Origin of the sequence: Clostridium sp. CF012 (genome assembly GCF_018861755.1) — a bacterium.
GTDB lineage: Bacteria > Bacillota > Clostridia > Clostridiales > Clostridiaceae > Clostridium_AD.
On record NZ_JAHLEF010000042.1, the window covers coordinates 1 to 44,274 of the forward strand.

The window sequence follows — 44,274 nt, forward strand, 5'->3', positions numbered from 1 at the left end:
CTATAGATATCAATGGAACTTAAAAAAGATGACTCCTGTTCAATACAGAAATCACCTTTTCAATGTTGCATAGACTTTTTTTAAATTGTCCTTGACAAAGGGTACATTTTAGTGGGTGAGCTCCATTGACCAGTGCTTTTTTATATTATTTCTATTGCCTATAGACTTAATTTACAACGCTTTAAATATTTTAATGTATTTTTTTATATTTTACTTAAATTGGAAGAGGTAAAGTAACCCACGAGATCCACCAGCGTAATTTTAAAAGACATGCCATAACCTCATTTGAAGTGTTGACATGTCTTGTTTTTATTGGCAAACAATTTATATTCGGAAGAAGAAGATATTATTTACCCCTTTTTACTTTTTCACCAATTCACAAAAAATATTTAAATTTGTTATTTCCTCTTCAAGTACTTTTTACTTTCTAATTTACAAAAATCATTAAACACTTTTGTATTTTTGTCATCTAATAGGTGTGAACATACAAATTCTAAAGATATGACCATAATACTTATAAAAATCACAGATATCGTTAAACTCACCTCGAATACACTTGTATGATTATTAACAGCAGTTCACATTAACTCTTTCAAATGATTTTTGAAGAATGTTAATCGACTTTAAAACATCTTCAACCTGACCTTTTGAAATGTTTGCGATAACTTTTTTTATAATGCACTTTAACAAATTTCTGCTACTTTCTTTCCAGTATCAGTAAGTCTTACGAATGTTTACTGCTATTCTCTTTACTCCCCTATAAGTTATGCAAATTAAATTGAAACGTTACATAGAATAAATATGCAACTATTTATGAGTATGTAGATGGTAAATTTCACATTTATCAAACTGAAATCTATGTGGAATCAAAGTACTTAGGAGATAACTTCATATTCTTATTTAAATAGAAATTGTTGACAAACATTTTTTTGTATTGCGTACTAGACTATTTTTCCTTGATGGTATTAATTAATAATTCTATCATATTTTTTTCATAAAATTACTTTATTTCCATATGGAATTCTTGTAATATTTTTTATTTGTATCTATAAATACTTCTTAATTATAAGGATACAATAATTATAAATTAAAAATAAGAAAGAGGTATTTATTTATGCCAACAACGGAAGCATTGGTACGTAGAGATATTGAAATTAATCGTAGCATTATTGATTGTTATTTTCGTGAACATACCATTCATATTGAAAATAATGTTAGATTAAAGTATGTCTTAGAACAATCTATATCAAACGTCGCAGATATAGTACTCAAATGTAAAGAAATATTCAAAGAAATAAATGGAAGAAATTTTAACGTAAGTGACAATTCTATGTGTGTTGAAATATTGGGGCATGTATATCCGGACAAATTAGCACGTGAGCTAGCTAACTGGGTTCCAGCAGTAGCGCATCTTGCACGTTATATTACAAACAGAACCTCAGTCATTGATATAGGTTAACCTAATCATGATGACAATAGGTGGCTTTGGGATGAACTCGCACCTTATATCGGTTCAATAACAGAGCTACTCAACTAGTCATACTAATTTTTCTATCCAACGAGGAAGAATCATTTTCCTCGTTGGCCCCTCAAATGATAAAAAACTAAATATCATTTTAACCCCTACTATGCTAATTCTACTTTACTTCGTAATTTATTCAGAGTTACTTGTTTAACTACAAAAAAACAACCCCAACACTAAAAAAGTGCCGGGATCATCAATACAATTATATATACAGCTCCTATAAAAATAGCAAATTTTAATTTTACAAAACTCTTTTTAGTTTTATACATGCAATTACCTCTTTTATTTTTGTATAAATTATTGCCATGCTACGATAATTTATACACAAAATATAAAGTTCCAGATTCACTAAATGAAGTATTTAAATTATATCCATTTGTATTGAGTTCATGATTATATTTTACAAAAATAAAATCCTCCAGCCGAAGCCAGAGGAACATGTTTAAATCTCTATTATGCTTTTAAATAATATTGAAAAATAAGCTTGTCTAACTCCTGACTTACAGAAATGATTTCACTATCGACAAGGCTATCCGTAACTGATACTAAATTTTCTAATTTATTTCTAAGTAATTCCACTTGTTCATTCATAATCTTCACCCTTTTCCCAAAAACTCACAATTTCAATAATAATACATTTCAAATTCATTTGCAACATATAATTCCACTTTTAACTGAATTCTAAATGAACAAAAATAAAAAAGCCCCAAGGCATCCCTCAGAGCTCTTGACCACTCTTAAAATTAATAATATACCTTCTCAATAATTTTTACAGCCTAATTCTACAGTACCATCGCACATGTCTTGAATAATAACTTACCATTTCAGCTCATTATTTGTAAATATTTATTTTTTAATTACATTCATTTTTTATATAGCCCATCATCATCATTATTACAGCTACCAGAATAGATAGTACCGCCGTAGTAAAAAATCTACCTGGTATCAGATAACACAATCCGCTCAATAAAACAGTTACGACAACAGAAAAGTATTTGAGCTTCTTTCTTCTTTCTCCACTTTTTATTCTCTTATTGATATTATCTACTGGAGAAAAAATATACACAAGTAAAACAGAACCAGTCAGTACTATTATTGAGATAATAGCATTTATCGTTATATATTTCCCAACAATTATCATTATCCAGTAATTTACAAGACTGATAAAAAAGCATCCCCAATAAGTTTTTGCGTGGTAACCACCTGAAAATAATCTTATTGGACAGAAAAACATAAAAACAACTATATAGTATTGTTGAAGTGAAAACAAACAAAACATAATATAATATGGAATAATCTTTGTAACTTCATCAAAAAGACAAAGTAATCCATATTCCATTTTTTTTAGTTCCAAGTCCGTAAAGTGAGAATTTGTTTCAGAGATCTTTTTTATTATACAACTTACTAATCTATTCATTCATCTATCCTTTTATATTACAAATTTAACTAAGAATTTAGTTTTTACTGAAGCACGTTCTACAGATATGCTCCCATTATTATGCTCGACCAATTGTTTCGTAATGTATAGTCCATACCCATGATCACTTTTTTGCTTGATTTTAGTAGAAAAACCCTTTTCGAAAACTTTATTTTTTATATCTCCAGCAATTCCATCTCCATTATCTGCTATTTCAATACAAAACCTGCTATCCTCTATAGAAGTAGTGATAAATATTTCCTTATTTTCAGTACATGATTTTAATTTCAATGCCTCAAATGCATTATCAACAATATTACTAATGATACTTATTAATTCATCTTCCCTAATTTTTAACAAATTAAAGGATTCACCAATCATTACATTGAAATCTATCCCATTCTTCATTGCGTAGTTACTTTTTATTGATAATAGACCATCTATATAATCATTCCCCGTATCTAAATATCTAAATGATGAGTGAATTGTATCTGAAATCCTTAATACATATTCATTTATTCGCTCAACAGTATTGGGTTTATTCAAGCAACACAACGCTTGTATAACATTTATATGGTTAGCATAATCATGTTTTTCTTGTCTAATTATACTAATTATTTCTTCCATATTTGAAATTTGATGCTCTTGAACTTTATATTTATTATTTATATTTATCATTTTTTCTCTTTCTTTTAAGTGAAAATATGCAACTATTGAAAACATAAGATATATACCAAAAATCAACATGTTATATATTCTATCGCTTTTTATATCTAAAACACTAAAGCTCAAAATATAAATAAACACATTCAAAATTCCAATCTCTATTAAAAATTCAGAAAAAATAGTTCTTTCTTTATCAAGCAATCCAATTTCGAGTAAATATGTATTATATTTTAACAGAATTATCACAACAAATATCTGTAGTGATTTACATGCAAATACGAATATAACTGTATATTTTGAAATCATTAAGATTTGATTTAACCCAACCTTAAATATAAACATTTCAATGAACTGAACAAAAGTTTCTGTAGTAAATATTATTATAAAAAATAGTGAGGAGATTATAGTCGAAGAATAAAGGCTTATTTTTGTTATAAATGTTAATATTAAAATAGACCCTAATATAATAATCAATGTGTGATGTAAATTATTAACATAAACAGTACTCAAATAAGCAATAAAAATATATATTGTACACACCAAACCTGATTTTATTTTATTTTCAATAATATACCTCTGTTGGTTAGTTAATGAGCTAAAAACCCCCAATAATATTAATGCTTCCAATGCATCAAGAATTATTTCACTAATCATATTCATATTCACCTTCTCCCTATAAATTATTGACTCTTTTGCAATAATATTGTTAATAAAATCCACCTATTTTCTACAAAAGAGTCAACATTTTTACATTAAAAATTCATCTGGACAGTTAGGTTGATGTGAACTAATTAGTGATGTTGGAACAATAGCTATTGTCCCAACAAATAACGCAACAACTCCTAGAATATTCATAGTATTACGAATAAATTTTTTCAATGTTATTCACCCCTTTAACATAGAATTAAGAAACAAGTATTTTAAAAACAAACTTATTCCTTATTAAGTCTACCTATTCTACAATAACAACTCATATTCCTTTAAGAATCGTGTTACAAGAACCGACTTAAAACAAAACAAAAAAAAGATTTCTCCATAAGATTTAAGTTATTGTGTTGCTACTTGTCATTGTTTGTAATTCTGTTGTTCATCACTTGCAAAGCATTTAACTATTGGTACCTATTTCTCTCTTTATATGTTTTTCTAGTCATTAAAAAGAGGACTTTAGTAGTCCTCTCAGTTACTGTGAAATTTTGATTTGATACGATAAATTATTAACTTCTGTTTATTAATCTATCATATTCGTTTAGTAGGTCATCTAGCTTTTGGCTAAGCACTACTAATTCTGGATCAGTTAACTTTTCTTTTTCATTCATTAACTGATGCATTAAAGCTCTGAGCTCCTCAATCTTTTGTGTTATTTCTTTCAATTGTGTCATAATATCCCTCCTTTCATTACTAATTGTAGCGAAAAAAGGAGTATGATTGTATATAATTGTAAATGACTTGATTTCTATAAAACTAAGCAAAATAAAAAGACTATTTAAAGTCCTCTACTTTGCCTTTTGGCTTATTTAGTTGTGTCGCGATATTTTCTAAGTCGTCACAACTAAAAACGCCACAAACTTTTATTGTTTGTGACATTTAATATGAAGAATATAATCTTAATTTTAAATTAACGACATTGCCTGTTTTGACAAAATTATTGTGTGGTTTTTTATTTTTCATTTTTAGCATTATAGTTTTCTCTAATAAATTCAAAAATACGTATACGCCTAAAAGCATCATCAGCTCCCGGTGATTGAGTCAAATATTCTTCTAATGCCTGTAAATCCATATTATAGTTTTCTATGAATACGGCATTTAATTTCTCATAAAAGTTTTCATTATTTATATGTGGAAATGAATCATTTGTCTTTTGTAGTTCTGCATAAGCAAATGGTGAATATTCCTTGGAATTAAACATAACTGTATAATTATTTAATATTCCTTCTAGTTCAAACCTTTTTTTATCATAAGTAAACTTCTTCATCTTATCATATCCTCCTACATAATGTAATCATTCATTATGAGTATATCCATAATAGTTTACAATGTTGTAACAACCATAAAATCACGATTGCCACAAACTTTAAGAATGTTGTGTCATTACTGCGATATTACAGATTATGATTATAATCTCTTGGATAAATGATAAAGGCTGTGCTCTTTGGGGCAGCCTTCTAATACGCCGAAAATTTCATCTCCATTTTTCAAATAAAAGTCTTTCGCCTGGAAGTCATATGTACGCTGTAGGTAGTAAATATTAAAATCGGAGCAGTTGAAGAAATTAATAGTACATTGGAAATAAAATTTAATAATGAAAATTATTCTAATATGTATGTATTAATTGGAGATGCTTATAAGAACGAAAATGGAGTTAGTAATGAAAAAATACAAATGGCAAAGAATTACATAGAATACCATCTTAAAAACAATTTAGATATAAGATTTTGGGGAGGAGGAATAATAAATAAATTTGAAAACTCAGAATTTTATGTAATGGAATTATTTTTTCAAGAAAGCTTTATAATAAATGGTAAGGGAAATATTAAGTATTTGTTCTTGGGTTAGAAATAATTTGAGATGATACATACGTAAAGCACCAATGTTGTACACGCTGAGGTTCTTTACTTGTTTAATGTTTTCCCACAAAACCCTCCGTTATTTGTAGTACGGTTCTGCTCACATTACTCTAATCCAACTAAATTAAGGCATAAGAAAACCCTCAACTAAAATTAATTAGTCGAGGGTTCCACTGGTGGAGGCGAGGGGTGTCGAACCCCTGTCCGAAAGCCATAACACCTAGGCATCTACGAGCGTAGCCAATACTTTAAAATTCCCTCTACTTAACCCCTACTGGCCGGGTTTATGTTTCGGTAGCTTCATATTTTCCGTTTCTGGGTCAAAGCTTTCCCAGACTCGGTTCACCGCTGTCGGCGCCCTATCCTAAGTCGCGGTAATCAAAGGTAAGACGTAGCAGACTAAGCTGCTAGTGCTAAATTATCGTTTGCGTTTAAATTGTCCCTATAGTTTTTTACGCGGGTCCATAGGTTCCCTCGGCTCGCTTCCTCGATGCAACGTACCCCCGTCGAAACCAAGTACGCCCCCGTATTGTCAAAAGATTTAATTCAAATCCTTTGCAATGCAATATTGTGTGTAACTTATTGCATATTTATAACGCAATTTTATATTTATTATATTTTTGTGTTCTTGTAAATGGATTAAATATTAGCTTTTAATGTTTTACTACCTTGCTGTCTATGTCTTAATAATACACTATATTAGGTGCATTATCAAGTGCTAATATTATGGACTTATTGTGTATTCCTGCTTGTTATCTCATTCTTTCCTTTAACTGCCTAGCCATATCTCTCTTGGCATCTTTTTCAAGCATAGCATCCCTCTTATCGTAGTCTTTCTTTCCGCGAACTATACCAAGATTAACTTTCACTTTAGTATTTTTAAGATAAAGTGATAATGGAACTAGAGTAAACCCCTTTTGCGATGTAAATCCTTGAAGTCTATTTATTTGCTCTTTATGAAGCAATAATTTCCTGACTCTTAATGGATCAGCATTAAATTGATTCCCATTTTCATAATGACTTATATGCATATTTTTAATAAATACTTCACCATTTATAACATCTGCATAACTATCTTTTAAGTTTGCCTTTCCAGCTCTAATAGACTTTACCTCTGTACCAACAAGCTCTATTCCAGCTTCCATTGCTTCCTCTATAAAATAATCATGTCTTGCTTTTCTATTTTCCACTAATGTTTTATTTCCTGTTTCCTTTGCCATAACTTCACCTGCTTTATTCTTATTAATATATCATTATACTATACAATGCATTCTTTTTCAAGGACATATGGATTATTTTAACATAACTTTCTTTAAATATAATAAACAGAAGGAGGAGGCTTAGCCTCCTCCAGTGAGGCGATTAACCCTCCTCTGTGTTATTATTTTGTAGAATCATCTTTTATTAATTTATCTAAATCTTCAGTTGTATACTCTTCAGTTGTATACTCTTCATCTGTTTCTTCTTTATCTTCACCATCTTTAATTATATCAAAATAAACCTCATGAGAAGCTAAATCAACTTTACTAACTATGATTTTTACCTCTTCTCCCAATTTATACATTTTCTTAGTTCTCTCACCTACAAGAGTTAAATGTCTTTCATCAAAAACATAATAATCATCATCTAAGCTACTCATATGAACTAATCCCTCTATAGTGTTTGGAAGTTCCACAAACAATCCAAAATTAGTTACTGAAGAAATAATACCGTCAAATTCTTGACCTATTCTTTCATTCATGTACTCTGCTTTCTTTAAGTCATCTACTTCTCTCTCAGCTTCCATAGCTACTCTTTCCATATCTGAGGATTGTTTTGATGCTATCTCTACTTCTTTCTTTAATCTTTCAGTTCTTTTTTCACTTAAGCCTCCATTTATAACCTCTTTAATTATCCTATGAATCATGAGGTCTGGATATCTTCTAATTGGTGAGGTAAAGTGACAGTAATATTTTGATGCCAAACCAAAATGACCGCTACATTCTGGAGAATATTTTGCTTTCATCATAGAACGAAGTAATAATGTACTAAGCACCATCTCTTCTTTCTCACCTTTTACTTTTGCTATTACTTCCTGAAGCATTCTAGGATGTATCTCTTTTCCCCACTTTATAGGGTATCCTAAATTATGTGCAAATTCACTAAAATGTATTAATTTTTCTTCATCTGGGTCCTCATGGATTCTGTATACAAAAGGTACGTTGAGCCAGAACATATGCTCAGCTACAGTTTCATTAGCAATTAACATAAATTCCTCAATTATTCTATTAGCAATACCTCTTTCATAAGGTACAACGTCTACAGGTTTTCCAAATTCATTTAGAATTATTTTACACTCAACGAAATCAAAATCTATAGCACCTCTGCCCATTCTCTTTTTATTAAGAATGGAACATAAATCTTCCATACGCTTAAAATCTTCATATAGGTAATCATATTTTTTGATTGTTTCCACATCTTTATCTTTTAGCATTTTTGTAACGTCAGTATAAGTCATTCTCTCATTAGTTTTTATAATGGATTCTACTATCTCATGATCTATAGTTTTACCATTCTTATCTATTTCCATAAAACAACTAAGAGCTAATCTATCTAGTTTTGGATTTAAACTACAAACTCCATTAGATAATTTTTTAGGAAGCATTGGTATAACTCTATCTATTAAGTATACTGAAGTTGCTCTATTTAAAGCTTCTATATCTAGTGGATTTTTCTCTTTAACATAGTTGGAAACATCCGCTATATGAACTCCTAAGCGATAGTTGCCATTATCTAAAATCTCCATAGACACAGCATCATCTAAATCTTTAGCATCCTCTCCATCGATAGTTACCATTTGCAAGTTCCTTAAATCTCTTCTTCTGTTATATTCTTCTTCTGGGATTTTTTCAACTATGTTATCTGCGAAGGCTTCAACTTTTTGTGGAAACTCCTCTGGCAGCTTATGTTTTTTAATTATAGTTAATATATCAATGCCCGCGTCTCCTTTATTTCCAAGGATTTCAATAATTCTCCCCTCAGGATTTCTTCTTTGTTCTGGCCATTCAGTTATTTCAGCTATTACTATTTGCCCTGTTTTCGCACCATTTCTTTCTGCTTTAGGAATAAATATATCTTGGGCAATTCTCTTGTCGTCAGCTACTACAAACCCAAAGTTTTTACTATCATCGTAAGTTCCTATTATTGTTTTATTAGACCTTTCTACTATTCTTATAATCTCGCCTTCACATTTTTTACCATTATTCACTTCTTTTAAAATCTTCGCAAGAACTCTATCACCATTCATTGCTCCATTTACATTATCTGCTGGAATAAATATATCTGGTCTTTCCTCATCTGCTATTACAAACCCAAAGCCTCTTTGATGACCTTGGAATTTACCTATTACAATACCCATTTTCTCTGGAATACCATAGTGCTCTGTACGTGTTTTAACTATTTGACCATCTTTCTCCATCTCCGTTAATAAGTTAGTAAATTCTTTCATATTTGCTTTTTTTATACTAAATACTTTAGATAGCTCTGCTATGTTCATAGGTTTGTATGCTTGTTCTGTCATAAAACTTATTAGTGTTTCTTTTATATCCATAAAATTTTCCTCCTATATAATTTTTTGCATTAATTTTTTTTAAATTATTCCTGAATAATATTCATTATGAGTTTAGTCTTAAATACCTATTATGGCGAATTATACATCTAATCCTATATTTGCTCATCTTTATTATAATCCAAAAAATTCAACTAGTATATACTATGTAATTATATACTTCCCCATTTTCCATTAAAAAATGCCCACATTAAATAATTTCATTTAATGTGGGCATTTTGTCGAAATATAATGTATAAACATTCCTTCTCAGAAATCGACTTTTTTTTGCAAAATAAAACAGCCCTTGGGGTTGGGCTGTTTTATAATAAATAAAAAGGGGGCTATTTATCTCTCTATTTATCTTTACTCTTTAATTATATTAAATTCAGCTTAATTTTGCAAGGGTTTTTGAAATTTTATTGTAAATAATTTTTAAAATCCAAGTGTTTTATTCATGTCTTATTCATTTTTACCGTATATTATTAAATTTTCAATTCAATTAAACCTTTTTTAATGAATTTATTTCTTCTTCTGACAATTCTCTATATTGACCTTCTTGTAAATTTTCATCTAATTTTAATGGCCCAAAACTAACTCTTCTAAGAAATACAACTTTTTTATCTACACTTTCAAACATTCTCTTTACCTGATGAAATTTACCTTCTTGAATAGTAACCATTACTTCTGATCCATTCTCATTTGCATTTAATACTTCGAGTACTGCCGGCATACACTTATATCCATCATCTATTACAACACCCTTCTTAAAGGTAGCGATGTCCTTTTCATCTATAAATTTATTAATTTCAGCATAATACACTTTATCTACATGATTCTTAGGTGCTATTAATTTATGATTCAATTCACCATCATTAGTAATTAGTAGTAACCCTACTGTATCTTTATCAAGCCTACCTATAGGAAATGGATTGAAGGAATGATATTCATGATCTAGCAAATCAATTACAGTTTCATCATGATTATCTACAGTAGCAGAAACAACACCCGATGGCTTATTCATAATTAAATATATGTATTTTCTATAATTAATTTCCTCACCTGATACCTTTATTACAGCCTTATCCGGATCAATTTTCATAGCACTATCTGAGGCTATGATTCCATCAATTTCAACTTTTCCTTTTTTTAATAATCCCTTTACTTCTTTTCGTGTTCCGTGACCTAAATTTGACAATATTTTGTCTATTCTTTCCATATAAATCCATCTCCTCAACTATTTCTTAAAACCACCAGCAAAACATATAAAACGGTGCTTGTATATAATTAGTATAAACCATTTTCTCATAAAAAAAACAGCCTTGAAAAGCTGTTTTAAATTTATTCTAATACTTCTATCTCCATTATATCATAATCTTCATATGAAATACTCTTATAAAAATTTTTTGATAATACTAGTACTCTATAAATCCCTTTAGTAAAGGGCATAAATGTATAGTCGTTTTTCTTGCTAAATCTTTGTACTAAGGTCCATTCCCCCATCTCCATAAGATAGAACTCATACACAACATCCTTACCCCCTAGATTTTGCGCTACAAATGTTGTTGCTTCATTGGCCTTAAAATTTATCTTATCGCATAAAACCCTTGTATCTGTTATAGGTAATGTCTCATGTACTTCTATTTTTATTTCCCTCATGCAATCATATGCCTCATTACTAGATTTATTTTTCGCCCTAAGTTCTATTAAATAAGTTCCACTGCATTTAGGTTTAAGCTCATAATTCTTATGCTGCACAAAATTTGTTTGTTCTACTAAGTGTCCATTTATTTTCAAAACATAATTCACAAGGGTATTTCTTGTGTTTTCAGATATTACTTCTAGAGCAATAGTATCTCCTACCATATAATATTCTCGTGTGGGCATTAAAACATATTCTATTTTAGCTGGAATACATACTAAAGCCTCAATATATACTACTGCATGACAATCAAATTCCCTCTTAGAATATTTATCTTTTACTCTTACCTCTAATTTGAATTTACCACTTTGCTCTGGAGTAAAATCTACAAAATCATGTACTCCAAACTCAATTTTTTCTATTTCACTATCATTCTCCGAAATCGAAAAGCTATATCTTAAAGATGTTCCTCCAGTTGCTTTAACTTTTACATGAACAACTTCACCTATTATTACAATGTTTTTCTTGTCTAAAATTATATCGTCGATAATAACATTTGTATTACCTATGTCATCAATTATAAAGTCTAAACAAGCACTCTTCTCATATTCTCCTTGGAAAGAAGCATCCTTAATCCATAAACAAGCTTTATATTCTCCTGCTTCACTTGGCGTCCATAAATAATTATTTCTTCTAATATAACCCGAATCCTCTAGAGACTTTCCATTGATTTTGAATTTATACAATAGGTCTTTTCCACCCCTAGCAATACATCTCAAATTAATAGGAGTATCACATAGCTGTGGTGAGCTTAAATCACTTGTAAAACTTTGTATATTTATTTCTTCATAAGGCTTTACGGTATAATGAATCAATGCTCTATCATCAAATTCATGAAGTGAATACATATCCTTTGCCATACATAATAGCTTATACTTGCCCGTCTTTTCTTCAATATAACTAACTAATTTTTTAGTTGAATAATCTTGTATGCATTTACTATTCCCCTCAGCATTGATTTTTACAAATTTGTATAAAATCATTCTGCTATCCTCATGACTTGCCTCCACGTCAAAAACTAGTTCCCTACCTGCAAATAACTCTTGGGTTAAACAACTAAACCTCATGATTTCTAAGGATTGTACGGCGCGTACCTCGAACTGTATTTTCATAAAGTCATCAAAAGTATTTTTAGAATCTAAACTCTTGCATTCTACTAAAAATTCTTGCTCACCAGAATATTTCGAAGCCCAAGTCATTATATTTTCTGATGAATAGTCCTTTATAAGTAGCCAATTCCCCTTTTTACGTATCCAATATCTATACATAATAGGGGCCCTTATCGCATCTACTGTTAAGGTGATTTTCTCCCCGACCATTACCTCTTTTTTATCTATGTAAATATCCCTTATTAGCTTTTCGTAAACATTTCCAACTACATATTCTGTTTTTGACACAAAATCAAAAGCTTTTTTACTTTCTTTTCTTTTAGCTTGTACCATTATTGAATACTTAGCCTCTCTTTCTGGTTTCCATAAGACGGCACTAGTTGCACTTAATTCCTTTAAAGTAGTCCATGTTCCTTCTAGTCCTACAAGAAATTTATAGTTCAGATTATCCTCTAATTCATTTTCAACACTTATTAAAATTTTCTCCTGTTTTTCCTCAGGGTTTTCTGAGCTAAACAATATGTTCATTTCATTCATTATAGTTCACCTACCTTCATAAATAAGCTACACAATGGAAAGTTTTTTTAAAATTCTCTTCTATATTGGTATATTATACTATGTTACCATAATTTGTAACAGTATTTACTTTCCTTTTTTTCTTTTATTTAATGACATAAATACTTATGATTTTAATTTAAAATAATAATATTATAAATTTTTATGGTAGTGATGTTGTTATTATAATATTTATTAATAGGGTAAAACTATTATAAACATAAATTGTTTTTAATAATTGGTGAAAGGAGAGATATTATGACAAAAGAAAAACTAGATCATTATAACCTAACTATCCTACAAAAAAGAAGATATAACTATTGGTCAACTACCAACTACCCTAAAGGGTAGTGGCTTGTAAGCGTAAACAAGTCAGTTGAATAGCCTAAGACTTAACAGACTACGTTATGTGAGAATATATAGGTACTTCAAGATACTTCTCTAGTCTTGAACACTACGGTCTAATTTTAAACATCTCTGATGGTAGGAGAAGTGAGTTAGATATTAAACCTTCCATAACATTGGCGAAGAGAACCAACTCTGAAAGGAGGTAGACTTTATGATAGTCTACGTATTAAACAAAATAGGAAAATCATTAATGCCTACTACACCTAGAAAAGCTAGGTTATTGCTAAAACAAAAGAAAGCGAAGGTTGTAACAATTAAGCCATTCACAATTGAATTAATTTTTGGTAGTAGTGGATACAAGCAGGATATTACATTAGGAATTGATAGCGGATATAATAATGTCGGATTTTCTGCTGTAAGTGAAAAGAAAGAATTAATTGTAGGTGAATTAACATTACTACAAGGTATGAAAGAAAGATTATTAGAAAAGTCAAGATATAGAAAAATAAGACGTTCAAGATTAAGACATAGAAAAACTAGATGGAGCAATAGGACAAAATCAAAACCAAAAGAGTGGTTGGCACCTAGTTTACAACACAAATTAGATTCTCATATTAAGTTTATTGATAGTTTATATAAGATATTGCCAATAACTAAATGTATTATAGAAGTTGCGAGCTTTGACATTCAAAAAATGAAGAATGACGATATTAGTGGAGTAGAATACCAACAGGGAGATATGATGGGATTTTGGAATACTAGAGAATATGTACTTCATAGAGATAATCACAAATGTCAAAATCCTAACTGTAAGAACAAAGGCAAAGAACAAATATTAGAAGTACATCATATTAAATTTAAAAGTCATGGTGGAACAGATTCTCCTAGCAATTTAATAACTTTATGTAACAAGTGCCACACTTCTCTTAACCATAAAAAAGGAAAATTCTTATACGATTGGTGTATGGAAGGTAAGAAAGTTAGAGGATTTAAAGATGCTACCTTTATGAGTATGATTAGATGGTATTTAGTCAATAAGTTAAAAGAAAACTATAGTAATATTGAGACAACTTATGGCTATATAACAAAAAATCATAGGATTTTCAGCAAAATAGAAAAAACTCATTATAATGATGCTTTTGCTATAGTTAAAGGTATTGATCAAGTTAGAAATTCAAAGATATTTGAGGTCAAACAAGTAAGAAGAAATAATAGAAGTTTAGAAAAATTTTATGATTCTAAATATATTGATATACGAACTGGAGAAAAAGTAAGTGGTGGAGATTTAAACAACGGTAGAAGAACTAGAAATAAGAATTTAAACTCAGAAAATTTACATCAATATAGGGGTAATAAGTTATCAAAAGGACAGAGAAGAATAAGAAAGGTTAAATATTTCTATCAACCTAATGATTTAGTTAAATATGAAGGAAAAATTTATAGTGTTAAAGGGACTCAAAATGGTGGAGCATATATAAGATTAAATGAAATTAAGAAAGTTCCTAGAACTAATTTATTAACACCTTATAAGTTTATGAAAGGATTTGTGTATGGATTATACATCAATGAGGGTAAATAACGGTTCACTATATCTGGAAGCTATTAAAGACAGCATCGATCGCAAGATATGGATACCTTTGATTAATTATTCATTTAAAAATTTTAGAGGGCTAAACAATTATTAATTGTTTAGCCCTCTAAAATACCTTTAAAATAACTAGTAAACACGGTTACTAGTTATTTTTTATATCCTAAATGTTATATAGCAATTATTTTGCTGCTAATTGCGCTTTTAAAATAAGTTTAATTAAATTATTATAAAGTTTTTCATCATCGTCCTTTGTTCTTTTTTTAGGACCAAAGGTCTTGCCACCACTACGTCTTAATTTACCAGACATATGCCTTTCAAATAATAATTTATCAATATTATCATCATCATATATATGTCCTTTAGGTCCCATAGCGTAGGCACCTTTAGCTAAAACCATAGCAGCAACCCCAAAATCTTGAGTAATTATTATATCTTTAGATTTCGCTTCATTGGCTACCTTCATATCAACACTTTGAAATCCACTATCCACATACCTTATGGAGGCATTATCACTACTTAAAACATGATTAATATCACAAAACATAATGAGCTCTATAGAGTGCTCTATGGCTGCTTTTTCTATTAGATTTTTTCCAGGGCACCCATCTGCATCAACAATAATTCTCATTTTTCTAAAGCCTTTTTTCTAGTTCTGCTTTAATTTCTTCATATCCTGATTTTCCAAGAAGAGCGAACATATTCTTCTTGTATGCTTCTACTCCTGGTTGATCAAAAGGATTAACACCTGATAAATATCCGCTTATTGCACAAGCTTTTTCAAAGAAATATGCCATGTGTCCAAAATTGTATGCTGTGAGTGTTGGCACATTTAAAATAATATTAGGTACATCTCCATCATTATGAGCAAGTACTGTACCTTGAAAAGCTTTTTTATTAACGAAATCCATAGTTTTGCCTGCTAAAAAGTTCAATCCATCTAGATCTCCACTTTCCTCTTTTACTACAACTTCTATTCTTGGCTTTTCTACATTTATAACTGTTTCAAATATATTTCTTACACCTTCTTGAATATATTGTCCCATAGAGTGTAAATCTGTAGAGAAATTAACCGCTGCTGGGAATATTCCCTTTTGGTCTTTTCCTTCACTTTCTCCAAAAAGCTGTTTCCACCACTCTCCAAAATATTGAAGTGACGGTTCATAGTTAACTAAAATTTCTGTAACCTTGCCTTTTCTATATAATGCATTTCTAGCTGCTGCATACTTATAACAATCATTATTATTCAAGTCTTCATTGCTATATGCATTTCTTGCATCTGCTGCACCCTTCATCATTTCATCAATATCTATGCCTGCTGCTGCTATTGGAAGTAATCCTACAGGAGTAAGCACCGTAAATCTTCCGCCTATATCATCTGGAATAACAAAAGTTTCGTAGCCTTCTGCATCTGCTAATTTTTTTAGAGCTCCTTTGGCCTTATCCGTAGTAGCAAAAATTCTTTCTTTTGCTCCTTCTTTTCCATATTTCTTTTCTAATAGCTCTTTGAAGATTCTAAAAGCAATAGCAGGTTCTGTAGTAGTTCCAGATTTTGATATTACATTTACTGAAATATCTTTTCCCTCTACAGCATCAAGCAAATCTGCCATATATGTTGAACTTATATTATTTCCAGCAAAAAATATTGCTGGAGATTTTCTTTTTTCGTTTGTTAGACTATTATAAAAGCTATGAGATAATGCTTCTATAGCAGCTCTTGCTCCTAGGTACGACCCACCTATTCCAATTACTATTAAGACTTCAGAATTACTTCTTATTTTTTTTGCTGCCTTTTTAATTCTATCAAATTCCAATTTATCATAATTTACAGGAAGGTCAATCCATCCTAAAAAATCATTTCCGGGCCCTGTTTTATCTGTAAGCATTTTGTGTGCTGTAGAAACCATTGGTTGAAAATAAGAAACTTCATGCTCACCTAAATAGGGAACTGTTTTGCTTAAATCTAAAGATAAATTTTTTTCCATTAATATTCCTCCTTGTTTGTCTCTTGAGAGCAAAACAATTATTAATTGTTCTGCTCTATATTTTAATTTGGCAGATAAAAGCTATAAACTTTAATCTGCTTATACGTTAGCTTATTAAAACACCATACATAATTTTAGTTTATTCACTTAAATAAATCAAGTTTTTAAATATAATATTGTATTTATAGAATATTTTGTTATTACATTCTGTTAAACACTCTACAATTTAATATAAAATAAGGAACCATGAAATTGCAAGGTTCAACCCAGTTACTAGCTTTAGTATTTTCTGTGAATGTTTTATTTATTCTAATAATTTTTACAAATAGTAAATTAAAATTAATATAAGATGTACTCCCATGCGTTCTGTTGCATATATTAAATTATATTACTATATGAGGTGTGATTTTTTTTGATTATTCATGTTGTTAAAAGTGGTGAAAGTTTATATGAGATATCTAAATTATACGGAGTTTCATATGAAAAAATTATTGCTGATAATGAACTTACAAACCCAAATGACCTTGTAGTAGGTCAAACCATTGTAATCCTTCAAGCTGCGAGGTCACATAAAATACTTCCTGGTCAATCACTTTACATGATAGCTAAAATGTATGGTACAACTGTTTCAAATTTACTTGCTGCAAATCCTAACCTTAATACCGCTACACCAATTTATCCTGGTGAAGTCATTATTATACCACCGTCACCCCAAAAATTAGGGTCTATTGAAGTTAATGGATATGCTCTTCCTAGTACTGATATGGATGTTCTTGCAAAGACTCTTCCAAATCTCACTTACCTCAGTATATTTAGTTATCAGATACTACCTAATGGGACTCTAAAAGACATAAACGATGTTCCTTTAATACAAGCCGCTAGAAATGCTAAGGTAGCTCCTATGATGGTAATTACAAATTTAAAGGAGGGTGGGGGATTTGATAGTGACCTAGCCCATATTATACTAACGGATGAAAATATACAAAATACATTATTGGATAACATAATTAATACATTGAAAAATAAAAATTATTATGGTTTAGATATAGATATAGAGTATGTCTATCCTGAAGATAGAGAAAATTATAATAATTTTCTGCGTAAAACAGTAAGTAAACTAAAACCATTAGGCTATGTTGTTACTACAGCCCTCGCCCCTAAAAACTCTGGTGATCTAAAAGGATTGCTTTATGAAGCTCATGATTACCCCGTTCATGGTCTTCTAGCTAACCATGTTATACTCATGACTTATGAGTGGGGATACACTGCAGGGCCTGCAATGGCGGTAGCTCCAATTAATCAAGTTAAAAAAATCCTTGATTATGCTGTAACAGTGATACCAAGCAAGAAAATTTTTATGGGAATACCTAATTATGGCTATGATTGGACCTTACCTTTCGTAAAAGGCACTAAAGCAACTGCACTCGGTAATGTAGAAGCAGTAGATCTTGCAAGAAAAGTATTTGCATCTATTCAATATGACTATACTTCTCAATCGCCATTTTTTAACTATTACGATGCTAATGGAAAAAGACATGAAGTATGGTTCGAGGATGCTAGGAGCATGAATGCAAAGCTTAGGACTGCTAGTGCATATAATTTAGGCGGAGTTAGTTATTGGACAATCGGAAAGTACTTCCCCCAAGCTTGGCTAGTTCAAAACTCACTATTTGATATAAAGAAATTACTTTAAAATTTTTTCTTAGATTATGCTATAGCTAAAAGGATATATTGCTAAAAATATTTTCACTCCGCCTAAGTAATCATAAAATTATTTAAGCGGAGTGAATGCATTTTACTCAATATATCCTTTTGCTAGTTCATTTAACTTTTTCATTGTTTTAAAGTTCCGCACAGTGCCAGGCACATCTAATTTCTTAAGGTTGCTTGCAAGCTTGGAATTTCTAATACTATTACGGAATAAAAGAAAGACCTCTCGCCCTTCAACTTGATACTTATCACCTTCACTTGTGTAAGGGTTCAATCTTTGGATTTTTTCTTGGACTGGGACATGGGTTAACAGTGAGACATATAGGCTTTCTACTTTCGATGACGTTTCCGCCTCTGATACTTCCTTTTCAGAAAATGGGCAATTACAGTTAATCCATTCTATCTCTGCAGCCGTTCTTAGAATGACTGTCACCAAAAATCCAAATACCGCCTCAATCTCTTGTTCAATTTTCTTACACAGAGTTTCTTCAGTTTCATTTGATTTGAATAAAACATTACCGCTTTGAATATATGTTTGCACCGAACTAAGTCCAATGGTTTCAAATGTATTTTTCAAATCCGCCATCTTAATAATATTCTTTCCACCTACATTAATACCTCGTAATAGCGCTATATAAATAGTCATAATCGCACCCTCTTCTCTCAAATGTTTATTAATACAATTATATAATACACTTGCAAGTTTACCCCTACTTAATCTTAAAATATATTATTTATTATATCTAATAAGCTTACTTTCCTGGTTACAATAAAGTTAAACTTCCATATAGCTGTATTCCCTTTATACATACCTTTATTTTCAGCAACCGTAACATCAATAGGGTATGTATTATTTTCGACTAGTTTTAAATCCACAATTTTTACATTTATACTTCCAGCCCCTGTGTCGGGTATGAAGTCATTTTCTTTTGCGCTTGCACTAAAACTAATCGTCTCCTTAGTAGTAGCTGTTATTTTTAGTTTTCTACCTTCTTTAATCTTTTTACCATTGATCTTCACTTCAAAACTCCACTTGTTGCCTACACTATTGTTTTGTATTAAATTTGCACTATAAAATTGAACCGTAAATTTCATATTACCATCTTTAGGTATAGTACTAAATGCTTTGCTTTTTCCGTAAAAATATAGAAATCTTATAAATACTATTAATATTATCAACAGAGTGACTATTATAATTCTATTTCTTATAGTGATTCCTGATGAAACAAAACCTTTCCCTCTCATTATCTACTTAAATCTCCCTTACTTTTGGTATATATAACTTATATTCGTAAATTTAATTAATAATTCCTTATGGAGAAATAAAGTAAAGGTTGTTTTCACTTTCTTTGGAATCTCTATTTTAACTTGAAAGTTCTTGGAGCTACCCTATAGGTTAAAATCAATGCAATTATTATGTATACAATAGTTGTTATAATAATTCCTGCGGTAAAATAATAGGTGGTGGTTTTAATTTGAAGACATAAATAGCAAGCAATATACACCACCATGTTCACAAACTTAAATAAAGGGCTTTTCACGGTTAACTCTGCTGTATAAGGCTGCAGAACATAGTACATAAACAAATGATGTATAGAGAAGAAGCAGGCTAAGCAAATGACGCACAAAAATAATGGTATCATTCCAATAAGTTCTGAACTATAACCGCTAGCTAATATAATGCAAACTATAGCAACGCATAAAGTTAAAGCTGGTATCAAGTTAAGCATAACTACCCTCTTAAGTCTTGAAGTAAAGTTAGATAAAATCACACCGGCCTCTCGATAATATCCACATCTTAATAGACTTACATCACAATTGTAAAACATAGCCTTGCAAATTCTTTCCCCTGTTGACATGCTATACATTATAAATACCAACATGGGCATACTTTTTTTAATTGCGCTCACTAGTTCTCCCTTTTTACTTGGCATAAAAAACACCAAAAACATCCCAATTAAAAATACAATACCTATGAAAATAACCCTTCCCACTATAGGCTTTACCATTATTCTTCTAAACCGCAGAAAAAACAATGAGTTTAAATATTCATAGCCCTGCTTGTTATTATATTTTTTTGTGTTTAAATCTTCCTTATTCATTTTCTTTTCATCTAATTTTACATTCCCAAAATTCATATCAGTTTTAAATGCATCTTTATTAAATAAATTATCCTTAGTTAATTGTATTTTTGCTATTGTGGCATATTTTTTAAATTTCCATAGGTATATAAATGCTGCTACTCCTAAACTTAATACAGTAATCACCACATAAGCATTAAATAATATTGGATTAAAATCAATAGTAAGTCCTAATAAAGGTAATCCATAGGCAAGGGCAAGTCCTAAAACAATTATCACTGTCATAAATAACCATTTTTGCATTAACACCACTTCTAGCTTATCATATATATAAAGCTGCACCCACTCTCCAATCAATATAAAAGCTATTAATTCCCCTACAATAACTATAGCTTTTAGGGGTGAAAATCCTATTATTGAGCCTATAATTATTACTGGGATTACAAAGTATATAAACCCTGTTATATTTCTATATAATATCTCGCCAAGGTAATACTGCCTTGCATCAGCCTTCATTAGGGTTATCATATTAAAGGCTTTTTTGTTGGTTTTCTCAAAAATTATACTTTTAAGAAGTGGTGCTGAAACAAAGCTTAAAAAGAAAAATATATGCAGAAAAATAGGTTGCATCTTTGCTATGTCCTTAGTCATTAAATATGCAGGCAAAATAATCATTATTCCTAAATATGCAGCCTTGCCTATAAATCCAGCAAGTACACCCAAAATTTCACGTATAATTCCTATAACTATCTTAGCATGAGTTTTTTTATATATATTATCAGGAATCTTTTTTCCAAGAAGGGGTACCCTTTTAAGAAAATATATAAAGGTATTAGCTCGTTCTACAAAAGTGACTTTAAAACTATTTATAAATGTATTAATCATTGCCGCCCTCCTTCAAAATCTCCATAATTCTCTCTTCAAATTCGGTACTCTTTAGAATCTCACTGTCCACTTCTTCTAAAATGCAATTATTTAAAACCAATATTTCATCACATAAATCTGTAGCCAGCTGAAGAATATGAGTGGAAAAAATAATAATGTGCTCACTTTTCATTTGTTTTAACAAATTCTTGATTTCCAGTGCCACCACCACATCGAAAGAAGTTAAGGGTTCATCTAGCAAAATCACAGGTGGTTTAGTAATTAAAAGGCAAACCATCTGCATTTTATTTTTCATTCCATGAGAATAACCCTTCATCAAACGATATCTGTCTTCATCCTTAATCTTTATAATATCAAAGTACTCATCTATGGTAAGTAAATTTTCAATCTTATCTTTATTAATATCAATATAAAACTTTAAAAACTCATATCCCGTTAAAAACTCCGGTAGCACAGGTTCTGAAAAAACATATCCTACCTTTTTGTAATCTATCCCCTGAGTAACTTGTCCCTCTTCACTTATACTCACACTACCATTTTCGTATTTAAGTTCCCCACTAATGCAGTTAAAAAGGGTTGTCTTCCCTGCCCCATTTCTTCCTAAGAGTCCATAGATTTTCCCTTTTTCAAAGGTGTAAGATGCTTTTTTTAACACCTGTTTATCTCCATAACTCTTTTCTATATCTTTAATTACTAATTTCATTTTATTCTGCCCCCTTAATTATTTACTATTTCACAGTTTTATTTTTGTGGAATCCAGCAAGCAAAAACTGTACTATTACCCTCTGAAAATATCATTACTTCTCCTTCATGCCTCTCTATTACCAAATTAACAATGCTAAGACCCAGGCCCACACCAGTGCTTGCCTTTTTGCTTCTAGAGTCATCACACTGATAAAAAGGCAAAAACACTTTATCTTTATCCGCTTTTGAAATGCACACACCTTCATTTTTAATTAAAAGTATACAAGCTTCACTTTTACGGAGCCTCATCTCTTCAATATCCTTATGATTAAGCCATTGTGTAAGATTTTCATCCTCCATTGAAAGCGCACCCATATAAATATGTCCATTTTTAGGAGTGTATCTTAAAGCATTTGCCATTAAATTATCCACTACTCTTGTCATCTGGTTTACATCCACTTTATATTTACCCTGAATATTTATTTCTACCGTAAGTTTAATTTCATTTTTTTCGCAATCTTCCGCGTAGCCTGAAAAGAGCATTTCAAAAAGTTCATTTCCTTCAACTTGTACAAAATTCATTTTATAATCCGTGGTTAGTAGGTTGTACATCAAAAGATCATCTATCATTTTTTTCATATAATCACTTTTATTTAATATAACCGAAGCCTTATTTTTAATTTTCACCATATCTAAATCTTTTTCATTAATAATAGCCTCCGAATAAGCTCTTATAGCTGTCAACGGGGTTTTAAGATCATGGGATATTGAAGAAATCATATATTCTTTTTTTTCCTGTTCTGTTTCTATGGTTTTTCTTTTATCTTCTATGTCTTTTTTCATGCTGTTAAAATTAGTAATTATTTCGCCTATTTCATCTTTGTTTTTGTACTTAACTGTATTTTCATTTCCCGTGGCAAAATTATTCATTCCTTCAACTAATAGTTTTATTGGTTTATTAAACTTTCTATTTAGAAGTAATATTACTACCGCATAAATTATAATGAGTACAGCTATAAAACATATTATTGCAATTATGGTTTTATCGTTTACTTCATTAACAAAACTATTTCTTGCAATAGTTATTTTATAAAATCCTATTAAAGTGCTATCCACAAAAACTGGTTTTTTTAAGGTATAAGCCTTATATCCAGTAACAACCTTGTACAAATCAGAATACAATTCTTGTTTCGAACTATATAATATGCTACTTTCATTAGAATTATATATTTCTCCTCCCGCATCATTATATAATTCTATTAGTACTGAATTTTTATCTTTACCTGTTACAAATTCTTTATCTTTTATTAAGTTCAAATTGTATATTTCAGGATTTTGTATTTTATCCTCATAAACTTTAAATTTACTCATAATGAGTAAATAATCTTTTAAATCATTATTTTCATTGTAATCTATGATGAATTGAAACAATAATGCAGCAGTAATTATTGGTGCTAACATTACAACTAAATGAGACAAACTAAGCCATTTTTTCAGTTTCATATGTTCCGCTCTCCTATAAATTTATACCCAATCCCCCATACCGTCTGAATATATGTAGGGTTTTTTATATTATCTTTTATTTTTTCTCTAAGAGCTTTAATGTGCACAGTAACAGTATTATTGCCCTTTACGTCAATATTTTTCCATATATGCTTATAAAGGTCTCCTTTTGAAAATACTTTATTGGGGTTTTGAGCCATTAAAATCAAAATATCAAATTCTTTTGAAGTCAAGGATATTTCATAGTCTTCAAGCATTACTCTATTATCTTCTAGAATTATTGTTAACCCTTTATTAAATTCTAATTTTCTATCTATCGGAATAGTATTTTCTCTTTTTCTATTTCTTCTCAAATGAGCCTCGATTCTAGCAGATATCTCCATAAGGCTGAAGGGCTTTGTTATATAGTCATCCGCCCCTGATTTTAGTCCCTTTACCTTATCTAAATCTGTTTGTTTTGCACTAACAATTATTATGGGTACATCTTCATTTAACCATCTTATATTTTTACACAAGGTAAATCCATCCATTTCCGGAAGCATAACATCTACCATAACCAGCTGAAACTCATCTTTCTTAAAATCTTCTAAACCTTCTTTACCTGTAGAAGACCATATTACTTTATAATTTTCTTTCACCAAATGCTCTTTAATTATGCTAGCAATGGCCTGGTCGTCCTCGACTATTAATATTTTTTCTTTCATAGGTTATTCCTCCATAAAATGCTTATATATACAATATTATACCATTTCATATCTGTTTAGAGGTGATAATTGCTTTTTACTAAAATTCATTGTAAAAAAACATTATATGTACAAGTACTGCACATATAATGTTTTTATTAATTTTTAAGAGTTAAACCTTCCACTAATTTTTTAGCATCTTCCATGGTAAGTTTTGGATTATCTAAAATTATACTATAATTAAGATCATTTTCCATCCACCACATGCATTTAATCGACTCCATAACTGATACTTTTTTGCCTCTTATACTTATTTCCTTTTCGCCTGGCATTTTTAAATTTTCTTCAGTGCTATCAGTTTTTTTATTACCATCCATTATGGTAGTTAAAGTAAAGGCTACAGCTCCATCTTTTTCGTAAATTTGATTTATTTCTTTATGCTTGGTTTTTTCAATATTTAAATACTTAACCTCTTTTAACTTATAAGATGCATTTTCTTTCATGTGTAATAGAGGTTTTCCTGCTATTTTATCAGCCTGCTTTAAATCTATAGTAGTTTCATTATTTTTTGCAATATCATCTATACTTTCAACCTTAACCTCAGTGGGGAGCTTTTGTACAAATAAACTAGCCTCCAATTTAGGTGAGAAATCCAGTTTTGTATATTCTAAAATTGATTTGTTATTTCCAATCTCTGAAGAAGCTTTCACTAAAAACCAATTTGACTTTTCTATCCAATACTCTTGATTTCCCATAAGACTATTCTTTTCCTTTGGTACTGCTGAAACATGATAGGCTTTAAAACTTCCAATATTCTCTTCACCTTTTAAAGTTAATCCATGTGTCTTACTTATATTTCCTAGTTGACTAATTAATTGATCCTTGTAGTTTGCATTTGTACTTTGATCTAACTCAGTACCTATTTTCATACTAAATGCTTTTTTATCTTTTTCTGTATAGGATATAAGTTTATCTCCATCATTTGTGGTTACAACTTTTCCCGAGGTCTTGTCCTCTGTTTCTATACGTGTTTTTATTTTACCACTAGAGTTATCACTCCATTGTTTAAACGCCATACTTTCTTTTAGCTTCTCATTCTCGTAGCTATCCATTTTAAATTCAGCATAATAAGACTTAGATTTTTCATTTGCTTTCATTACGTTTGTTATTACCTCTTCTGGTATTATTACATCCCCTTTAGCACTGCAGCCTGTAAATAAAGATGTTGCAACAGTTAATCCTATAAAAACAGTAATAATTTTTTTCTTAATCATATAATTCTCCCCCTTTTATAAATTCTTGAATAAATTTGTATATCCATCAGGGATTCGCGTAATCCCTAAGACACATTTAATAATGTTCCTCTTACAACTTATATTATATATTAATATCCTATCTCCCCCTAAAACTTAATAAATTCTTTATAATTACATTACACCCCTTTCTTGCGATTATTAGCAAACCAGCTCCCATTCAAGTATTGAAAAAACAAAAAGTGTTTATAATCTACTTATATTTTTAAGTAAATCATAAACACTAATTTTGTATTCAAAACCTTCTTTTTACTAGGTTTATTTTATTCCCACTCAATAGTTGAAGGTGGTTTTGAGGTTATATCATAAACAATTCTGTTTACTCCTTTAACTTCATTAACAATCCTTCTAGAGACCTTATCTAGCACCTCATAAGGTATTCTAGACCAATCTGATGTCATTCCATCTGAACTAGTTACAGCTCTTAGAGCAACTGTATGACAGTATGTTCGCTCATCTCCCATAACTCCAACGGACTTAATGTTAGGTAAACATGCAAAGTATTGCCATATTTCACTTTCTAGTCCTGCTTTAGCTACTTCATCTCTGAATATCGCATCCGCTTCTCTAGTTATAAATAATTTTTCATCTGTTATTTCTCCAAGTACTCTTATAGATAGCCCTGGTCCTGGGAATGGCTGTCTCCACACAAGGTGATGAGGAATTCCAAGTTCTTCTCCCACGGCTCTAACCTCATCTTTGAATAGTTCACGTAGAGGCTCTATTAGTTTAAAGTGCATATCTTCTGGAAGTCCACCAACATTATGATGACTTTTTATAGTAGCTGAGGTATCAGTACCACTTTCAACTACATCTGGATATATGGTTCCTTGCACCAGGAAATCTAATTGTCCAAGTTTATTAGACTCTTCTTCAAAAACTCTTATAAACTCTTCTCCAATTATCTTTCTCTTTTGCTCTGGATCACTTATACCTTTAAGCTTACCTAAGAATCTATCTTGAACATTAACCCTTATTATATTCATATCAAATTCATCTTTAAATATTGCTTCAACTTGGTCACCTTCATCTTTTCTGAGTAAACCATGATCTACAAATACACAAGTTAGCTGCTTACCTATTGCTTTATGTACAAGCATTGCAGCAACTGAAGAATCTACTCCTCCTGAAAAAGCACAAAGTACTTTTTTGTCTCCAACTAATTCGCGTATAGACTTAATTTTTTCTTCTGCGAAAGATGACATTGACCAATCACCCTTAACTTCGCATACATCATATAGGAACTTTCTAATCATTTCTTCACCAAAAAGAGTATGTTTTACTTCTGGGTGGAACTGAACTCCATAGAGTTTTTTAGAAACATTAGCCATGGCAGCTACAGGACAATCATTAGTAGTTGCGATTATATCAAATCCTTCTGGCACTGTGGATATATGGTCTGTATGACTCATCCAGCATTGATTTTCTTTTATTCCTTTGAAAATAACGGCATCCTTACATAAGTCAACTTCTATTTTCCCATATTCACGAACATCAGGTGTTATAACTTTTCCCCCAAAGGACTGAGCCATTAGTTGAGCACCATAACATATTCCTAAAATAGGAACACCCATCTCAAATATTTCTTTCTCCACTTTTGGAGCACCCTGTGCATAAACACTATTTGGACCACCAGTGAATATTATACCTTTTGGATTCATATTTTTTATTTTTTCCACAGAATATGTGTATGGTATTATCTCGCAGTAAACGTTATTCTCTCTAACTCTTCTTGCAATAAGCTGATTATATTGACCACCAAAGTCAATTACTAATATTAATTCTCTATTGTTCAATATTTTTTCCTCCTTGTGGGCTTAAGGTTTTCCTTAGTTATTTACACTATAATTTGGTGCTTCTTTTGTAATGTGCACATCATGTGGATGACTTTCTCTTAGTCCTGCTGAGCTTTGAATAACAAAGGTTGAAGTCTCAAATAATTGTTCTAGAGTTGCTGATCCTAAATATCCCATTCCTGAACGTATACCGCCAATCATCTGATATATAGTTTCTACAACGTCTCCTTTAAATGGTATTCTTCCTTCTACTCCTTCTGGCACTAACTTTTTATTTCCTTCTTGGAAATATCTGTCCTTACTTCCAGAGGCCATAGCAGCTAGTGAACCCATGCCTCTATATACCTTATAGCTTCTTCCTTGATATATTTCCATTTCACCTGGTGCTTCGGCGCATCCTGCAAACATAGATCCCATCATAACTACTTTAGCTCCTGCGGCTAGGGCCTTAACTATGTCTCCTGAGTATTTTATGCCACCATCTGCAATTACAGGTACTCCATATTTATTTCCCTCTTCTACGCAGTCCATAACTGCTGTAAGTTGTGGAACTCCTACTCCTGCTACAATCCTTGTAGTACAAATTGATCCAGGACCTATGCCTACTTTTACACAATCAGCTCCTGCCTCAATTAAATCGCGAGTTGCCTCAGCCGTAGCAATATTTCCTGCTATTATTTGAAGTTCTGGGTAAACAGATTTTATTTTCCTTACTGCATCCATTACTCCAAAAGAATGGCCATGAGCTGTATCTAGAGTTATTACATCTACACCAGACTTTACTAAGGCTGTTACTCTCTCCATCATATCTGAAGTTACACCAACAGCTGCCCCACATAATAATCTTCCTCTAGAATCCTTTGCAGCAATAGGAAATTTTATAGTTTTCTCTATATCCTTTATTGTGATAAGTCCTCTTAAATTGTTTTCACTATCTACTAAAGGTAATTTTTCTATTTTATGTTTTTTAAGAAGTTGTTTAGCCTCTTCCATACTTGTTCCTTCTGATGCAGTAATTAAATTTTCACTTGTCATTATATCTTTAATTTTTTTACTATAATCAGTCTCAAAGACTATATCTCTATTAGTAATTATTCCAACCAATTTACCATTTGTTGTAATTGGAACTCCTGATATTCTATATTTGCTCATTAATGCTAGTGCATCTTCTAGAAGATTATCTGGTGATAGAAAGAAAGGGTCTGTAATTACACCATTTTCTTGTCTTTTAACTCTATCAACTTCAACGGCTTGTCTTTCAATACTCATGTTCTTATGTATAATCCCTATTCCGCCTTCTCTAGCCATAGCAATAGCCATTCTAGACTCAGTAACAGTGTCCATACCTGCACTAATTAGAGGTATGTTAAGTTTTATTTTTTTTGTAAGGTAGGTAACTAAGCTAACGTCTCTAGGTAATACCTCTGACTTATTTGGAACTAGCAATACATCATCAAATGTATATGCTTGTTTTAATATCGTTGCCATTTAATCAACATCCTTTCAGAATTCTATTTTAAATTTATAAAATTAGATGTAAGACTCATATTCATTTAGAATATTAGTAGTTCCTTTATAATTAGCATAAAAATACTTATATATACCGCATTTTTAAAATATGATAGCTTCAAACTCTTAAAGTATGGGGTAAATTAAAGCTATCTAGCAAGAGCTGCTAAGCTATTGAGAGCTACTAGTATACTCTCTTTGTATAGTTTTGTGAGTGCAAAATATAATTTTGCACTCACAACTCTACATAAGCTGCAAAGTATAAAAAGGCATACTAATCCTACTTTGACTAAAGTAAAATTAGCATGCCTAAAATAAGCTCATACTAAGATTACTCATAGTGGTCAATTTGCGGCTGACCGTAGATACTCCTTGCCATATTCAAGGGATATATGAGTGACGCTATTGTTCTTAAAGTTATTATTAATAATAGTAAATCTTTGAGAATTTGTCAATGACTATTTCTTACTAATTCTTAAAAATATTAGAAACCTAGTTTTAATATTTAACGGAATAAAAGAATTAGCTAGTTTTAATCCTAGTTAATTCTTTTATTCTAATATACTTTTATTTAAAATTATTATTATTATTTAAATTATTTTTTAGTACATTCCGTCCATTCCCATTCCTGGTCCGCCACCCATTGGTGCTGAATTCTTTTCTGGAATATCTGCTACTGCAACTTCTGTTGTTAAGAATGTTGCTGCAACAGATGCAGCGTTTTGAAGTGCTGATCTTACAACTTTTGTTGGATCTACGATTCCCGCTTTTATCATATTTACCATTTCTCCACGTAGAGCATCATATCCAACTTCTCCAGCGCTTTCTCTTACTTTTTCTATTATAACCGAAGCTTCTGCACCAGCATTTGTAGCTATTTGTCTTAATGGTTCTTCTAAAGCTCTTCTAATTATGTTGATACCCACCTGAACATCTGCTATATCTGATGTTAATTTAGCAATCTCTGGAATAGCACTAACATAAACTGTTCCGCCACCAGGAACGATACCTTCTTCAACTGCTGCTTTTGTAGCCGCAAGAGCATCTTCTATTCTTAATTTCTTTTCTTTTAATTCAGTTTCAGTAGCAGCTCCGACTTTTATTACAGCTACTCCACCTGCAAGTTTTGCAAGTCTTTCTTGTAATTTTTCTCTATCGAAATCTGATGTAGTTTCTTCAATTTGTCTCTTAATTTGAGAAACTCTATCATGTATAGCGTCTTTTTCACCTTTTCCGTTTACTATTGTAGTGTTTTCTTTAGATATTTTAACACTTTCAGCTTTTCCAAGCATTTCAACAGTAACATCTTTAAGTTCTTTTCCTAATTCTTCACATATAACTTCTCCACCAGTAAGGGTTGCTATATCTTGAAGCATTTCTTTTCTTCTATCACCGAAACCTGGAGCCTTAACACCTACGCAAGTAAAAGTTCCCCTTAATTTATTAACAACAAGCGTGCTTAAAGCTTCACCTTCAATATCTTCAGCAATTATTAATAATTTTTTCCCTTGTTGAACAATTTGCTCAAGTATTGGAAGTATATCTTGTATGTTAGCAATTTTCTTATCTGTTATTAAAATATATGGTTCATCAAGATTTGCTTCCATTTTTTCTGCATCTGTAACCATATATGCACTTAAATATCCTCTATCAAACTGCATTCCTTCAACTATATCTAATTCAGTTGCCATAGATTTTGATTCTTCTACAGTTATAACACCTTCATTACCTACTTTTTCCATTGCATCAGCTATTAGAGCTCCAATTTCTTCATCACTAGCTGATATTGCAGCAACTCTAGCTATATCTTCTTTACCGTTAACTGGTTTAGAAGATTTTTTAATTTCTTCAACTGCTTTGTCCACAGCCATTTTTATACCAGTTCTTATTAACATTGGGTTAGCCCCAGCTGTAACATTTTTAAGGCCTTCTCTTATTATTGCTTGAGCAAGAAGAGTTGCTGTAGTTGTTCCATCTCCTGCTACATCGTTTGTCTTTGTAGCAACTTCTTTAACAAGTTGTGCTCCCATATTTTCATAAGGATCTTCAAGTTCTATTTCTCTAGCTATAGTAACACCATCATTTGTTATAAGTGGTGAACCAAATTTTTTATCTAAAATGACATTTCTTCCTTTGGGTCCTAGTGTAATTTTAACTGTATCTGCAAGCTTATCTACACCTCTTTGCATAGCTCTTCTTGCGTCTTCTCCAAATAATATACTTTTAGCCATTTAAAACCCTCCTATACGCTAATACTTAAAGATAATTCAACAATTAAATATAATTAGCAAATTATAATTTAATTGTTGAATTATATTTTAATCATTTTTGCGTTTAATTTAATTATTTTTCAATTATAGCTAGTAACTCTTCTTGTTTTAATATGATATATTCAATACCATCATATTTTATTTCACTTCCTGAATATTTAGAGAATAATATTATATCCCCTACAGCCACTTCCATTTCAACTAGTTTGCCATCCTCTATTTTTCCTGGTCCTACAGCAACTACCTCAGCTTCTTGTGGTTTTTCTTTTGAAGCCCCCGCTAGAAGTATTCCACTTTTTGTAGTTTCTTCTGCTTCTAATCTTTTAATTAATACTCTATCACTAAGTGGTCTAATGTTCATTTTAAACCCCTCCTTATATATTTTTATTATTTTTGTTAGCACTCCGCACATTCGAGTGCTAATACGACCTATAACTAATATACTAATTAATAATGCGTATAATATCAAATTCGTCTACCCTATATATTATACCATTTATAGCCAAATAGCGAAACTATGTTTGTTTATCATTGATTCCTATAGTTTATCTCTTGTTTACTTTGTATTTCAATATTTTATATTATTATTGAATTTTAACAACATTAAATTTGTGTTTTTTGTAATTATAATCATTGAATATGCTTTGATATATTGTTAAAATTAATAAACAGGGGTGATTTTATGAATATAAAAACTTTTTTTAAATTTTCACTTAAAACCTTTTTTATTTTGTGTTTTACTTTTTCTTTTATAACCTTAAGCGTGTATTTTACTTTGCTTTTTAAGCCATTATACTATGCGGATATTAATATTTTAAATATTGAAGCCTCCACCAATATTAATAAAGAGGACTTAAAGTCTAATTACGACTATTTAATTACATATTTAACTAATAATAAAACAGAAGAATTTAATCTTCCAACACTTCCTTCCTCTGGTCACGGTAAAATTCATTTTAAAGAAGTCAAGGTAATATTTGATAACCTTAAGGTAATGCTACTATTCTCCATATTAGTAAGTATTGTAGGAATCCTTATAAACAAAAGGCAGAAAAAAATAAGGTATCTGTTAACTAGCTCCATAGTGTTAATAATCCTACCGATAATATTACTTATACCATTTTTGATAAATTTTGATAAGAGTTTCACTATTTTTCATAAAGTCTTCTTCAAAAATGATTACTGGCTATTTGATGTTAACACTGACCCAATTATAACAATCCTTCCACAGGATTTTTTCTTTCATTGTTCACTATTAATAATTTTCTCCATTATTATAATCAGCATAGTTTTAAGACGTATATACAAATCTCAATACAAAAAACAGCATTCTTTATAATATTTTGTTATTAAAAATGTTTAATTGATTTTTCTATGAGTTTTTTTCTTTTTAATTATAGCCTTGATTATTGTATTCCCTTTAAATATTCCTATTAGTGATAAAAGAGTCATGATTATGCCTATAGTTACTAAACTTGTAACGTCCCATGCAAATATTTTTTGTCCAAAGTAAGAAGATATAAAAATACCTGGAATCCTACCTAATGTTGAATATATAAAAAAATCTTTAAAAGAAATATCTGATACTCCACATATATATGTTATAGCATCTTTTGGTATTCCAGGTATTACATAAAACATGAAAACAACATTTTTTTTACTTCCTGCTTTTAATATTTTTTTAAAGAATTTTACTTTCTTATGTAATAAGATTTTTTCCACAACGGGCCTACCATAGTTATTAGATATAAAATATACTATTATACTTCCTAAGGCAATACCCATCAAAGATATTATTCCCCCTAAAAAAGTTCCAAAAATATATCCTCCAGCCACTTGTATAAATTCCCCTGGAATAAAAAAAACAACTACCTGTATAACCTGCATCAAAATGAAAACTAAAATACTAAAATTGCCATAGGAACGAATAACTTCTTTTAATATATTGGGGTTTTTAAACATATATGAATACTTGAAATAATATTCATATCCAATGTAGATGAAAAACAAAAAAAATGCAGATAGTACTATATATTGTTTATATTCTGATAGCTTTATTGTTATAAAATTCCATATTTTTTTCATTGTTTTTCATCCTCTTCATTCATCTATATAATTCAACATTCTTGCTTATCTTATCTTATCTATTATTTGTATTTTGCTTAGTTTTAGTCATTTTATTCGATTTTAATATTATTTTCTCTTGCATAATAAAACAAATACTGTTGTGCAAACCCTGCTGTGTTTTCAAATTTATCTCTAGCAAAAATTCTTATTTTTGGTAGCGACACATCTGGTGCTAAATAAAAAAATTGCATTGCTCTCTTAACCCATACATCCACAGGGAAAGCAGAATATTTTTGCATTGAAAATAGCATGATACAATCCGAAACCTTTGGGCCAATACCCATGAGTTTTTGTAATTCTTCATGACAAATATCATCTTCTGTTGATTTAATAAATTCTAAATTTACTTCACCAGTGTATATTCTATGCACTGTATCCTTTACATACTTAGATCTGAACCCTAGCCCACAGCTCTGTATATCTTCCAATGACACTGCTTCTAAATCGGAAACCTTTGGAAAGGTGTAGTATGTTTCACCTTTATATTCTATTTCTTTGCCCCATTTTTTGCTCAAATTGTCTATAGCTCTCTTTATCATGGGGATTCTATTATTCGAAGAAATTATAAATGACATGGTCAGCTCAAAAGGCTCTTGCTGAAGTAGTCTAATTCCATAGCCGAAATCAACAGACTTTTTAAGAAGAGGATCCTTCTGAAATTCATCCTTTATAACTGTATAATCTCTTTTAAGGTCAAAATAATCACACCAAAGCGCATTAAATTCTTCCTCATTTATATTGTATATTTTTACTTGATTATCCTTCTTTTCTACTTCTATTACCTTACCATATGCCACTCCAATGTAGTTACCATTGGCTTGTTTATTCCACCTAAAACATTGTCCGCATTCGAAAATATGGTCTAATTCGAAATTCTCTACACCTTTTATAATAATACCCTCGTTAAATGATTCAATATTTTTGTAATCCATAATTTTCCCTTTCGTTAGTTCAATTATTAATTTTTAATTCTCTTATGACAATTTCATCTAATATAACAGCCGCGGCTTCGATCATAACCCTACAGCCAATATCTGGCTTTTTATATTTTTCTTTAAGTGACCCACAATTATCTGTACCTAGCTTTGCTTCAAACTTTTTGAAGAATTCCTGACATAGCTTTTTAACCCTCTCTCCTTCATGTGCTTTTTCTTTAGTGAATAGTATACCTATAACTGAAAGGGAACCTGTTATAACTCCACATACGCTCTCAACACCCATCCCACCACCAAAGGACGACATAGCTTTAAAGGTTTCACTTTTCAAATTCATATTATATTCATCACTAGCAGCATAAATCATTACTTCAGAACAACTCAAATCATATTCTTTAGTATAGTATTTGTTTATTTTATCCATTAACATAAATATCCCCCCTTATTGTATATTCTATAACCTTATTATATCAAATTATTATACCTTAGTTGTGAATTTTTTGTGTTCTTGCGAGCTTTTCTTGGGGACGGTTAACAATTTTTAATCTTTTTAGGCCTTAAATGTAAAATAGTTGTTAACCGTCCCCATTGCTTTCCCATTGTTTTGTGTAAAAGTTAAGGGGAACGATTAACAATTATTAACTAATAAACCAGTTAATGATTGTTAATCGTTCCCTTTTGTTTTATATCTATCCTACCATTTTCATATTCTTTTCATTTGCCATTTTACTTGCTACAAGATTTACTAAATCTATAGTTCTAGCTGAATATCCCCATTCATTATCATACCATGCTAGTACCTTTAAAAAATTCTTACCTATAACCATGGTTGAAAGTCCATCAACTATCGATGATCTATCATCCCCCTTATAATCTATAGATACTAGTGGTTTTTCTGAATAGCCTAATATACCTTTAAGCTCATGCTGTGATGCATATTTGAATGCATCATTTACTTTTTCTACAGATATTTCTGCGGATGTCTCACATATTAGCTCTGTTACGGATACTGCCGCTGTAGGTACTCTTAGTGCTGACCCATTAATTTTGCCTTTAAGATTTGGTATTACCTTTTCCAGCACTTTTGCAGCTCCAGTACTTGTAGGAATTATTGACTCCCCTGCTGCTCTAGCTCGTCTTAAATCTTTATGAGTTTTGTCTAATATTTTTTGATCATTTGTATAGGAGTGTATTGTTGTCATACTTCCTTTAATTATTCCGAATTGCTCATCTAATACTTTAGTAAAAGGTGCAAGACAATTGGTAGTACAGGAAGCATTTGAAATAATATGATGTTTTTGATAATTATATTTTTCGTCATTAACTCCCATAACTATTGTTATATCCTCATCCTCTGCTGGAGATGTGATTACTACCTTTTTAGCTCCTGCTTCAATATGTTGCATAGCTTTCTCCCTCTTTATATATATACCTGTTGATTCTATAACAATATCTACTCCCAGTTCCTTCCAAGGTAAATTTTTAGCTTCTTTTTCATTAAACACTTTAATTTGTTTGCCATTTATTATTAAAGAATTACCTCGCGACTCTACTTCACCTTTAAATGTTCCATAACAAGAATCATAGGTGAAAAGGTGTGCAAGGGTTTCTGCATCTGCTCTTGCATTTATAGCTACTATTTCCGCACCTTCATATAAATTATCTTGTGCAATCCTTAACGCAACTCTCCCTATTCTACCAAAGCCATTTATAGCGATTTTTACACACATATTTACTCCTCCAATATACAACTTATTTTATGTATTGTGATACACTATTCATTTATATAATTTTATTTATGCACATATTTTTATTATTATAATACTATTATTTCATTTATGTTAATCGTTTACAAAATACTGTACTATATATAATTATATGTGCTACATTATTTATAACAATGTGCTACACTTTTGTCAATAGTAAACATGCGAATATTTTTCTAACTATGTAATTATATATTCAATTGCTACTTAATACTTGTATTTTCTTTAATTATCTAATAATACAGTCCAACAAAAACAACTCCATAAACCTTAGTTCATGGAGTTGTTTTTGTTGGACTGTATTATTTTGTTAGCATTTCGTTTATAGCCTTAGCAGCTTTTTTGCCTGCTTCCATGGCCAATATAACTGTAGCAGCTCCTGAAACAGCATCTCCACCAGCATATACATTCTCTTTAGACGTTAAGCCAGTTTCATCTTCTGCAATTATACATTTCCATTTATTAATTTCTAAACCTTCTGTTGTTGAAGCAATTAATGGATTTGGTGATGTTCCTAGAGACATTATAACTGTATCTAAATCCATTATAAATTCTGAACCACTAATTTCGATAGGTCTTCTTCTGCCTGAAGCATCAGGCTCACCAAGTTCCATTCTTATACACTTCATACCTATAACATTTCCTTTTTCGTCCCCTAGGATTTCAACTGGATTCACAAGTAAATCCATTATAACTCCTTCTTCTTTTGCATGATGCACTTCTTCAGCTCTTGCAGGAAGCTCTGATTCTGATCTTCTGTATACTATGTGGCCTTCTGCACCTAGTCTTACTGCTGTACGTACAGCGTCCATAGCAACGTTACCTCCACCTACAACAGCAACCTTGTTGCCTGTTCTAATAGGGGTGTGATAGCCCTCTTTATATGCTTTCATTAAATTATTTCTAGTTAAATATTCATTAGCTGAGAATACTCCATTTAAATTTTCTCCTGGTATTCCCATGAACATTGGAAGTCCTGCACCTGATCCAATAAATACAGCAACAAAATCTTCTTCTTCCATTAACTCATTTATTGTTACAGTTCTTCCAACAATAACATTTGTTTCTATTTTAACACCTAGTTTTTTTACATTTTCAACTTCATGTTTAACAACTGTTTCCTTTGGCAATCTAAATTCTGGGATTCCATATACCAAAACTCCGCCAGCTTCATGAAGTGCTTCAAAAATAGTTACATCATATCCATCTTTAGCAAGCTCTCCTGCACAAGTAAGTCCTGCAGGACCACTTCCTATTACAGCAACCTTCTTACCATTTTTAGGTTTCGTTTGTGAAATATCAACATTATGTACTCTTGAATAGTCACCTACAAATCTTTCAAGCTTACCTATAGCTACAGCTTCTCCCTTTATTCCAAGTATACATTTACTTTCGCATTGAGTTTCTTGCGGACATACTCTTCCACAAACAGCTGGTAATGCACTATATTTTGCTATTACTTTCACAGCCTCTTCAAATTCTCTATTCTTAACATGTTGAATAAACCCAGGAATATCTATGGCTACGGGACATTTAGTAACGCACTTTGGATTTTTACAGTTTAAGCATCTTGTAGCTTCTTCAACTGCTTCATCTTCTGTATATCCTAGACATACTTCTTCAAAATTAGTTGCTCTTATTTTTGGATCTTGTTCTGATATTAGGACTCTCTTCATTCTATCCATTATTTAACACCTCCCAGGCCACAGCCTGCTTTAATACCTTCATCTTTAGAAAATTCTTGCGACTTATACATTGTTTGTCTTCTCATTGCTTCTTCAAAATTAACCTTATGGCCATCAAATTCTGGACCATCTACACAAGCAAACTTAGTTTCACCATCTACAGTAAGTCTACAAGCTCCACACATTCCTGTGCCATCTACCATAATAGGATTCATACTTACAATAGTTGTTATTCCAAGTTCTTCAGTTAATTTGCAAACAAACTTCATCATTATCATTGGTCCAATAGCAATAACTAAATCATATTTCTTTCCTTCATTTTGAACTAATTCTTTTAATTTATTCGTAACAAGTCCTTTAAATCCGTAAGAACCATCATCAGTACATGGATATACGTTTCCTGCTACACTTTTCATTTCTTTTTCCATAATTACATATTCTTCAGCCTTTGCACCTATTATTACATCTGCCTTTACTCCTTGCTCATTTAACCATTTAACTTGAGGATAAACTGGAGCTGTTCCTAGTCCACCAGCTATAAACACAATTTTCTTCTTCTTTAACTCTTCAATGCTTTCACTCATTAATTCTGATGCTTGTCCAAGTGGTCCTACAAAATCTAAAAATGAATCACCCACTTCATAGTTTTCCATTTCTTTTGTTGAACAGCCTATTGTTTGGACTACAATAGTAACAGTACCTCTTTTAGTATCATAGTCAGAGATTGTGAGTGGTATTCTTTCACCTTTCTCATCCATTTTTATAATTACAAATTGGCCTGGTTTTGCTGATTTAGCTACTCTCGGCGCCTCAATATCCATTAAAAATATTTGAGGTGCTAATGCTCTTTTCTCAATGATTTTATACATTTTTTTCCCTCCATGTTCATCTTATTATTTTGTCTATATATAGTAAGTACATTAAAACCATAATTATTATAATATATGTAATGCTAATCTAACTTCATTTTACCACAAAGATCTAAAGTCCATTGCTTCAAATACACTTTTCATATCATCTTTATTAGTAAAACGATTTCAAAGGACCTTTAACTTTTTAGTTTTTTTGCATATCTAAATTAAATAGACAGGCAATAAAGAGCATAGAAATACTAATGCTATTTATTACCTGTCCTTTTATCTGAAAGTTTCCTCAAAATACTGTGCTATTTGAGTTTCTTCTTCGATGCCCATATAAAATGAATCTCTCCAGGAACATGTCCAATTATTGTACTCTACCTGAAAGCTTCCGAGCAATTCCTAGCAAAATTTACTCATTTCTTCTTCGGTTACTCCAAAGTATATGGAATATCTCCAACAATTATCATCCACCCATATTAAATTACATTTATAGTTTAAGTCTTTCTACATCTATAGTCAACATAAACTACCTTATATCCTATTTGTTTTTTCTATAAGTAGCATAAGAATAGCATAGATTTACAATTTAAATTATCTCTTAAAATTGCAAATCTAATTTATATGTGACCCCCACTTATATAAATGGGAGGCTTTCCTTCTTAAATATCGTTAAAAGTTAACTTTTTCTCCTGTAAATGTGCAAGTAAATATTTTTTTCATTTCATCAACATTTATTGATCTTGGGTTAGATCCTGTACATGCATCTTTTATAGCATTTTCAGCCATAAAATCTACATTTGCTTCAAATTCTTCTTTAATTATTCCATATTCAGCTAAAGAACATGGTATATTCATAACCTTATTTAAATCTCTTATCATATCAGTTAATGAATCTATTAATTCATCTTGCGATTTTCCACTTAAATTTAAGTTTCTTGCAATAGCCGCATATCTATCTCCACAAGCTTTTTTGTTGAAATCTATAACATAAGGTAGGAAGATTGCATTTGCGCAGCCATGAGGAATATGTAATACAGCGCCTGTTTTATGTGCCATACTATGAGCAATTCCTAGTAATGCGTTTGAAAATGCCATTCCAGCAAGGCATTGAGCAATGTGCATTTCATTTCTTGCCTGCTCATTTCCTTCAAAGGATTTTAATAAATTTTCTTTAATCATAGTTATAGCTTGCATTGCTAGTGGATCTGAAAAACTCGAATGAAGTCCTGCTACATAAGCTTCAATTGCATGAGTTAATGCATCCATACCCGTATGTGCTACTAGTTTGGGAGGCATGGTTTGAGCAAGTTCAGGATCAACTATTGCTATATCCGGTGTTAAGTTGAAATCTGCCAGTGGATATTTTATTTTTGCTTTATAGTCAGTAATTACTGAAAATGCTGTAACCTCAGTTGCCGTTCCACTAGTTGATGGTATAGCTATAAATTTAGCTTTTTGTCTTAGTTCTGGAAGACCAAAGGGTATAACAGCTTGTTCAAAAGTAAATTCTGGATATTCATAGAAAATCCACATAGCCTTTGCAGCATCTATTGGTGAACCTCCACCAATGGATATTATCCAATCCGGCTCAAATTCTCTCATTACTTTTGCACCATCCATAACTGTTTCTACTGATGGATCTGGTTCCACTCCTGTAATATGCTTAACCTCAATACCAGCCTCTTTTAAATAGTCTTCAACCTTATCTAAGAATCCAAATTTTTTCATAGAGCTTCCACCAGTAACTATTACTGCTTTTTTGCCCTTTATAGTTTTTAACACCTCTAATGAGTTTTCTCCAAAATAAATATCTCTTGGTAAAGTAAATCTATTCATTATATTCCCCTCCATATTTACACTTAGTATTATATGTTTTTACAATTATATACTTAGCAACGTTGATGCCAACTTTGCTGATTTTTCGAATTGATTGTTAATAATATATCATTAACAATGCAATATCAACGTTCAAATAATAAAATTTAACATATTTAAGTAATTGTTTTATTATAATAAAAGTTAAGTGTCATGAAAATGAACAATTTTTTCAACTTAATTGTTCATTTTCATGACACTGTTAGTTTTTTTAACACTTCTTTATTTTGATAGATTTGTTAATTTTTTTACACTCCTTCTTCATAATGCTATATTGACCTTCGTATTACATAGCAATAAATAACAAGTCAAGTCTATAAATGAATACAATACTTCTTAATTTTTACATATAATGTATTTCTACTTATACCAAGCACCCTTGCTATCTTAGTTATATTACCATCAAATTTTTTAATGGAAGCTATTATTGCCTTCTTTTCTAATTCCTCCAAAGAACAGATGAACTGTTCCTCATCAGATATTTTATTCACACACTTTGTAATGCAACCTACACCCTCTTGTTTATTTTCTATATCAAAGGTAGTATTTCCATCTAAATTAACAATATTTTCTACAAAGTTTTCAATTTCTCTAATATTCCCCGGCCAGTTATAAGTAAAAATTTTACTATATATTTCATCAGATATACTCGGAATTGGTTTTCTAAGCTTTTCCGCCTTTATACCTAAAAAGTGTTTAAATAAAATCATTATGTCCTCTTCCCGATCTCTTAAAGGCGGTAAAAAAATTGGAATAACACTAAGTCTATAATATAAGTCACATCTAAAAGTCCCTTTATCTATCTCTCTTCTAAGCTCCTTATTGGTGGCTGCTATTATTCTAACGTCTATAGGAATATATCTGCTGCTTCCTATTCTAGTAACACTCCCCTCTTGCAAAACTCTAAGTAAATTCACTTGCATATCAAGAGGCATTTCTCCAATCTCATCTAAGAATAAGGTTCCTCCATTTGCAAGTTCAAATTTACCTGGCATTCCCCCTCTTTTAGCTCCAGTAAAAGCGCAATCTTCATATCCAAATAATTCACTTTCTATTAAGTTTTTAGGAATAGCTCCACAATTTATTGCCACAAAGCTATTGTTTTTTCTGTTACTTGCATTGTGAATAGACTGCGCCAATACTTCTTTACCGGTTCCACTTTCACCTTCAATTAATACAGTTGAAGGGCTAGACGCGATGTTTCTAGCATTATCTATTACATTTTTTATTAAAGAACTTTCTCCTATAATGTCCCCAAATACATATCTAGCTCCCCCCCCTGTATATTTATTAACTAAATTCAAAACCCTTTGAATCTCTTTAATTGTGAGCACCATACCTATAAGATCATTTTTCTCTACCTTAATAGCATAAGCGCTTAAGGCATATCTTTCTCGTACCCCTTGCCGAATTAGCACAATTTCTTCATCATGATAATGCTTTCCCTCTTTAACTTGGTTAAATATATATTTCCAATTATCTAATATTTTTTCTATAGAATTATTCATTATCTCTTCTTTAACTATTTTTAACATAGCACATGAGGCCATATTGATATTTCTAACCACTCCATTAATATCAATAGCTATAATTCCGTAATCCATGGAATTCATGACTGTATTCATATATGAATATGATTTGACAAGCTCATTTTGAACCTTTTCACTATTTATCTGACTTTCTATAGATTTTACAGCAGCCACTACGAGACCTAAAGTATGAGGATGCACCAACTTGCTATTTCCAGTTAAATTTAGTGTTCCAATTATATTGGCATTTTCATCATGGATAATAGCCGCGCTGCAAGTCCATTTGTGGTATGCCGTAACAAAATGTTCTGTAGCAGATACTTGAATAGGCACATCTTCGCTTATAGCTATTCCCATAGCATTAGTGCCTATACTTCTCTCATCCATGTACGCTCCAATTACCATATCCATATCCCTTGCCGCATCTAATATACCTTTATCGCCAATTATATTAAGAATACAACCATCTTTGTCTGTCAATATAATAAAGAATCCTGATCCTACTAAAAAATCATAAATAATCTTCATAAAAGCATCAGCTGTTCTGATTAACTCTTGATTGTTTTTTATATTTTCAACTACTTGTTGCCCTTTTAAAATTCTCTTTGATACTACTTGTTCTTTTTTTATACCATACTTTTGAGAACGTTCATGGGATTTTTTAATTATTTCTTCTCTACTTCCTTTGTTGTACGTCATTATCCTCAACTCCCAGTTTATAACTATTAGTAACCTTATTTGAATTATTTACTTATATTATAACATTCCCATGCTGATTATTATAAAAAAATAAGAGCATTATAACCCTTTATAAGTTATAATGCTCTCTAAATTCATTATTTATGTTTGAATACTATGACCTATTCACTTATTACTAATGCATAAAAAACAAAAATATTTCCTTATCTTGAATACTCGAAGAATCCTTTTTTAGTTTTTCTTCCTAAGAACCCACCTCTAACATATTTCCTTAAAAGGCTATGAGCTCTGTATTTAGAATCTCCAGTTTCTTTATATAAAACATCCATTATAGCAAGACATACGTCTAGTCCTATAAGGTCACCTAGTGCTAGTGGTCCCATTGGGTGATTAGCTCCTAGCATCATTGCTTTATCAATATCTTCTGCTGTTGCAATACCTTCTGCAAGTATGCCTACCGCTTCGTTGACCATTGGTATTAGTATCCTATTTACCACAAAGCCTGGTGCTTCTTCAACTTGTACAGGGTCCTTTCCAATAGATATAGCTACTTCTTTAACTGCATCGAAAGTTTCAGTGGATGTAGCCATTCCTTTAATTATTTCTACAAGCTTCATCATGGGTGCCGGATTAAAGAAATGCATTCCGATAACTTTGTCAGGTCTATTTGTAGCAGTTCCTACTTCTGTTATAGAAAGTGAAGATGTATTTGATGCTAAAATAGTTTCTGGTTTACAGATCCTGCCGAGCTCTGCGAATATTTGTTTTTTAATTTCCATATTTTCTACAGCAGCTTCAACTACTAAATCACAATCTTCTGCTAAACCCATATCAGTAGTTCCTGTAATTCTTGAAAGTATTTCTTCCATTTGATCGTTTGTGATTTTTTCTTTGCTAACTAATCTGTCTAAATTCTTTTTGATTCCAGCAAGTCCTTTATCTACAAATTCATCTTTGATATCTCTCATTATTACTTCATATCCCTTAGCTGCAAATGTTTGAACAATACCGGCTCCCATAGTTCCAGCTCCAAGTACAAAAATCTTTTCCATAATAACACACTCCTCGAATTTTATCTTATTTAAAAATAAAAGTAGCAACTATTTTTAAAACTTACTCTAATACTAAATTTCAGCATTAGAGCAAGTTCACTTAATTAAAACTATTTAAAATTGAATTATTTATCTTCATTTAATGCATTGATTTGGGCTATCATTTCTGGAAGAACTTTTGTGTAATCTCCAGCTATTGCAATATCTGCAACCTTCATGATAGGTGCTGTTGCATCTTTATTTATAGCTATTATAAAATCAGATTCT

Annotated in this window: 38 protein-coding genes, 1 other RNA gene, 1 pseudogene and 2 riboswitches; of the genes and pseudogenes, 6 read left to right on the top strand and 34 right to left on the bottom strand. The window is 30.9% G+C overall.

The genetic code is table 11. From position 1 onward, the window contains the following. Positions 1-73: IS3 family transposase (locus KPL50_RS28035; protein ID WP_375372948.1), on the top strand; the 73-nt coding region annotated here is incomplete at its 5' end. Between the two features lie 1,041 nt (positions 74-1,114). Then, positions 1,115-1,459 carry a hypothetical protein gene (locus KPL50_RS23105; protein WP_216300891.1) on the top strand — a complete coding sequence of 115 codons (345 nt, stop codon included), beginning with the start codon at positions 1,115-1,117 and terminating at the stop codon, positions 1,457-1,459. Positions 1,460-1,978: 519 nt separating this feature from the next. Here the strand turns inward: KPL50_RS23105 and KPL50_RS23110 are convergent. From KPL50_RS23110 to KPL50_RS23135, 6 genes are all read right to left on the bottom strand, one after another. Next, positions 1,979-2,116 (bottom strand): aspartyl-phosphate phosphatase Spo0E family protein, encoded by a 138-nt coding sequence (locus KPL50_RS23110; RefSeq protein WP_216300892.1) that lies wholly within the window; start codon positions 2,114-2,116, stop codon positions 1,979-1,981. A gap of 262 nt (positions 2,117-2,378) precedes the next feature. Next, on the bottom strand, positions 2,379-2,942 hold the full coding sequence (locus tag KPL50_RS23115) for an accessory gene regulator B family protein (RefSeq protein ID WP_216300893.1): 564 nt from the start codon (positions 2,940-2,942) through the stop codon (positions 2,379-2,381). A gap of 12 nt (positions 2,943-2,954) precedes the next feature. Next, complete coding sequence (locus KPL50_RS23120; RefSeq protein ID WP_216300894.1) at positions 2,955-4,268, bottom strand: sensor histidine kinase; 1,314 nt, start codon at positions 4,266-4,268, stop codon at positions 2,955-2,957. A gap of 87 nt (positions 4,269-4,355) precedes the next feature. Beyond that, positions 4,356-4,487 carry a cyclic lactone autoinducer peptide gene (locus KPL50_RS23125; RefSeq protein WP_309245210.1) on the bottom strand — a complete coding sequence of 44 codons (132 nt, stop codon included), beginning with the start codon at positions 4,485-4,487 and terminating at the stop codon, positions 4,356-4,358. A 335-nt stretch (positions 4,488-4,822) separates the two neighbouring features. Then, positions 4,823-4,987, bottom strand: a complete 165-nt coding sequence (locus tag KPL50_RS23130; protein ID WP_164949837.1) for an aspartyl-phosphate phosphatase Spo0E family protein — start codon at positions 4,985-4,987, stop codon at positions 4,823-4,825. A gap of 278 nt (positions 4,988-5,265) precedes the next feature. Then, on the bottom strand, positions 5,266-5,580 hold the full coding sequence (locus KPL50_RS23135) for a hypothetical protein (RefSeq protein ID WP_216300926.1): 315 nt from the start codon (positions 5,578-5,580) through the stop codon (positions 5,266-5,268). Between the two features lie 308 nt (positions 5,581-5,888). Here KPL50_RS23135 and KPL50_RS23140 point away from each other — a divergent pair, with 308 nt between their 5' ends. After that, positions 5,889-6,161 carry a hypothetical protein gene (locus KPL50_RS23140; protein ID WP_216300895.1) on the top strand — a complete coding sequence of 91 codons (273 nt, stop codon included), beginning with the start codon at positions 5,889-5,891 and terminating at the stop codon, positions 6,159-6,161. Between the two features lie 185 nt (positions 6,162-6,346). On the opposite strand, the gene ssrA is transcribed toward KPL50_RS23140, so the two are convergent. The 5 genes from ssrA to KPL50_RS23165 form a co-directional block, all read right to left on the bottom strand. Further along, positions 6,347-6,698, bottom strand: a transfer-messenger RNA (tmRNA) gene (ssrA, locus tag KPL50_RS23145). A 226-nt stretch (positions 6,699-6,924) separates the two neighbouring features. After that, positions 6,925-7,392, bottom strand: a complete 468-nt coding sequence (gene smpB / locus KPL50_RS23150; protein WP_216300896.1) for an SsrA-binding protein SmpB — start codon at positions 7,390-7,392, stop codon at positions 6,925-6,927. A gap of 161 nt (positions 7,393-7,553) precedes the next feature. After that, complete coding sequence (rnr, locus tag KPL50_RS23155) at positions 7,554-9,761, bottom strand: ribonuclease R (protein ID WP_216300897.1); 2,208 nt, start codon at positions 9,759-9,761, stop codon at positions 7,554-7,556. Between the two features lie 499 nt (positions 9,762-10,260). After that, positions 10,261-10,977 (bottom strand): pseudouridine synthase, encoded by a 717-nt coding sequence (locus tag KPL50_RS23160; RefSeq protein WP_216300898.1) that lies wholly within the window; start codon positions 10,975-10,977, stop codon positions 10,261-10,263. A 122-nt stretch (positions 10,978-11,099) separates the two neighbouring features. Beyond that, positions 11,100-13,106, bottom strand: coding sequence for a triple tyrosine motif-containing protein (locus tag KPL50_RS23165; protein ID WP_216300899.1), 2,007 nt, complete (start codon positions 13,104-13,106; stop codon positions 11,100-11,102). Positions 13,107-13,683: 577 nt separating this feature from the next. On the opposite strand from KPL50_RS23165, the gene iscB reads away from it, so the two are divergent. After that, on the top strand, positions 13,684-15,051 hold the full coding sequence (gene iscB, locus KPL50_RS23170; RefSeq protein WP_253200779.1) for an RNA-guided endonuclease IscB: 1,368 nt from the start codon (positions 13,684-13,686) through the stop codon (positions 15,049-15,051). A 190-nt stretch (positions 15,052-15,241) separates the two neighbouring features. Here the strand turns inward: iscB and KPL50_RS23175 are convergent, their stop codons facing one another. Further along, on the bottom strand, positions 15,242-15,691 hold the full coding sequence (locus KPL50_RS23175; protein ID WP_216300900.1) for a YaiI/YqxD family protein: 450 nt from the start codon (positions 15,689-15,691) through the stop codon (positions 15,242-15,244). 4 nt (positions 15,692-15,695) lie between these two features. After that, positions 15,696-17,045: a glucose-6-phosphate isomerase gene (locus KPL50_RS23180; protein ID WP_216300901.1), complete on the bottom strand. Its 1,350-nt coding sequence runs from the start codon at positions 17,043-17,045 to the stop codon at positions 15,696-15,698. A gap of 412 nt (positions 17,046-17,457) precedes the next feature. On the opposite strand from KPL50_RS23180, the gene KPL50_RS23185 reads away from it, so the two are divergent. After that, positions 17,458-18,738, top strand: a complete 1,281-nt coding sequence (locus KPL50_RS23185) for a glycosyl hydrolase family 18 protein (RefSeq protein WP_216300902.1) — start codon at positions 17,458-17,460, stop codon at positions 18,736-18,738. Between the two features lie 102 nt (positions 18,739-18,840). Here the strand turns inward: KPL50_RS23185 and KPL50_RS23190 are convergent, their stop codons facing one another. The 11 genes from KPL50_RS23190 to groES all read right to left on the bottom strand — a co-directional run bounded on the left by KPL50_RS23190 (position 18,841) and on the right by groES (position 31,840). Beyond that, positions 18,841-19,401 carry a DUF1697 domain-containing protein gene (locus KPL50_RS23190; RefSeq protein ID WP_216300923.1) on the bottom strand — a complete coding sequence of 187 codons (561 nt, stop codon included), beginning with the start codon at positions 19,399-19,401 and terminating at the stop codon, positions 18,841-18,843. Positions 19,402-19,475: 74 nt separating this feature from the next. Continuing rightward, complete coding sequence (locus KPL50_RS23195; protein WP_216300903.1) at positions 19,476-20,000, bottom strand: hypothetical protein; 525 nt, start codon at positions 19,998-20,000, stop codon at positions 19,476-19,478. Positions 20,001-20,113: 113 nt separating this feature from the next. Further along, positions 20,114-21,721 (bottom strand): hypothetical protein, encoded by a 1,608-nt coding sequence (locus KPL50_RS23200; RefSeq protein ID WP_216300904.1) that lies wholly within the window; start codon positions 21,719-21,721, stop codon positions 20,114-20,116. After that, on the bottom strand, positions 21,714-22,424 hold the full coding sequence (locus KPL50_RS23205; RefSeq protein WP_216300905.1) for an ATP-binding cassette domain-containing protein: 711 nt from the start codon (positions 22,422-22,424) through the stop codon (positions 21,714-21,716). The genes KPL50_RS23200 and KPL50_RS23205 overlap by 8 nt, the downstream gene beginning before the upstream one ends. Before the next feature lie 38 nt (positions 22,425-22,462). Continuing rightward, positions 22,463-23,908 carry a HAMP domain-containing sensor histidine kinase gene (locus tag KPL50_RS23210; RefSeq protein WP_216300906.1) on the bottom strand — a complete coding sequence of 482 codons (1,446 nt, stop codon included), beginning with the start codon at positions 23,906-23,908 and terminating at the stop codon, positions 22,463-22,465. Continuing rightward, complete coding sequence (locus tag KPL50_RS23215; RefSeq protein ID WP_216300907.1) at positions 23,905-24,612, bottom strand: response regulator transcription factor; 708 nt, start codon at positions 24,610-24,612, stop codon at positions 23,905-23,907. Before KPL50_RS23215 ends, KPL50_RS23210 begins: the two co-directional genes overlap by 4 nt. A 137-nt stretch (positions 24,613-24,749) precedes the next feature. Then, on the bottom strand, positions 24,750-25,865 hold the full coding sequence (locus tag KPL50_RS23220) for an outer membrane lipoprotein-sorting protein (protein WP_253200780.1): 1,116 nt from the start codon (positions 25,863-25,865) through the stop codon (positions 24,750-24,752). A gap of 302 nt (positions 25,866-26,167) precedes the next feature. Further along, on the bottom strand, positions 26,168-27,703 hold the full coding sequence (guaA, locus tag KPL50_RS23225; protein ID WP_216300925.1) for a glutamine-hydrolyzing GMP synthase: 1,536 nt from the start codon (positions 27,701-27,703) through the stop codon (positions 26,168-26,170). A 30-nt stretch (positions 27,704-27,733) separates the two neighbouring features. Next, positions 27,734-29,188 (bottom strand): IMP dehydrogenase, encoded by a 1,455-nt coding sequence (gene guaB / locus KPL50_RS23230; RefSeq protein WP_216300908.1) that lies wholly within the window; start codon positions 29,186-29,188, stop codon positions 27,734-27,736. A gap of 339 nt (positions 29,189-29,527) precedes the next feature. Beyond that, positions 29,528-29,625: riboswitch (purine riboswitch) on the bottom strand. 186 nt (positions 29,626-29,811) lie between these two features. Further along, positions 29,812-31,440, bottom strand: a complete 1,629-nt coding sequence (groL, locus tag KPL50_RS23235) for a chaperonin GroEL (RefSeq protein WP_216300909.1) — start codon at positions 31,438-31,440, stop codon at positions 29,812-29,814. A gap of 112 nt (positions 31,441-31,552) precedes the next feature. Beyond that, positions 31,553-31,840 carry a co-chaperone GroES gene (gene groES / locus KPL50_RS23240; protein ID WP_216300910.1) on the bottom strand — a complete coding sequence of 96 codons (288 nt, stop codon included), beginning with the start codon at positions 31,838-31,840 and terminating at the stop codon, positions 31,553-31,555. Between the two features lie 321 nt (positions 31,841-32,161). Between groES and KPL50_RS23245 the strand changes: the two genes are divergently transcribed. Further along, positions 32,162-32,818 (top strand): TIGR01906 family membrane protein, encoded by a 657-nt coding sequence (locus tag KPL50_RS23245; protein WP_216300911.1) that lies wholly within the window; start codon positions 32,162-32,164, stop codon positions 32,816-32,818. 20 nt (positions 32,819-32,838) lie between these two features. Here KPL50_RS23245 and KPL50_RS23250 read toward each other — a convergent pair whose 3' ends face one another. The 10 genes and pseudogenes from KPL50_RS23250 to KPL50_RS27240 all read right to left on the bottom strand — a co-directional run. Next, on the bottom strand, positions 32,839-33,564 hold the full coding sequence (locus KPL50_RS23250; RefSeq protein WP_216300912.1) for a TVP38/TMEM64 family protein: 726 nt from the start codon (positions 33,562-33,564) through the stop codon (positions 32,839-32,841). Positions 33,565-33,656: 92 nt separating this feature from the next. Next, a complete protein-coding gene (locus KPL50_RS23255; protein ID WP_216300913.1) occupies positions 33,657-34,538 on the bottom strand; it encodes a DNA-3-methyladenine glycosylase in 882 nt (293 codons plus the stop codon). 19 nt (positions 34,539-34,557) lie between these two features. Next, positions 34,558-34,971, bottom strand: a complete 414-nt coding sequence (locus KPL50_RS23260) for a C-GCAxxG-C-C family (seleno)protein (RefSeq protein WP_216300914.1) — start codon at positions 34,969-34,971, stop codon at positions 34,558-34,560. A 259-nt stretch (positions 34,972-35,230) separates the two neighbouring features. Further along, entirely contained in the window at positions 35,231-36,271 is a 1,041-nt protein-coding gene (gap, locus tag KPL50_RS23265; RefSeq protein ID WP_216300915.1) for a type I glyceraldehyde-3-phosphate dehydrogenase, read from the bottom strand. 338 nt (positions 36,272-36,609) lie between these two features. Next, positions 36,610-37,992, bottom strand: coding sequence for an NADPH-dependent glutamate synthase (gltA, locus tag KPL50_RS23270; RefSeq protein ID WP_216300916.1), 1,383 nt, complete (start codon positions 37,990-37,992; stop codon positions 36,610-36,612). Further along, the gene (locus KPL50_RS23275) at positions 37,992-38,861 is read right to left on the bottom strand and encodes a sulfide/dihydroorotate dehydrogenase-like FAD/NAD-binding protein (protein ID WP_216300917.1); all 870 of its coding nucleotides are present in this window, start codon (positions 38,859-38,861) and stop codon (positions 37,992-37,994) included. The genes gltA and KPL50_RS23275 overlap by 1 nt, the downstream gene beginning before the upstream one ends. A gap of 249 nt (positions 38,862-39,110) precedes the next feature. Further along, positions 39,111-39,214: riboswitch (glycine riboswitch) on the bottom strand. Between the two features lie 307 nt (positions 39,215-39,521). Then, on the bottom strand, positions 39,522-40,688 hold the full coding sequence (locus KPL50_RS23280) for an iron-containing alcohol dehydrogenase (protein ID WP_216300918.1): 1,167 nt from the start codon (positions 40,686-40,688) through the stop codon (positions 39,522-39,524). Positions 40,689-41,041: 353 nt separating this feature from the next. Continuing rightward, a complete protein-coding gene (locus KPL50_RS23285) occupies positions 41,042-42,955 on the bottom strand; it encodes a sigma-54-dependent Fis family transcriptional regulator (protein ID WP_216300919.1) in 1,914 nt (637 codons plus the stop codon). Between the two features lie 203 nt (positions 42,956-43,158). Next, positions 43,159-44,007 (bottom strand): 3-hydroxybutyryl-CoA dehydrogenase, encoded by an 849-nt coding sequence (locus KPL50_RS23290; protein ID WP_216300920.1) that lies wholly within the window; start codon positions 44,005-44,007, stop codon positions 43,159-43,161. A gap of 125 nt (positions 44,008-44,132) precedes the next feature. Then, a pseudogene (locus KPL50_RS27240) lies at positions 44,133-44,274 on the bottom strand (electron transfer flavoprotein subunit alpha); the annotation flags it as partial.

Excerpts from the sequence above, each read along its gene's own strand:
- KPL50_RS23105 (WP_216300891.1), top strand. The coding sequence starts at position 1,115 with ATGCCAACAACGGAAGCATTGGTACGTAGAGATATTGAAATTAATCGT.
- KPL50_RS23110 (WP_216300892.1), bottom strand. The coding sequence starts at position 2,116 with ATGAATGAACAAGTGGAATTACTTAGAAATAAATTAGAAAATTTAGTA.
- KPL50_RS23115 (WP_216300893.1), bottom strand. The coding sequence starts at position 2,942 with ATGAATAGATTAGTAAGTTGTATAATAAAAAAGATCTCTGAAACAAAT.
- KPL50_RS23120 (WP_216300894.1), bottom strand. The coding sequence starts at position 4,268 with ATGAATATGATTAGTGAAATAATTCTTGATGCATTGGAAGCATTAATA.
- KPL50_RS23130 (WP_164949837.1), bottom strand. The coding sequence starts at position 4,987 with ATGACACAATTGAAAGAAATAACACAAAAGATTGAGGAGCTCAGAGCT.
- KPL50_RS23135 (WP_216300926.1), bottom strand. The coding sequence starts at position 5,580 with ATGAAGAAGTTTACTTATGATAAAAAAAGGTTTGAACTAGAAGGAATA.
- smpB (WP_216300896.1), bottom strand. The coding sequence starts at position 7,392 with ATGGCAAAGGAAACAGGAAATAAAACATTAGTGGAAAATAGAAAAGCA.
- rnr (WP_216300897.1), bottom strand. The coding sequence starts at position 9,761 with ATGGATATAAAAGAAACACTAATAAGTTTTATGACAGAACAAGCATAC.
- KPL50_RS23160 (WP_216300898.1), bottom strand. The coding sequence starts at position 10,977 with ATGGAAAGAATAGACAAAATATTGTCAAATTTAGGTCACGGAACACGA.
- KPL50_RS23165 (WP_216300899.1), bottom strand. The coding sequence starts at position 13,106 with ATGAATGAAATGAACATATTGTTTAGCTCAGAAAACCCTGAGGAAAAA.
- iscB (WP_253200779.1), top strand. The coding sequence starts at position 13,684 with ATGATAGTCTACGTATTAAACAAAATAGGAAAATCATTAATGCCTACT.
- KPL50_RS23175 (WP_216300900.1), bottom strand. The coding sequence starts at position 15,691 with ATGAGAATTATTGTTGATGCAGATGGGTGCCCTGGAAAAAATCTAATA.
- KPL50_RS23180 (WP_216300901.1), bottom strand. The coding sequence starts at position 17,045 with ATGGAAAAAAATTTATCTTTAGATTTAAGCAAAACAGTTCCCTATTTA.
- KPL50_RS23190 (WP_216300923.1), bottom strand. The coding sequence starts at position 19,401 with ATGACTATTTATATAGCGCTATTACGAGGTATTAATGTAGGTGGAAAG.
- KPL50_RS23195 (WP_216300903.1), bottom strand. The coding sequence starts at position 20,000 with ATGAGAGGGAAAGGTTTTGTTTCATCAGGAATCACTATAAGAAATAGA.
- KPL50_RS23200 (WP_216300904.1), bottom strand. The coding sequence starts at position 21,721 with ATGATTAATACATTTATAAATAGTTTTAAAGTCACTTTTGTAGAACGA.
- KPL50_RS23205 (WP_216300905.1), bottom strand. The coding sequence starts at position 22,424 with ATGAAATTAGTAATTAAAGATATAGAAAAGAGTTATGGAGATAAACAG.
- KPL50_RS23210 (WP_216300906.1), bottom strand. The coding sequence starts at position 23,908 with ATGAAACTGAAAAAATGGCTTAGTTTGTCTCATTTAGTTGTAATGTTA.
- KPL50_RS23215 (WP_216300907.1), bottom strand. The coding sequence starts at position 24,612 with ATGAAAGAAAAAATATTAATAGTCGAGGACGACCAGGCCATTGCTAGC.
- KPL50_RS23220 (WP_253200780.1), bottom strand. The coding sequence starts at position 25,865 with ATGATTAAGAAAAAAATTATTACTGTTTTTATAGGATTAACTGTTGCA.
- guaB (WP_216300908.1), bottom strand. The coding sequence starts at position 29,188 with ATGGCAACGATATTAAAACAAGCATATACATTTGATGATGTATTGCTA.
- groL (WP_216300909.1), bottom strand. The coding sequence starts at position 31,440 with ATGGCTAAAAGTATATTATTTGGAGAAGACGCAAGAAGAGCTATGCAA.
- groES (WP_216300910.1), bottom strand. The coding sequence starts at position 31,840 with ATGAACATTAGACCACTTAGTGATAGAGTATTAATTAAAAGATTAGAA.
- KPL50_RS23245 (WP_216300911.1), top strand. The coding sequence starts at position 32,162 with ATGAATATAAAAACTTTTTTTAAATTTTCACTTAAAACCTTTTTTATT.
- KPL50_RS23250 (WP_216300912.1), bottom strand. The coding sequence starts at position 33,564 with ATGAAAAAAATATGGAATTTTATAACAATAAAGCTATCAGAATATAAA.
- KPL50_RS23255 (WP_216300913.1), bottom strand. The coding sequence starts at position 34,538 with ATGGATTACAAAAATATTGAATCATTTAACGAGGGTATTATTATAAAA.
- KPL50_RS23260 (WP_216300914.1), bottom strand. The coding sequence starts at position 34,971 with ATGTTAATGGATAAAATAAACAAATACTATACTAAAGAATATGATTTG.
- gap (WP_216300915.1), bottom strand. The coding sequence starts at position 36,271 with ATGTGTGTAAAAATCGCTATAAATGGCTTTGGTAGAATAGGGAGAGTT.
- gltA (WP_216300916.1), bottom strand. The coding sequence starts at position 37,992 with ATGGATAGAATGAAGAGAGTCCTAATATCAGAACAAGATCCAAAAATA.
- KPL50_RS23275 (WP_216300917.1), bottom strand. The coding sequence starts at position 38,861 with ATGTATAAAATCATTGAGAAAAGAGCATTAGCACCTCAAATATTTTTA.
- KPL50_RS23280 (WP_216300918.1), bottom strand. The coding sequence starts at position 40,688 with ATGAATAGATTTACTTTACCAAGAGATATTTATTTTGGAGAAAACTCA.
- KPL50_RS23285 (WP_216300919.1), bottom strand. The coding sequence starts at position 42,955 with ATGACGTACAACAAAGGAAGTAGAGAAGAAATAATTAAAAAATCCCAT.
- KPL50_RS23290 (WP_216300920.1), bottom strand. The coding sequence starts at position 44,007 with ATGGAAAAGATTTTTGTACTTGGAGCTGGAACTATGGGAGCCGGTATT.